Source organism: Vibrio sp. J1-1, from assembly GCF_021728395.1.
GTDB lineage: Bacteria > Pseudomonadota > Gammaproteobacteria > Enterobacterales > Vibrionaceae > Vibrio.
Window position 1 is genome coordinate 1 of sequence record NZ_JAKKCM010000013.1, and the last position, 57,671, is coordinate 57,671.

General features: G+C 46.8%; 52 protein-coding genes, 1 tRNA gene, 1 rRNA gene and 2 pseudogenes (1 of these 56 running past the window's edge). 18 read left to right on the forward strand and 38 right to left on the reverse strand.

Annotation, left to right across the window (positions count from 1 at the left end; translation table 11 throughout):
* Positions 1 to 5: 5 nt before the first annotated feature.
* Positions 6 to 122: ribosomal RNA gene (gene rrf / locus L3V31_RS17915) — 5S ribosomal RNA — on the forward strand.
* Positions 123 to 192: 70 nt separating this feature from the next.
* A tRNA-Ser gene (locus L3V31_RS17920) sits at positions 193 to 283 on the forward strand.
* Positions 284 to 441: 158 nt separating this feature from the next.
* On the opposite strand, the pseudogene L3V31_RS17925 reads toward L3V31_RS17920, so the two are convergent.
* The 9 genes and pseudogenes from L3V31_RS17925 to L3V31_RS17965 form a co-directional block, all read right to left on the reverse strand.
* A pseudogene (locus L3V31_RS17925) lies at positions 442 to 970 on the reverse strand (IS630 family transposase); the annotation flags it as partial.
* A 220-nt stretch (positions 971 to 1,190) separates the two neighbouring features.
* Entirely contained in the window at positions 1,191 to 1,385 is a 195-nt protein-coding gene (locus L3V31_RS22040) for a winged helix-turn-helix domain-containing protein (protein WP_267136026.1), read from the reverse strand.
* A 12-nt stretch (positions 1,386 to 1,397) separates the two neighbouring features.
* The gene (locus L3V31_RS17935; protein WP_346014864.1) at positions 1,398 to 1,640 is read right to left on the reverse strand and encodes a helix-turn-helix domain-containing protein; all 243 of its coding nucleotides are present in this window, start codon (positions 1,638 to 1,640) and stop codon (positions 1,398 to 1,400) included.
* A 70-nt stretch (positions 1,641 to 1,710) separates the two neighbouring features.
* Positions 1,711 to 4,665 carry an SPOR domain-containing protein gene (locus L3V31_RS17940; RefSeq protein WP_237317998.1) on the reverse strand — a complete coding sequence of 985 codons (2,955 nt, stop codon included), beginning with the start codon at positions 4,663 to 4,665 and terminating at the stop codon, positions 1,711 to 1,713.
* Positions 4,666 to 4,669: 4 nt separating this feature from the next.
* Positions 4,670 to 5,515: a fimbria/pilus periplasmic chaperone gene (locus L3V31_RS17945; RefSeq protein ID WP_237318000.1), complete on the reverse strand. Its 846-nt coding sequence runs from the start codon at positions 5,513 to 5,515 to the stop codon at positions 4,670 to 4,672.
* 17 nt (positions 5,516 to 5,532) lie between these two features.
* Entirely contained in the window at positions 5,533 to 6,000 is a 468-nt protein-coding gene (locus L3V31_RS17950; protein WP_237318002.1) for a DUF4402 domain-containing protein, read from the reverse strand.
* A gap of 138 nt (positions 6,001 to 6,138) precedes the next feature.
* Positions 6,139 to 6,768: a hypothetical protein gene (locus L3V31_RS17955; protein WP_237318004.1), complete on the reverse strand. Its 630-nt coding sequence runs from the start codon at positions 6,766 to 6,768 to the stop codon at positions 6,139 to 6,141.
* A gap of 189 nt (positions 6,769 to 6,957) precedes the next feature.
* Complete coding sequence (locus L3V31_RS17960) at positions 6,958 to 7,509, reverse strand: SPOR domain-containing protein (protein ID WP_237318005.1); 552 nt, start codon at positions 7,507 to 7,509, stop codon at positions 6,958 to 6,960.
* A gap of 449 nt (positions 7,510 to 7,958) precedes the next feature.
* Positions 7,959 to 8,075: pseudogene (locus L3V31_RS17965) on the reverse strand (IS630 family transposase); the annotation flags it as partial.
* A 19-nt stretch (positions 8,076 to 8,094) separates the two neighbouring features.
* On the opposite strand from L3V31_RS17965, the gene L3V31_RS17970 reads away from it, so the two are divergent.
* Positions 8,095 to 8,307, forward strand: a complete 213-nt coding sequence (locus L3V31_RS17970) for a hypothetical protein (RefSeq protein ID WP_237318008.1) — start codon at positions 8,095 to 8,097, stop codon at positions 8,305 to 8,307.
* A gap of 94 nt (positions 8,308 to 8,401) precedes the next feature.
* On the opposite strand, the gene fis is transcribed toward L3V31_RS17970, so the two are convergent.
* From fis to L3V31_RS18015, 9 genes are all read right to left on the reverse strand, one after another.
* Positions 8,402 to 8,698 (reverse strand): DNA-binding transcriptional regulator Fis, encoded by a 297-nt coding sequence (gene fis, locus L3V31_RS17975; RefSeq protein ID WP_000462885.1) that lies wholly within the window; start codon positions 8,696 to 8,698, stop codon positions 8,402 to 8,404.
* A 23-nt stretch (positions 8,699 to 8,721) separates the two neighbouring features.
* Entirely contained in the window at positions 8,722 to 9,690 is a 969-nt protein-coding gene (gene dusB, locus L3V31_RS17980) for a tRNA dihydrouridine synthase DusB (protein ID WP_237318010.1), read from the reverse strand.
* Between the two features lie 139 nt (positions 9,691 to 9,829).
* On the reverse strand, positions 9,830 to 10,717 hold the full coding sequence (gene prmA, locus L3V31_RS17985; RefSeq protein ID WP_237318012.1) for a 50S ribosomal protein L11 methyltransferase: 888 nt from the start codon (positions 10,715 to 10,717) through the stop codon (positions 9,830 to 9,832).
* Between the two features lie 130 nt (positions 10,718 to 10,847).
* Complete coding sequence (gene accC / locus L3V31_RS17990) at positions 10,848 to 12,191, reverse strand: acetyl-CoA carboxylase biotin carboxylase subunit (RefSeq protein WP_237318014.1); 1,344 nt, start codon at positions 12,189 to 12,191, stop codon at positions 10,848 to 10,850.
* 14 nt (positions 12,192 to 12,205) lie between these two features.
* Positions 12,206 to 12,667 (reverse strand): acetyl-CoA carboxylase biotin carboxyl carrier protein, encoded by a 462-nt coding sequence (gene accB, locus L3V31_RS17995; RefSeq protein ID WP_237318015.1) that lies wholly within the window; start codon positions 12,665 to 12,667, stop codon positions 12,206 to 12,208.
* A 60-nt stretch (positions 12,668 to 12,727) separates the two neighbouring features.
* A complete protein-coding gene (gene aroQ / locus L3V31_RS18000; RefSeq protein WP_014233259.1) occupies positions 12,728 to 13,177 on the reverse strand; it encodes a type II 3-dehydroquinate dehydratase in 450 nt (149 codons plus the stop codon).
* 304 nt (positions 13,178 to 13,481) lie between these two features.
* Positions 13,482 to 15,431, reverse strand: a complete 1,950-nt coding sequence (gene acs, locus L3V31_RS18005; RefSeq protein WP_237318017.1) for an acetate--CoA ligase — start codon at positions 15,429 to 15,431, stop codon at positions 13,482 to 13,484.
* 293 nt (positions 15,432 to 15,724) lie between these two features.
* Positions 15,725 to 16,354, reverse strand: coding sequence for a 3'-5' exonuclease (locus tag L3V31_RS18010; RefSeq protein WP_237318019.1), 630 nt, complete (start codon positions 16,352 to 16,354; stop codon positions 15,725 to 15,727).
* A gap of 30 nt (positions 16,355 to 16,384) precedes the next feature.
* Entirely contained in the window at positions 16,385 to 18,211 is a 1,827-nt protein-coding gene (locus L3V31_RS18015; RefSeq protein WP_237318021.1) for a DUF294 nucleotidyltransferase-like domain-containing protein, read from the reverse strand.
* A gap of 232 nt (positions 18,212 to 18,443) precedes the next feature.
* Between L3V31_RS18015 and L3V31_RS18020 the strand changes: the two genes are divergently transcribed.
* Entirely contained in the window at positions 18,444 to 19,634 is a 1,191-nt protein-coding gene (locus L3V31_RS18020; RefSeq protein WP_237318023.1) for a 3-phenylpropionate MFS transporter, read from the forward strand.
* 121 nt (positions 19,635 to 19,755) lie between these two features.
* Positions 19,756 to 23,190 (forward strand): hybrid sensor histidine kinase/response regulator, encoded by a 3,435-nt coding sequence (locus L3V31_RS18025; protein ID WP_237318025.1) that lies wholly within the window; start codon positions 19,756 to 19,758, stop codon positions 23,188 to 23,190.
* 54 nt (positions 23,191 to 23,244) lie between these two features.
* On the opposite strand, the gene L3V31_RS18030 is transcribed toward L3V31_RS18025, so the two are convergent.
* The 4 genes from L3V31_RS18030 to L3V31_RS18045 form a co-directional block, all read right to left on the reverse strand.
* A complete protein-coding gene (locus tag L3V31_RS18030; protein ID WP_237318027.1) occupies positions 23,245 to 24,630 on the reverse strand; it encodes a class II fumarate hydratase in 1,386 nt (461 codons plus the stop codon).
* Positions 24,631 to 24,794: 164 nt separating this feature from the next.
* A complete protein-coding gene (locus L3V31_RS18035) occupies positions 24,795 to 25,277 on the reverse strand; it encodes a hypothetical protein (RefSeq protein WP_237318028.1) in 483 nt (160 codons plus the stop codon).
* Between the two features lie 105 nt (positions 25,278 to 25,382).
* The gene (locus L3V31_RS18040) at positions 25,383 to 27,110 is read right to left on the reverse strand and encodes a sodium:solute symporter family protein (protein ID WP_237318030.1); all 1,728 of its coding nucleotides are present in this window, start codon (positions 27,108 to 27,110) and stop codon (positions 25,383 to 25,385) included.
* 12 nt (positions 27,111 to 27,122) lie between these two features.
* Positions 27,123 to 27,386, reverse strand: coding sequence for a DUF4212 domain-containing protein (locus L3V31_RS18045; protein ID WP_014233250.1), 264 nt, complete (start codon positions 27,384 to 27,386; stop codon positions 27,123 to 27,125).
* A gap of 388 nt (positions 27,387 to 27,774) precedes the next feature.
* On the opposite strand from L3V31_RS18045, the gene L3V31_RS18050 reads away from it, so the two are divergent.
* Positions 27,775 to 29,520, forward strand: coding sequence for a potassium/proton antiporter (locus L3V31_RS18050; RefSeq protein WP_237318032.1), 1,746 nt, complete (start codon positions 27,775 to 27,777; stop codon positions 29,518 to 29,520).
* Between the two features lies 1 nt (position 29,521).
* Here the strand turns inward: L3V31_RS18050 and L3V31_RS18055 are convergent, their stop codons facing one another.
* The 4 genes from L3V31_RS18055 to aspA form a co-directional block, all read right to left on the reverse strand.
* Positions 29,522 to 30,151 carry a response regulator transcription factor gene (locus L3V31_RS18055; RefSeq protein WP_237318034.1) on the reverse strand — a complete coding sequence of 210 codons (630 nt, stop codon included), beginning with the start codon at positions 30,149 to 30,151 and terminating at the stop codon, positions 29,522 to 29,524.
* A gap of 193 nt (positions 30,152 to 30,344) precedes the next feature.
* Complete coding sequence (locus tag L3V31_RS18060) at positions 30,345 to 32,165, reverse strand: protein-disulfide reductase DsbD (RefSeq protein ID WP_237318036.1); 1,821 nt, start codon at positions 32,163 to 32,165, stop codon at positions 30,345 to 30,347.
* A gap of 161 nt (positions 32,166 to 32,326) precedes the next feature.
* The gene (locus L3V31_RS18065; RefSeq protein WP_237318038.1) at positions 32,327 to 33,634 is read right to left on the reverse strand and encodes an anaerobic C4-dicarboxylate transporter; all 1,308 of its coding nucleotides are present in this window, start codon (positions 33,632 to 33,634) and stop codon (positions 32,327 to 32,329) included.
* Positions 33,635 to 33,806: 172 nt separating this feature from the next.
* On the reverse strand, positions 33,807 to 35,258 hold the full coding sequence (aspA, locus tag L3V31_RS18070; protein ID WP_237318040.1) for an aspartate ammonia-lyase: 1,452 nt from the start codon (positions 35,256 to 35,258) through the stop codon (positions 33,807 to 33,809).
* A 386-nt stretch (positions 35,259 to 35,644) separates the two neighbouring features.
* Here aspA and L3V31_RS18075 point away from each other — a divergent pair, with 386 nt between their 5' ends.
* Complete coding sequence (locus tag L3V31_RS18075) at positions 35,645 to 36,175, forward strand: FxsA family protein (RefSeq protein ID WP_237318042.1); 531 nt, start codon at positions 35,645 to 35,647, stop codon at positions 36,173 to 36,175.
* A 70-nt stretch (positions 36,176 to 36,245) separates the two neighbouring features.
* On the opposite strand, the gene trmL is transcribed toward L3V31_RS18075, so the two are convergent.
* From trmL to L3V31_RS18090, 3 genes are all read right to left on the reverse strand, one after another.
* Complete coding sequence (trmL, locus tag L3V31_RS18080) at positions 36,246 to 36,725, reverse strand: tRNA (uridine(34)/cytosine(34)/5-carboxymethylaminomethyluridine(34)-2'-O)-methyltransferase TrmL (protein ID WP_237318044.1); 480 nt, start codon at positions 36,723 to 36,725, stop codon at positions 36,246 to 36,248.
* Between the two features lie 107 nt (positions 36,726 to 36,832).
* Entirely contained in the window at positions 36,833 to 38,230 is a 1,398-nt protein-coding gene (cpxA, locus tag L3V31_RS18085) for an envelope stress sensor histidine kinase CpxA (protein WP_237318046.1), read from the reverse strand.
* Entirely contained in the window at positions 38,230 to 38,919 is a 690-nt protein-coding gene (locus L3V31_RS18090) for a response regulator (RefSeq protein ID WP_237318048.1), read from the reverse strand. The genes cpxA and L3V31_RS18090 overlap by 1 nt, the downstream gene beginning before the upstream one ends.
* 191 nt (positions 38,920 to 39,110) lie before the next feature.
* On the opposite strand from L3V31_RS18090, the gene L3V31_RS18095 reads away from it, so the two are divergent.
* From L3V31_RS18095 to pfkA, 3 genes are all read left to right on the forward strand, one after another.
* The gene (locus L3V31_RS18095; RefSeq protein WP_237318050.1) at positions 39,111 to 39,623 is read left to right on the forward strand and encodes a CpxP family protein; all 513 of its coding nucleotides are present in this window, start codon (positions 39,111 to 39,113) and stop codon (positions 39,621 to 39,623) included.
* Positions 39,624 to 39,746: 123 nt separating this feature from the next.
* On the forward strand, positions 39,747 to 40,655 hold the full coding sequence (gene fieF, locus L3V31_RS18100; protein ID WP_237318052.1) for a CDF family cation-efflux transporter FieF: 909 nt from the start codon (positions 39,747 to 39,749) through the stop codon (positions 40,653 to 40,655).
* A 285-nt stretch (positions 40,656 to 40,940) separates the two neighbouring features.
* On the forward strand, positions 40,941 to 41,903 hold the full coding sequence (pfkA, locus tag L3V31_RS18105; RefSeq protein ID WP_237318054.1) for a 6-phosphofructokinase: 963 nt from the start codon (positions 40,941 to 40,943) through the stop codon (positions 41,901 to 41,903).
* 96 nt (positions 41,904 to 41,999) lie between these two features.
* Here the strand turns inward: pfkA and L3V31_RS18110 are convergent, their stop codons facing one another.
* The gene (locus L3V31_RS18110; RefSeq protein ID WP_237318056.1) at positions 42,000 to 43,385 is read right to left on the reverse strand and encodes an MATE family efflux transporter; all 1,386 of its coding nucleotides are present in this window, start codon (positions 43,383 to 43,385) and stop codon (positions 42,000 to 42,002) included.
* A gap of 218 nt (positions 43,386 to 43,603) precedes the next feature.
* Between L3V31_RS18110 and L3V31_RS18115 the strand changes: the two genes are divergently transcribed.
* The 3 genes from L3V31_RS18115 (at position 43,604) to L3V31_RS18125 (ending at position 46,591) form a co-directional block, all read left to right on the forward strand.
* A complete protein-coding gene (locus L3V31_RS18115; RefSeq protein WP_005381516.1) occupies positions 43,604 to 43,894 on the forward strand; it encodes a co-chaperone GroES in 291 nt (96 codons plus the stop codon).
* A gap of 77 nt (positions 43,895 to 43,971) precedes the next feature.
* A complete protein-coding gene (gene groL / locus L3V31_RS18120; RefSeq protein ID WP_237318058.1) occupies positions 43,972 to 45,618 on the forward strand; it encodes a chaperonin GroEL in 1,647 nt (548 codons plus the stop codon).
* Between the two features lie 409 nt (positions 45,619 to 46,027).
* A complete protein-coding gene (locus L3V31_RS18125) occupies positions 46,028 to 46,591 on the forward strand; it encodes a phaC PHA synthase (RefSeq protein ID WP_237318060.1) in 564 nt (187 codons plus the stop codon).
* A 77-nt stretch (positions 46,592 to 46,668) separates the two neighbouring features.
* Here L3V31_RS18125 and L3V31_RS18130 read toward each other — a convergent pair whose 3' ends face one another.
* Both L3V31_RS18130 and epmB read right to left on the reverse strand, forming a co-directional pair.
* A complete protein-coding gene (locus L3V31_RS18130; protein WP_237318062.1) occupies positions 46,669 to 47,163 on the reverse strand; it encodes an MgtC/SapB family protein in 495 nt (164 codons plus the stop codon).
* A gap of 95 nt (positions 47,164 to 47,258) precedes the next feature.
* On the reverse strand, positions 47,259 to 48,281 hold the full coding sequence (epmB, locus tag L3V31_RS18135) for an EF-P beta-lysylation protein EpmB (protein WP_237318064.1): 1,023 nt from the start codon (positions 48,279 to 48,281) through the stop codon (positions 47,259 to 47,261).
* A gap of 32 nt (positions 48,282 to 48,313) precedes the next feature.
* On the opposite strand from epmB, the gene efp reads away from it, so the two are divergent.
* The gene (efp, locus tag L3V31_RS18140; protein WP_014233232.1) at positions 48,314 to 48,880 is read left to right on the forward strand and encodes an elongation factor P; all 567 of its coding nucleotides are present in this window, start codon (positions 48,314 to 48,316) and stop codon (positions 48,878 to 48,880) included.
* Positions 48,881 to 49,094: 214 nt separating this feature from the next.
* Here the strand turns inward: efp and frdD are convergent, their stop codons facing one another.
* From frdD to frdA, 4 genes are read right to left on the reverse strand one after another with little or no spacing between them, the layout of a single operon-like run.
* Complete coding sequence (gene frdD, locus L3V31_RS18145) at positions 49,095 to 49,472, reverse strand: fumarate reductase subunit FrdD (protein WP_237318066.1); 378 nt, start codon at positions 49,470 to 49,472, stop codon at positions 49,095 to 49,097.
* 11 nt (positions 49,473 to 49,483) lie between these two features.
* Complete coding sequence (gene frdC, locus L3V31_RS18150; RefSeq protein ID WP_237318068.1) at positions 49,484 to 49,867, reverse strand: fumarate reductase subunit FrdC; 384 nt, start codon at positions 49,865 to 49,867, stop codon at positions 49,484 to 49,486.
* 2 nt (positions 49,868 to 49,869) lie between these two features.
* Positions 49,870 to 50,628: a succinate dehydrogenase/fumarate reductase iron-sulfur subunit gene (locus L3V31_RS18155; RefSeq protein ID WP_237318070.1), complete on the reverse strand. Its 759-nt coding sequence runs from the start codon at positions 50,626 to 50,628 to the stop codon at positions 49,870 to 49,872.
* Positions 50,628 to 52,433 (reverse strand): fumarate reductase (quinol) flavoprotein subunit, encoded by a 1,806-nt coding sequence (gene frdA / locus L3V31_RS18160; protein WP_237318072.1) that lies wholly within the window; start codon positions 52,431 to 52,433, stop codon positions 50,628 to 50,630. The genes L3V31_RS18155 and frdA overlap by 1 nt, the downstream gene beginning before the upstream one ends.
* 420 nt (positions 52,434 to 52,853) lie before the next feature.
* On the opposite strand from frdA, the gene epmA reads away from it, so the two are divergent.
* The 4 genes from epmA to L3V31_RS18180 all read left to right on the forward strand — a co-directional run bounded on the left by epmA (position 52,854) and on the right by L3V31_RS18180 (position 55,951).
* Entirely contained in the window at positions 52,854 to 53,825 is a 972-nt protein-coding gene (gene epmA / locus L3V31_RS18165) for an elongation factor P--(R)-beta-lysine ligase (RefSeq protein ID WP_237318074.1), read from the forward strand.
* Positions 53,826 to 53,834: 9 nt separating this feature from the next.
* A complete protein-coding gene (locus L3V31_RS18170) occupies positions 53,835 to 54,209 on the forward strand; it encodes a VanZ family protein (RefSeq protein ID WP_237318076.1) in 375 nt (124 codons plus the stop codon).
* Between the two features lie 21 nt (positions 54,210 to 54,230).
* On the forward strand, positions 54,231 to 54,866 hold the full coding sequence (locus L3V31_RS18175; protein ID WP_237318078.1) for a TetR/AcrR family transcriptional regulator: 636 nt from the start codon (positions 54,231 to 54,233) through the stop codon (positions 54,864 to 54,866).
* Positions 54,867 to 54,994: 128 nt separating this feature from the next.
* On the forward strand, positions 54,995 to 55,951 hold the full coding sequence (locus tag L3V31_RS18180) for a DHH family phosphoesterase (RefSeq protein WP_237318080.1): 957 nt from the start codon (positions 54,995 to 54,997) through the stop codon (positions 55,949 to 55,951).
* A 70-nt stretch (positions 55,952 to 56,021) separates the two neighbouring features.
* On the opposite strand, the gene L3V31_RS18185 is transcribed toward L3V31_RS18180, so the two are convergent.
* A complete protein-coding gene (locus L3V31_RS18185; RefSeq protein ID WP_237318081.1) occupies positions 56,022 to 57,170 on the reverse strand; it encodes a murein hydrolase activator EnvC in 1,149 nt (382 codons plus the stop codon).
* Positions 57,171 to 57,341: 171 nt separating this feature from the next.
* Positions 57,342 to 57,671, reverse strand: partial view of a serine O-acetyltransferase gene (gene cysE / locus L3V31_RS18190; RefSeq protein ID WP_237318083.1) — the end only. It continues 492 nt past the right edge of the window; 330 of the gene's 822 nt are visible here — the last part of the coding sequence; the start codon falls outside the window, past its right edge; it ends in the stop codon at positions 57,342 to 57,344.

Sequence of the window (57,671 nt, forward strand, 5' to 3'; positions counted from 1 at the left end):
ATTTGCTTGGCGACCATAGCGTTTTGGACCCACCTGACTTCCATGCCGAACTCAGAAGTGAAACGAAATAGCGCCGATGGTAGTGTGGGGTTTCCCCATGTGAGAGTAGGACATCGCCAGGCTTTAAATATCGTTACCTGTGTAAACATGTAACAACATCATCAGTGTACTAATCTGAAGATGACAATTTGTGGAGAGATGGCTGAGTGGTTGAAAGCACCGGTCTTGAAAACCGGCATACGTTAATAGCGTATCTAGGGTTCAAATCCCTATCTCTCCGCCACTTTTAAAGAGAAACCGCTGTTCTTACAGCGGTTTTTTCGTTTCTGGCTTATATGAAAAATAGGGGGTGGCCATATTTATGTCTTAGCCCTCATAAACCATTCGATTTCGCACGTTCTCTGCGAGCCATAGCAGCCAAAGTTATACCAATCTGGAAAACTAACTGGCCAGGTCTATCCATCTTCTCGAACACATCTTGGTGACTCTGATGGAACATGCCAAAAAACTATTCCAAGCCCTACATACTTTGGAAACAATGTCTTCGTAATCCACAAAAGACTGATTGGCGAGATGGTGTTGTCTCAACCAACTCCATACTTTTGTTCTATAGGGTTTAGCTCTGGAGAATAGGGTGAGAGTTTGATGATAATGATGTTCTGAAAGTCATTGGCAATATCTTCTGTGTGCCATGCTGCGCCATCCATAATAATGACGGCATGACGTCCTTTTCAGTGACCGCGATATTTGCTTTAAATGCTCGATCATGATGTCTTTATTGACCCACGGGACTACGATTGCCTCACCAATGCTTTTTTGAGGACAGACAGAACCAAATAGATACGGCATAGTAGAATTGTTGTTGCTTCACGGCTCTGGGACGTGTTCCTCTTTCTGCCCATAACCGTGTTGTTGTGTTTTGTTGCCCAAATCGCGCTTCATCCTGAAACCAGATATCAACATGCTCTAATACCAATCGTAGTAAATAACTGGTCATTCTAGCTTGTTAAAATACTCGATAACGGCGTTACAATTTTTGATTGTAGAGTAACTACTTATCGAAAAATTGTGCCTTGTTCTCAAGCATTTTGCCTACGCGATTTCTGATCTCTTATTTACTGTGATTGGTAAGAGTCTACATGACCCGGGCTCTTAAGGATCGTTTCGAATTTGAATTTTTTAAAATCTTCCTATATGACTTGAGATTGTTGTGGGTGTTTTGAAAGGGAAGTTATCCACGAGAAACCCATATGGTCGAGTAGGTAATAGATAGAATTAGGATGATAATGCTTGCCAAATTCTTTCACGATATAGGCATGGATATCGGCACCGGTAAGTCGTCCACCTTGAGAAAGATGAGCTTTATCTTTGATGTATTGGCTCAACTGCTCTCTTTGTTAAGAAGTTAATAATGGTGGTCTTCCCGTTCTTGGCTTTTCCTTCAGCCCTTCTAGTCCTTCTTCAAGAAAAGTTCGAACCCACTTATTAACACTGGTTCGGCTTACCTTAAGAAACTTGGCGATTTGGGTGCGAGAGTGTCCATCTTTGAAATGAGCAAGAGCCAGCAGTCTCATTTTCATCTGAATAGATTTCTGTTGGCTTGCGAGCTTTTTAAAGTCGATATTATTGAGGCTATCCATAGCGAATAAGTTCTGTTGTTGAATAGCCTCAATTAGGTCATATTTTTCTTAGATTGGTATAAGTTCGATGCTAAGAGCTTTTTTCTAATAGTAGCTCTGTGGCAGTAACACGGCAATTGATGCCTTGCTCCTGCAGACGGCGGCACTGAGACTGCGCTTGGGCTCTGTTCCGGTAGGCGCCCAGCTGTAACCTGAGGTGGACGCCGCCTTCTCGGGTCACCCTAGAATAATAGGCCTGCGGCAATATATTGGCGTGCGAGCGGTAGAGTAGGTGCCAGTAGGCCTTCATGACTGACTCTGAGCTAAACTCGCCCAATGAAACCACAAACGCCGGCCGGAAACGCAGGGCGGCAAGGCTGAAATCATTACCGCGTAATACATCGCCGTCGCCCCCTATCGTTATCTCGATGGCCTCCAGCGGGTGCAGCTTCTTATCCTTGATGTACTGCTTATCAATATCCACTCGGAATTTACCCGGCAACACATTCATAAAGAGGTAGAAGCCATCATATTCGCTCTCCCCCCTCTGCACCACTTTGCCCTGCTCGTCCAGCAGGACAAGGGGGACATAGGCTGCCGGCTTTTCACCGCCATGACCATCCTCTAGGTAGACCATGCCTTCGATTTCACCAGTGGTGACCACAGGTATATCCAGGGTCTCCACCAACCCCGGTCTGGGCGTAATCGAGATTCCGGGGCGACTGGGCATCCAGTAGGGGTCCTCCAGACTTCCTATCTCTAGTTCAATATCCGTGGTGCGATAAGCGGGCAGGCCACGCAAAAAAGCAATCCCCTTGTCATTAGTAGAAGCTCTGCGGTATACCTGGGTGCCTTTTACCTTGGCACCCACCACTGGTGGCTCATCTTGGTCGTAGCGGCCGTTTAGGTTCAAGTCCTGAAATACGCGCACACTGATGGCACCGTTTTGCGCCAAGCGGCGGCGGTCTATATAAAGGTCACTTTCCTGAGGATCCCAGCCCAGGCTAAGTAGGGTGTTCAGGCCCAGGAACCATTCGCCGCGATCATCGTAGGAGAGGGTAGAGCTCAGATAAAACGTATCGGCTTTCCAGTTCAACCTCATATCCGCTTTATACCTTTCGGTTTGGGGCCAGTAGTTAATGCCAAATTCGCTGTTTAGAGACGAGCTGAGGGCGTGGCTGAACTCAGTATCCAGCTGTGTAATCTCGGCCTCGGGCGATAAGCTGTAATCAACCCCCAACTCCCAAATAAAGCTGGAAAAACGCTTGCGCAGCAAAGCGCTGCCGATTTGCCAGTCCTCTGCTTCACCCACCTCAGGCTCGGTTCTTTGATAAGTAAAGCTGTTGCTCAGGTAATAGGACGGCCGGTAGAGGCTGAGACGGTTTTGTAGCGAAAAGCTCGGTTGGTCGATATCGCCATAGCGGCGGCTAAACCCCTGCTCATAGTTGAGCGCAGTCTGCCGGCCCTGGAAAAGCGAGCCTGCCAGCGTCACATTGTCATTAAACTGACCATCATCAGCATTATGAGAGAAATTCAGTGCATGTTTGCCCAAAAAGGTTTTACCCCCTAGCTGGTAGGCACCGTTATGGTCGACTCCGGCCTGCATCAGCAGGCGGTCAAACAGGGAAAAACTAGCGTCTAAAGAGTAAGCTGCGTTATGTCTTTCCATCTTGGCAAAGGTTGCATCTAACAACAATTTGTCGCTAAGGCTTTTGCTATACTTGCCGGTCAGATGCCAGTCAGCAGTATTGGCGGCGGGCTCGTTGAGAAACAGGCTGCCGGGCTGAGTCAGGGAGAGATCGAAATAGTGTTGCTTTTGCACTGTGCGGCTGTCTACCAGCACCTGCTTGGTCTTTTCCCGGATCTGGCCTTGCGGGCCGTAAAAGACCAGTCTAAGGGTGTTGTTGCCGTAGAGCAGATCGATATCGTTAAACACATAGCGACCATCTGGCCCGGCGGTCAGCGCACTTATCAGTACATCATTACGGTAAAGCTCCACATCCCAGCCGGGCTGAATATCTCCCTGCAAATCCAAAGTGTCTAACTCGGTATTGCCCGTCAGTGGCCTGTTGCTAAAGCTCATTCCCCGTTCCTGGCCGCTGGCACCGGCTACTGGTACAACATCGCCAAAGCGGTATTGGGTGGCGTTTACGGGACCCAATAGACTACCCTCTGGGGAGGTTTTTGCCAATGTCAGGCGTGCAGTGTCTAGTTCATTGTTCGAGCTACCACCAAGGTAATATTGACTGGTGAAATAGCCCAGGTCATGGCGACCCAAGACGGAATAGCCGAGGTTGACCTCTTCGCTTGAATAGGTGGCGTTGGTGCTGATATCCAACAGGGGCGCGGACAACAGTTTGTGATCGCTTTTGCGCAGTGGTAAAGCCGGCTTGGCGCTGGTTGTTTTTGTCCTGCTTTTTTGTCTCTGTTTGCGCGTCAGAGCTGCCTGGATCGGCAGGGGTTGCTCTGGTTTCAACATCAACGTCATAGCGCCGAAATCAAATGTCATTTTGAGATTAAACCAGCGGCCGAGATCGTCGGCATGAATATAGAGGTCGTCCGGCAGGATCTGAAAATGTGAGGCCGGCAGATGGTAGGCAACCCCGTTTGCTTCGGCTTTAGCCTGGCTGTCGGCGGCAGCTTGCTCGTTATCCTTTCCGGACAGGTTCAGGCTAAAGCTCTGTCCCTCATTGATATACCAGCCAGATGCCGCTGATGTTTCGCTGTCCAGCTCAATGGCGAAATCCAAAAGATCGACAAACTGGCCAAAGGCGATAAGGGCGCTATCTTTATGCTTGATGGCAAACAGATCGCCGATCACCAGATCGTCGATGCGCACCTCCAGTATCAGCTCTTCACCATCGGCGATGCCCCGGCCGTCATCTGTCGTTGGAGCGTCGGCAGGCATCAGACCAAAATCTGGTTCCTGATATTTGCGGTTGATCGTTCGGATCAACTCAAACAGTTCTGACTGGGCAACTGCGGGCGTGCAGACAGGGCAAAGCAAGCCCAGCAGCAGCCACTTACACGGATGGTTCAGGGACATAAAGTTAAGGTGCTAATTGGTAGTCGCTGATGGTCAGTTGTTGCTCAGTCAGAGCTCGGCCTTCGAACTCGTCGTCTCCCTCATAAATCAGACGCAGCATGCCGTCCTGCGAAATGGGATCGTGAAAGGGCAGACTAATCACGCGTTGTTTGTTTTCATGGAAAACCGCCACGTTGTTAAGGGTAGCCACCTGGCGCTCTTCGCCGCCGTCATGCGGGCGCCAGAAGGCTTTCAGACTACCGAAGGTGCTGTGCAGTCCAGAGCGGTTAATGGCAAAGGTTAGCCCATCTGGCTTAGCATCACCGGTTTCCCGGTAGAGCGCCACCGGGCCAAACTCCGCATTGGCGTCAAGGCCGCCGGCACGTATGATCACCGGAATGGAAAAGCTCAGCCGTAGGTTTAACTGAATACCCACGCCCTCGGTTTGACTGCGATCCTTGCTACCGGGCAGAGCGGCAAGCAGCAGGTGGGAGCGATACTCCCCGGGTGCAAGATCCTTAGGGCGGCGCACCGCGATGCGAACCTGCTGGCGTTCGCCTGGGCCGAGCGTTACCTGTCTGGGGCTAAATCTGAGCATGCTGCTGGCAATATTAAAGCTGTCTAACTCTTCCTCGTTCAGCTCCTGGTAGCGGCCGTCGGGTAATTGCCTTTGCTGCTGAAACTCCAGTCGGTAGGTCTTGGTCTCGCTGCTGGTATTCATCAAAAAGACCTTGGTGCTACGATCTCTCTCGGCAAAGGTCACTCGGGTCGGCGAGATCAAAAGGCTGGCGCTGGCGTTGCTGGCAAGTAAAACAGGCAGCAGAAAGGTAGCGAGCAGTGACAGGGTTTTTCTGCTTATTATCAACAGCATGGAATTCCTAAACTTTATTAATGGGTGATATGTAGAGTTATGTGGGGGTTAATGTATTTGGCGTCCAGGTAGTTGCCTGTGCCTGAGGTAGCCAGGGTGGCGCCAATCCATACCCGGGCCTCGCCTTTAGCATTGGTTCTTACCCAGGGTTTGACGTTTAACTGCTTAATGGTAAAGCGGCTGCCGGCATTGCCGCCGTGGCTCAGGCTGTTAGCGGCGTCGGGCAGGCTGGTAGAGATATGTAGGTAGCTACCTGCCTGGAAACCAGAGAGCAGAAACTCGGCCGGGTGACCTTGCTCAATAACCACGATATTGGAGTCATACTTTCGTGAGCCGTCCGGGTTAATCTGGTAGTTATAGATATTGTCGTTGTTGCGCAATGCGATAACCCCGAAATCAAGCGGCTTAACCTGAGTGATCTCCCCAGCCCAGGCTCCCCCGGCGAGCAGACATATTGCCAGCGCCGATAACAAGCGGTTACACATGACTTCTCCATAAACTTTTGTACTGGACAATTTAACAGAGGCAAGCCGGTAAGCCGGCCCGCCTCTTTGCTTTAGTAATTGATACTCCGGCATATGTGTTGCTGTAAAAGTTATGGGAGTATCTTGCGACCCGTGTTGCTAGTAGCTGATGGTCACAGCGTATTCGCCTTTGTATTCAGCATCCAGATAAGGTTCGGTTCCAGCTGTGTTCTTCGTTGTTGTGGTATTTAGCGTCGCACCCACTCTTAACAATAGGATACCAGTGCCGTCGGTCTTTGCCTTGCCCTTGTTACTTGCCAAGGTAACGGGTTTTTCATTTGCAACAACATCAAAATCGGTTAGCGTAAAAAACAGCGATTCCGGTGCCGCATTGTCCATTTTCAACTCAACGTCTTTAGTTTGAGTCAAATCGATATTCAGGTCGGTATATCTGGCTGCGTTGCTCACCGTAAAGGTACCTGGCGATACATTGGTTTTATCAATTGGGGTAATGCTGCCTGCTTTCTTGCCCTCTGCAGCGGTAACGGACGCCGCAGTTACTTCACCGGAGGCCGGGTCCAACTTCAGTGTGGCCATAGTTGTATCATTACCAGCTACGGCGGCTATGGTGCCGAAGTTAAGCGAAGCCGTCTCAACGATATCTAGGGTATTTCTGACCTCGACCGATGCTGTCCCCTTGCCGTTAAACTCAGGTGCTACGCCCTCTGCGTAGGCAGAGCTGGCAAATACTGCCAGTGCTGCATAAGCCAGTTTTTTGTTATTTTTCAATGTTAACTCCTTTAGTTTCCAAGATAAGTGGGCGGCTAAGTGCCACCGTTAGATTATTCAATAAAGAGAACTTACTAAACCAATAGACGTGGGCGTATCGTTTAAGCACGGCCAGTAAAAGCAGGGGACAGGGCTAACCAATCGGCTATCCTTTCACCTCACTGTCAGCACATACTTACGCCAGTTGATTTACTTTATATAAGCGATATTCTGCTCATCGGACAAAGGCTTGCCGGTCAGCGGCCTCACCATACAGTCGAGTCCGTCGGTCTTAAGTTGCCGACACAATGCTTGTGCTGTCACCTTATCTTTAACAGGGCCCGCAAGTAGACGATAAAGCCTCTCCTTTTTTGGCCCGATATAAACAGGTGTTAGATAAAAACGTTTGTCTGACAGAAGTTCAGGCGACTTCTTCACCAGTTTCCTTTTATTTGACTCGATATATTGAAGCCATCTATAGGTGCCAACTTGTAATGCATATTGTTGGGTTTGAGGCTGAGCGTTTTTCTCTTTATTAGCTGAAGCCTTGATTGCTTTATCGCCTACATCGACCACTGCTATCAACTTATGATCTTTTACTTCTGGGAGGATCTTATTTGGCGCTGGCTTAGGAGAAGAGGAAGCCATTTTATCCAGTTGGCCAATCAGATTTTTAAAATCCGACTCCAACGCGGCCAATCGGTTAATGCCTGGACGGTATTGCTCCCACTCCGTATTTTGTTGGTCAAGACGATCTCTCAACTCTTCGACTTGTGCTTGAATAGCCCGGTACTCAGATGTGTTTGTGGGTTTACTAGTTGCGCAGGAAGCCAGTAATAGACAACAGCCAACAATTAACAACTTTGATATCGCTGTGCTTGTATATGGCGTTTGAACTGTATTCGACCGACAGCCTTGTCTTGTAAGCTTATTATTGTATGCCTCATTTATTCGCACGCTTTATACCTAGAAGACAACTTATTGATATTTATAATTGCAGGGGAGTTTAATTAAGAAGGTAAAACTAATCAATAGCTTAGAGTAGGATTACGCGATGGGGTTAAAATAAACAGTTAATCAAGAGCTTCTCTCTGAGCTTGCCATCCCAAGCAACTTATGGCTGTTTCCCTACAACGCTATCTTCTATTAGGAAAGCGTAATATTTACTCTTCGATGGGTAGAGAACAACAGTACATTAAATGGCTAGTTGGAATAGCACGTGCAGTGCCTTTACTGGGACAGACTGAACCAAACAAATAGATACACTCAAATTGCTGTTGCTTAACTGCTCTTGGAAGTGTTCCTTTTTCAGCCCATAAACGGGTTGTTTTGAACGGGAAGTTATCCATGAAAGCCCATATGGTCGAGCAGGTAGTAGATCAAGTCAGGATGGTAGTGCTTGCCAAATTCTTTAACGATATAAGTATGGATGTCAGTACCGGTCAGTCGACCGCCTTGCGTATCATTGGCTTTATCTTTGATGGCTTTGGAAGAGCTGAGTATTCATTTTTAAGAGCTCGTTATCGAGTACTTATGTATGTCGAGGCTATCCACGCCTGAGAGGCTAATGTGAAATGTATCTATCTGGCAGATAAAGAAAAGCCGCGACCTAAAAAGGTAGCGGCTTGTTCTATAACAATTTTTAATTACGGTCTTAGTTCATGCCGTATTTTTTAAGTTTCTTGCGAAGAGTACCGCGGTTGATACCCATCATAGTTGCTGCGCGAGTTTGGTTACCGCGAGTGTACTGCATGATGGTATCTAGTAATGGCTGTTCAACTTCAGCTAGAACTAATTCGTATAGCTCTGTTACTTCCTGGCCGTTTAGTTGAGCAAGGTAGTTTTTAAGAGATGCTTTAACAGAGTCACGTAAAGGCTTTTGAGTAATCTGGTCTTGTGACGTTACTGTAGTTACTGTTAATGCTTCTGAAGTCAGATTTTGTTCGAACATATTCGGTCTAGCTCTTCTCTTAATTATGATGCAACGTTATCAAAATAACCTTCTAACGCCTCTATTTGCAGCGGAGCTGCATCGATAGCGTTGAAGGTACGGCGAAACTCACTCGCTTGTTCATGCTCTTTTAGATACCAACCAACGTGCTTACGCGCGATACGTGGTCCTAAGTACTCTCCGTAAAACTCATGCAGAGCATTCACATGACCAAGCATAATGGTTTTCACTTCCTCTGCTGGAAGCTCATCCATCGTGGTGCCGTTTTCCAAATAGTGATGGATTTCCTGGAAAATCCAAGGACGACCTTGGGCAGGGCGTCCAATCATTAAAGCGTCAGCACCGGTGTACTCCAGTACAAATTTGGCTTTCTCCGGGCTATCGATATCACCGTTCGCGATAACCGGAATTGAAATCGCCGCTTTTACTGCTTTAATGCTGTCGTATTCGGCCTCACCTTTGTACATACACGCTTTTGTTCTACCATGCAGAGCAAGTGCCTGTATGCCGCAGTCTTCGGCTAATTTAGCGATTTGGAGACAGTTTTTGTTTTCTGTATCCCAGCCAGTTCGGGTCTTTAACGTTACAGGAACGTCAACGGCATTCACTACCGCTTTCAAAATCTCTTCGATAATGTTTGGGTATTGAAGCAGTGCAGAGCCCGCTAGCTTCTTATTCACTTTCTTTGCCGGGCAGCCCATGTTGATATCGATGATTTGCGCACCGTTCTCAACACTAAACTGAGCAGCGTCGGCCATCAGCTGTGGATCGGAACCGGCAATTTGTACAGAGCGAATGCCCGATTCGCCTTCATGTACCATGCGCTGTTTCGACTTCGACGTTTTCCATAGCTTTGGGTTGGCAGACATCATTTCACTGACGGCCATTCCCGCACCATAACGAAGACACAACTCGCGAAACGGTCTATCCGTTACACCAGCCATAGGGGCTACGATTAGATTGTTCTTAAGTTGATAGTTTCCGATCTTCAAAACGTCATCACAGTTCTGTCCCAGCAAGGGCGCGCATTTTACGCATTTTTTCACTGCGTGAAAAGACTAATATTTGAGCATTTACAAATTGTTTTTGTAAATTGTATGAATTTCAAACAATTAGCCGTTAAATCCTTGTCTAGCCTTGCTTACGACCAGAGATGCGACACCACTCTTTTTGCTCAATGATAGGATCTATGTGAAGCTCATCACGGTAGTAGTTCGCGACATCTTCCGCTTGGGTATCTAAAACACCAGACATGGCAAGTTCGCCATTTGGCTTTACCAGGCCTTTAATGATAGGAGCAAGTTCACGCAAAGGACCTGCAAGAATATTGGCAACGACCACGTCAGCGATCAGGCCTTCAGGTTGATTTTGCGGTAGGTAAACTTCAAGTTGATCGGCAACACCGTTACGCTCTGCGTTGTCGCGAGAGGCTAGTAGGGCTTGAGGATCAATGTCGATCCCGATGACCTTTTCTGCGCCTAGTTTGATCGCGGCGATCGCCAGAATGCCAGAGCCACAGCCGAAGTCGATAACTGTCTTACCCGTCAGGTCCAGACCTTCTAGCCATTCCAGACAAAGCGCTGTCGTTGGGTGAGTACCCGTACCGAATGCGAGGCCAGGATCAAGCATAACGTTTACTGCGTCTGGCTCAGGAACGTCACGCCAGCTAGGACAAATCCATAGGCGTTCACCAAATTTCATTGGGTGGAAGTTTTCCATCCACTCACGTTCCCAGTCTTTGTCTTCCAGCTGTTCTACTTTATAAGCAAAATTGTCTGCAAGCATGTTACTTGCTTTGATTTGGTCGATGATGAAGTTGGTATCGGCTTCTGCATCGTACAGTGCCAGAATGTCAGTATCGCCCCATAAGCGAGTTTCGCCAGGAAGAGGTTCGAATACAGGCGTATCTTGCGCGTCTAGGAAAGTTACAGACAGCGCACCAGTCTCTTCCATTAGCATGTCGCCGATTTGCTCAGCGTTTTCATTGGTCGCGTTGAGTTTGATTTGAATCCAAGGCATTGGTTTTTGCTCTTACAGTAAATGAAGTGGCGCAGAGTTTACCAGAACTCTGCGATTTGTTTGAGTACAGATAGTATACAAAACAAAAATGCCCACAGATGTGGGCATTTTTCAGGAGTTCAACTAAGGCTTATTGCAGGCCTAGTTTCTTCTCTAGGTAATGAATGTTGGCACCACCGTGCTGGAAGTTCTCATCATTCATAATTGAAACTTGCAGTGGCACGTTAGTTTTGATGCCTTCGATGATCATCTCACCAAGTGCATTCTTCATACGTGCAATCGCCACGTCACGGTTCTCACCGTAAGTGATCAGTTTACCAATCATTGAATCATAATGAGGTGGTACTGAGTAACCAGTGTAGATGTGTGATTCCCAACGTACGCCCATGCCGCCCGGAGAGTGGAAGCGCTCAATCTTACCTGGTGATGGCAGGAAGCGCTCTGGGTCTTCTGCGTTGATACGACACTCAATTGCATGGCCACGGATCTTAATGTCATCCTGAGTGAATGACAGAGGCTGGCCTGCAGCGACACGTAGCTGCTCTTTGATTAGGTCGATACCCGTTACCATTTCTGTTACTGGGTGCTCTACCTGAATACGAGTGTTCATCTCGATGAAGTAGAACTCACCATTTTCGTACAGGAATTCAAACGTACCTGCACCACGGTAACCAATCTCTAAACATGCACGAGTACAACGTTCACCGATGTACTTACGCATTTCTTCAGTGATACCTGGTGCTGGTGCTTCTTCCACAACTTTCTGGTGACGACGCTGCATTGAACAGTCACGCTCACCTAGGTGGATTGCGCCACCTTGGCCGTCAGCAATAACTTGAACTTCAACGTGACGAGGGTTTTCTAGGAATTTCTCCATGTAAACCATGTCGTTGTTAAACGCTGCTTTCGCTTCTGCACGTGTCATAGCAATAGCTTGTACTAGTTCTTTTTCAGAACGCACAACGCGCATACCACGACCACCGCCGCCGCCTGACGCTTTAATGATTACTGGGTAACCAATGCGTTTAGCAAACGCTTTGTTTTTCTCTTCATCATTGTCCAGTGGGCCGTCAGAACCTGGTACACAAGGAACGCCAGCTTTCTTCATTGCGTTGATCGCTGACACTTTGTCACCCATCAAGCGGATAGTTTCTGCTTTTGGACCAACGAAAATGAAGCCGCTGCGCTCAACTTGCTCTGCGAAGTCTGCGTTTTCTGACAAGAAGCCGTAACCTGGGTGGATAGCTACTGCACCCGTTACTTCTGCCGCAGAAATGATGCGTGGAATGTTTAGGTAGCTGTCGATACCACGAGCAGGACCGATACATACGGTTTCATCTGCAAGCAGTACGTGCTTAAGATCGCGGTCAGCTGTTGAGTGAACAGCTACGGTCTTAATACCTAACTCTTTACAAGCGCGAAGAATACGAAGTGCGATTTCACCTCGGTTCGCGATGACTACTTTGTCTAGCATAAGGCAAGCCTCGCTTATTCGATTACAACTAGAGGTTGGTCGAATTCAACTGGTTGGCCGTCTTCAACAAGGATTGCTGTAACAACGCCAGATTTGTCCGCTTCGATTTGGTTCATCATCTTCATTGCTTCAACGATACATAGAGTATCGCCAGCGTTAACTTTTTGGCCTACTTCTATGAATGATTTCGCGTCAGGGCTTGGAGAGCGGTAGAAAGTACCAACCATTGGAGAAAGAACTTGGTGACCCGCAGGTACTGCTGCCGCTGGAGCTTCAGCCGCTGGTGCTTCTGCTACTGGTGCTGCTGCTGGCGCAGGTGCCGCTACTGGAGCTGCTGCGTAGTGAACAGGTGCTGGAGCAGCTGCCGCGCCGTGACGACTGATGCGTACTGACTCTTCACCTTCTGAAATTTCTAGCTCAGCAATGCCAGACTCTTCAACTAACTCGATTAGCTTTTTGATTTTACGAATATCCATCTTTTCTTTCTCTTTTATCTTGTGATTAAGACAACCCCGTAGGATTGCAGAGTGTAAGGGTTACTTTGTCTGAAGTTTGTTAATAACGGCAGACAGAGCAAATTCATAACCTTGTGCGCCTAGACCGCAAATCACCCCTTCTGCCTTATCAGACAGGTATGAGTGATGACGAAACGGCTCACGTGCATGCACGTTTGATAGGTGCACCTCGATAAATGGGATGGCGACGCCAAGTAATGCATCTCGCAGTGCTACACTGGTATGAGTGAAAGCAGCTGGATTGATGATGATGAAATCAATCTTGCCATGTGCGGCATGAATGGCTTCAATCAGTTCGTACTCACGATTTGATTGTAGGTGTTCTAATTCCACCCCTGCATTGTGAGCTTGCTCTGTTAGCGTGTTCACAATCTGTGCTAAGGTGTTGTTACCATAGTGTGTCGGTTCACGCAGACCTAACAGGTTAAGGTTTGGTCCGTTTAGAACAAGAATCCGTGACTTTGCAGACATTATGTTGCCATCTTCCTTTATCGTGAGTGGAACGTTTGTTTTCCCAAATATACGATAATTCAACACGATTTTTTTGTTAAAACCGAGCAAAATTTAAAAAATCGACCAAGATTATAGCTAATTCACAGCAATTAGCAGCAATTTACTGGTCTAATCTCCCAATACCTCATCCTCTTTCTGCAACCAAGTTAACAAAAATAACCTAATGACCACATCAAGAGCGTGGCTAACCTACGTTCCAAAGCAAAAAAACCGCCATCAAAGTGGCGGTTTTCTGTTATGTGTTTAGAAATGGCGAGTTAGCTTACGCCAGCTCAGCTTTTTCTGCGATGAGTTTGTCTACTACGCTAGGGTCTGCAAGTGTTGATGTGTCACCCAGGTTGCTCGTATCGCCGGTTGCAATCTTACGCAGAATTCGACGCATGATCTTACCAGAGCGAGTCTTAGGTAGGGAATCCGTCCAGTGCAGTACATCTGGTGTTGCAATTGGACCGATCTCTTTGCGCACCCAGTCTTTCACTTCTTTATGCAGTTCCGCTGAAGGGAATTCACCGTCATTTAGCGTGATGTAAGCATAGATAGCCTGACCTTTGATGTCGTGCGGGATACCTACAATTGCCGCTTCTGCAATCTTATGATGCGCGACTAGAGCAGATTCAATCTCTGCGGTACCCATGCGGTGTCCAGAAACGTTCAATACGTCATCCACACGGCCTGTGATCCAGTAGTAACCGTCTTCGTCACGACGAGCGCCATCGCTGGTGAAGTACATGCCTTTGAAGGTTGAGAAGTAGGTTTGTTCGAAGCGTTCGTGGTCACCGTAAACCGTACGCATTTGACCAGGCCACGAATCAAGAATTACAAGGTTGCCTTCAGTCGCACCTTCAAGAATGTTACCCATGTTATCAACAAGCGCAGGTTGTACGCCGAAGAATGGACGGGTCGCTGAACCTGGTTTTAGATCCGTTGCGCCTGGTAGTGGGGCGATTAAGATGCCGCCTGTTTCAGTTTGCCACCAAGTATCGACAATCGGAGAGTTCTCATTACCGATGGTCTTGTAGTACCACTCCCATGCTTCAGGGTTGATTGGCTCACCTACCGAACCCATGATGCGAAGGCTTGAACGAGACGTGCCTTCAACCGCTTCATTACCTTTTGCCATTAGTGCACGAATCGCAGTTGGCGCAGTGTAAAGGATGTTCACTTGATGTTTATCAACCACTTCGCTCATACGGCTTGTGCTTGGGTAGTTTGGCACGCCTTCAAACAAGATGGTTTTAGCGCCGTTCGCTAGTGGACCGTAGATAAGGTACGTGTGACCAGTAATCCAACCCACGTCAGCAGTACACCAGAAGGTTTCGCCTGGCTGGTAGTCGAAGACGTATTTAAATGTCATTGCGGCATAAACAAGGTAGCCACCAGTGGTATGCAGTACGCCTTTAGGTTTACCCGTAGAGCCTGAGGTGTAAAGGATGAAAAGTGGATCTTCGGCTTTCATCTCTTCTGGTGGGCAAACGTCAGAAACACTTGCGGTTGCTTCATGCCACCAAACATCACGGTGATCATGCCATTCAACATCGCCACCAGTACGTTTAAGAACCAACACTTTGCTGATGGTTTTCACGTCTGGGTTAGTCAGTGCTTCATCAACATTCTTTTTAAGTGGAACAGCACGTCCGCCACGAACACCTTCGTCAGCGGTGATGACAACTTTAGCGTCTGAGTCAATGATACGGCCAGAAAGTGCTTCTGGTGAGAAACCGCCGAATACCACAGTGTGGACTGCGCCGATGCGGGTACATGCCAGCATTGCGATTGCAGCTTCAGGTACCATTGGCATGTAGAGACAAACTACGTCGCCTTTGCGCACACCTTGTTCTTTTAGTGCGTTAGAGAATTTACATACTTCTTTATGCAGTTCGTTAAAGGTAAGTGTTTTATCGTCAGCTGGGTCATCGCCTTCCCAAATGATTGCTACGTCGTCACCGTGCTCTGCCAAATGGCGGTCAATACAGTTTGCTGAGACATTAAGTGTGCCGTCTTCAAACCAGCGGATGTCGACATGACCGGTATCGAAAGAGGTGCTTTTTACTTTGGTGAAAGGTTTAATCCAATCAACGATTTTGCCGTGCTCGTCCCAGAAGCCCTCTGGATCGGTTACCGACTGCTGATACATGGCTAGGTAGGTTTCATTATCCGCGTGTGTATGAGTTTTAATGTTTTCTTTTACCGGATAAACGTGGGCTTCGCTCATGGCTTCTCTCCTTGTGCCTTTATTTTTCGGCCTTACACCAATCTACATAAGACTTTGAATTTTTACTTTGTAGGGCTGTTGCTGTTACTCGTTCATTAATACTCTGATTTTCTGACAACAGAATGAATCGAACGGGTATTTGTTTTAAACAGTCAGCCGTTGCAAGAACGACCTTGTGCTTATAACTGTCAGTCACAGCGCGTATTTCCACAATTAGACTTTAGGATGATAGAGAGGGAACTACCGAAAAAGGTTTGAAATAAAAGTAATTATGGGAGCCAGGTCAACAGGAATTATTTGTATGGCACGTTTAGACTAGGTAAATCGCCTTTGGTTAAACGAACAAAGACCAGTGCGGCGGAGATGGCATCTTGCAATGCGTCATGCTTGTCTTGCATGGGCAGTTCAAGGTGCTTGCAAATAGCCTCCAGACTTAAGTCGAAATAGGCATTAGGTAAATGTCGTTCCAATTTGTCGTGGTAAATCTGGCTCACTTCAATCAAAGGGTTGGGCAGAGGGAAGCCCAGTTGTTTTTGACAGGCGAGATCCAATATTTTTTTGTCATAGCGAATGTGGTAGCCGACTAACGGACGATTGCCGATAAAGTCGATTAGCTTTAGTAATGCATCCTTTTCGCTGATGCCGTCCACTAAATCCTGGTGGCGAATTTTATGGATTTTCACCGAGCCAGAATCAAGCGACTGTGGTGCACGTAGGTGCACTTCAAATGGCTGGCTGGTGATAATACGATTATCAATGATCTTAGTGGCTGCGATGGTAACAAGTTCCGCTCGGTTGGGATCTAAGCTGGTGGTTTCACAGTCGAGAGAAACCAGCTCTGTTTTATTTGGCGCACAAAAGAGCGACTGATAAGGCGAGCCTTTTAGCTTATAGTGCCAATATTTTCGTTGTAGCCAATTCATCCACGATACCTCTTATACAACTTGCCGGACTTAATCACGTATCTGATAGTGGAAACCTAAAAACTGCTGAAACTTTTTCACGACATGCAGGCTATGTCGCAGTAAGTCTCGCTCGGTTCTGTCGAGTTGTTTGATGTCGATATTATTCAGCGCTTCTTGTTGATTCAATTGCTGATTGAGACGAAGCTTTAAGAACAATTTAAGTGCTTCGTTTAAGTTGTCGGCCGTTTCAGGCTCTAAAATTCGCTTGTTCCTCAAGGCTTCTATGCGGGCAAAGGTATTTTTTTCTTCAATGGCATATTCAAGAGACAGCGTTCGGATGCCGTGCACAATAGGGAAAATACCGCCTCGTTTGATATCTAAGCCATCTTTGGCACTTTTGACGTTGCCAAATAGCGTTAGTGGCACAGAAAATTGCAGCGCTGGCCGGGTAAAGTCAGACAAGATCAGCATGCGGTCTTTCATCTTGTCCCTGAGGTGATTAGCGACGGGAGTGAGTAATTCTCGATTGCCCGCTACGGCTTGAGCATCACTGAAGATGGCTAAATCCATGATTTGTTCTGGCTGCGCCTTTGAAATCCAATTATCAAGGGTTCGAATCCACTCTGATTGAGAGTTGACCCACTTAGGGTTGTTGACCATCACTTTTCCAGGGCAAAGCGGGTAACCCAGTTGCTGCAGGGTGTGGGTGAATGATTGCATCACCTGAACGCATTGTGACCACTCCAAACCGTCTTTAATGATCAACGCATTATCCTGATCGGTTTTGAGAATTTGTTCTCCTCGTCCTTCCGAGCCTAAAACAATGAGACAGCAGTGGTCGTGGAGCGCGGGTGGGACAACCAACTCGAAAGCCTTCTCTATGATTTGCTCGTTGACGGCTGAAATGAGCTCCATGATGAAGCGGGTGCGAATGCCGTTTCTCACAAGGCTTTCTACCAACTGACGTTGTCGGTTGGATGCAAGGGCAAGCTCTTCCACGCTGCTGGCTCTGGCGATACTCAGCGTGAGTACGTGCGAGTGGGTAGAGAAAGCACTGAGGATTTGCGTCATATCCAGCATGCCTATGGCTTGATTGCCATCGCATACCATTAGGCGTTTCATCCGGTTACGCGTCATAGTAATCATGGCGTTAAACAGGAAGTCGCCTTCATCGACATGATAAACCGGGAAGGTGGCTATTTCGCCAACAGGTGTATCGACGGCGCGATCATCTAACATCACCGAGTGAAGCATATTGGTACGAGTGACAATGGCGTACGGGTGCGCAGATGGCCATTTTTCAAGGCGCGCATCGTCTGCGTTCAGCTTCACTAACGCAGCATCTATGCCGTTTTCTTTTAAGGTTCTTGTCACCTTATTGATAGGCGTCTCGGGGGACAGGATCATCGGTGGGTGGTAAATGCCCTTATCGACTTTGGTCAGAATAAACTCAGCCAGATTTTGCTGTTGCTGTGCCGCTTCTATCAGCGCCTGTCGTTTTGACAGGTTGTTATCGAAGTACGCCGCGAATTGTCCATTCTCGTTATAGAGTTCGAGAAACACCTCTTTTGGTAGCAAATAGGACAGAGTGTCTTCAAGTGCGACATACTGATGCCGAACGCTTTCTTCAAATAGAGAGCGTACGTCGAACATATCGTCGTTAGCATAGTGGGCGAATACTTCGCTCTGGTCTTTGGAGCGCTCTTCCACTGCACCTTTGATCAAAATATGCAAATGAGGATTCGATTGCCCACAAGATAAAATCACATCTCGAGTTCGATAATATGCAACGTCAAGTGATGAACGCAGCCGCGCTTGTTGTTTGCTGGTCAGGCGGTCGAATGGTGGAGATTGCATATTGAATTTATCAGGCATAAGGAACCCAAAAATTGAAAGGAACACATTCTAAGTCTGACAAATTTCTTTCTATAAGCCAGACGACTTTGGTCTAAATCCAGAGCGTTGAAACCCAAGCTTTTTTGATTTTTAAAAGTTTGTATCCCATCGAGGAAACGGTAAGTTGCCGATTCTTCCCTTTTTCTGCTGCGTTTAGCGATCCATAATCCACGCTCATAAACGTTGGTGTTCCCATTTTAGGAAAATAATAATGCTAAAACCTTCTCCGTATGGCTGGATATCTCAGTACTTTGTCGGATTCTTTTTTGCTTATGGTGTCTATCTGCCATTTTGGTCATTGTGGTTTAAAGAGCAGGGTGTCTCTTCGACAGACATTGGTTTACTTGTTGGTTTAGGCTTGGCGACTCGTTGTGTCGCGAACCTAGTGATTACCCCTCGGATTCATAAAGTTGAGCGTTTGATGCCAACTTTGCGCTGGTTAAGTTTGGCAGCTCTTATCTTTGTGGGATTCCATTTTTTTACGGGCGGCAATTTTTGGTTAATGGCGTTAGCAACCGTCCTGTTTAACTTATGTTGTGGGCCTGTGGTGCCACTGTCAGATGCGATGGCTAACTACTACGCTCGTTTGAATATGCTGGACTACGGCCGCACGCGTTTATGGGGCTCGGTTGCGTTTATCGGCGGTTCTACTGTGGTCGGTTACTTAGTGGCAGGGTTTGGTTCGGATATGATTCTCTACACAGCGATGGCTGGTGTATTGCTTTCTCTGTTGTTTGCGATGCGGAATACTAATCCTATGCCCGTCACTCTGAGCGCTCAGCATGCTGAGCGCCCTAAATTGTCGGCACTATTAACAGAAAAGTCCGTCCTGAAATTTTTAGTGCTTGTGTCTCTGATTCAGGGCAGCCATGCGGCCTATTACGGCTTTAGTGCTATTCACTGGAAAGCAGCAGGCCACTCTGAAGATGTGATTGGCTACCTTTGGAGTTTAGGAGTGGCGGCGGAGGTGGCCGTGTTTGCACTAAGTAAGCGAATATTCGCTGGTCAGTCTTTGCGTACCCTGTTTGTTATTGCTGCTTGCGGCGTGATGATGCGTTGGGGGATCACGGCAGGCACCACATCAATTTTTGCTTTAGTTGTTGTTCAGTTGCTGCATGGCGTGACGTTCGCGGCAGCGCACATTGCTGCAATTCAATACATTCAGAATTCAGAAGAGAATAAAATGGTCGCATTGCAGGCGCTGTACAATGCTATTCCATTGGGGGCATTTATTGCGCTTATGACTGTGCTTAGCGGCTGGGCTTATGAGCATTGGGGCTCACTTGTGTTTTGGGGGATGGCTGCAATGGGCTTATTTGCGCTGTTCATTAAGCTGGATCCACAAGAGCCTGCAACGCATGTTGTTGACTTGTCGGAAAAAGCACTTGAAACACAGAATTAGACTTCTGTGACAAAGGTTAAAAACTAAGCTTTGTCTCTGTTGTGAAAGCAGTGTTAAATGAAACCTCTCCCTCACGGAGAGGTTTTTGTTTTTTTGTCAGCAAGGTCAGAAAGGATATCGGATGCAAGGATGGCTGGTGGTTCCCGTTTCTTTGGCGTATTTGGGAGCCCTATTTATAATCGCGTGGTACGGAGACAATCAGAGAAGGTGGCTAGCTAGGTGGCGACCTTGGATCTACAGTTTGTCCATTGCTGTGTATTGTACCTCTTGGACTTTCTACGGTACTGTGGGCCAAGCGAGCAGCAATCCTTGGTCTTTTCTGCCTATCTACATTGCTCCAATTCTGGTCTTTACCCTTGGTTGGCGGGTACTAGCCCGACTTATCCTGATCGCCAAACGCGAACACATTACTTCGATTGCTGACTTTATTGGTGCACGTTACGGGAAATCGCAAGGGCTGGCGGTTGCGGTGACGCTGATTGCTGTTGCTGGGATCCTGCCTTATATCGCTTTGCAGCTACGTGGCATCACCATGGGGCTGGAAATCATTGCACCTGAGTTAGCGTCTGACTTTGGTTATCAGAACGACAGTGTCTCTTGGTTTGTGGTGATGGCACTGGCCATTTTTACCATATTGTTTGGTACGCGCCATATCGATAATACCGAACACCACCGCGGCATGATGATGGCGATCGCGTTTGAATCGATCATTAAACTGATGGCGTTTTTAGTCGTTGGCGTGTTTATTGTCTGGTTGGCGATGAGTACCGAAAGCTTTAGTCTGATAGACGTAGCTACGGAAACCTATCAGCCGCCAAATATTCCGACCTTGCTGATTCATACCGTGCTCACCATGCTGGCGATCGTCTGTTTACCGCGTCAGTTTCATACCATGGTGGTGGAAAACGAGCGCGCTCAGGATCTGCATGTCGCCCGTTGGTTGTTCCCACTGTATCTGATTTTAATGGGTATTTTTGTCTTGCCGATCGCATGGGTAGGGCAAGGACTGCTGAGTGATGCGTCGCCCGATACCTATGTTATCAGCGTGCCGATGGCGGTTGGGGCGAGCGAGATTGCATTGCTGGCATTCCTTGGCGGCACTTCTGCTGCAAGTGGTATGGTGATTGTCTCGACTATCGCGTTAGCCATCATGGTATCGAATGATCTGGCGATGCCACTGCTTTTACGTCGCATGCGTCTTTCGCAACGTAATCATCAGCACTTTTCTCAGTTGCTGCTGCGCATTCGTCGTGCCCTTATCCTGATTCTTTTGATTGGTGCATGGGGCTTTTACCAAGCACTTGATAGTATCCACTCACTCTCTGCGATTGGCTTTCTGTCATTTGCTGCCATTACCCAATTTGCGCCAGCACTGATTGGCGGGATGTACTGGCGTCAGGGAAACAAGAAGGGCGTTTATGTCGGTCTTGCGGTTGGTTTTACTATTTGGCTGATCACCCTAATGAGTCAAACCGACATGCTAGCGGGTAACGCCAGCAGTAACTTTTTGATTTGGCTTATTACGCCCCCAGAGATGTTAACCCAATTTGATATTGCAATCTCTGACTGGGGAATGATTCTCAGTGTCGCGGCCAATACAGCCTGTTTTGTCGTGGTTTCTTTGATCACTCGTCCAAGCCTAAGTGAGCGCTTACAATCGGCTTCTTTTGTTGGTACACCGTTGCCAGAAAGCGAAAATATGAGCCTTTATCAGAGCCGCGTGACCGTGGCTGAACTGGAAATGCTCGCTTCTCGTTTTGTTGGACGATCACGCGTCAAGGTCGCGTTTCAGGCCTATTGGAGCCAGCAACGTGAAGAGCTGATGCCGAATCAGCAAGCACCGTCTTCACTGATACGACACACAGAACGTGTGCTCGCGGGTGTTTTCGGGGCATCTTCTGCTAAGTTAGTACTTACTTCTGCTTTGCAAGGCAGAAATATGCAGCTCGAAGAAGTAGCGACCATCGTTGATGAAGCTTCTGAACTGTACGATTTCAGCCGAGGATTGCTGCAAGGGGCAATTGAGCACATCGGGCAAGGTATCGCTGTGGTTGATAAACAATTGCGGCTGGTAGCATGGAACCAACGTTATCTCGAATTATTTGAATTTCCTCCAGGGTTAATTCAGGTGGGTCGTCCGATCGCGGATGTGATTCGACACAATGCGGAACAAGGGCTATGTGGCCCGGGTGATCCAGATGACCATGTCCGTCGCCGGGTTTACCATCTTGAGCAAGGGACGCGACATACCTCTTCTCGTGTCCGCCCTGACGGACGAGTGATTGAAGTGCAGGGGAATCCGATGCCGGGTGGTGGCTTTGTGATGAGTTTTACTGACATCACCGTCTTCCGCGATGCCGAACAGGCACTAAAAGAGGCGAACGAGACGCTCGAGGAGCGTGTGAGACTTCGTACCCGAGAGCTTGAGAAGCTCAACAAACAGCTGGTGGCGGCGACACAACGTTCAGATTTAGAGTCTAAGTCGAAATCACGCTTTTTAGCGGCGGTTAGCCACGATTTGATGCAGCCTCTTAATGCTGCACGGCTATTTGCGTCTTCACTCTCCGAAGTAGCCAAAGACGATGAGACCAAAAAGCTTTCTGCTCATATTGAAAGTGCTTTGGGTGCAGCAGAAGATTTAATTGGCGACTTGCTGGATATTTCTCGTCTGGAATCGGGCAAGCTTGAAGTTCATATATGTGGTTTTGCAGTTAATGATGTGCTGGCAAATTTAAATGCTGAGTTCAGTGCGTTGGCGAAACAACAGGGTATTGAGTTCACGATGATCCCCTCCTCACTGACGGTCAATTCAGATCCCAAACTTCTGCGCAGAGTCGTGCAAAACTTTCTGACGAATGCGTTCCGCTACAGCCCAAAAGGGAAAGTCGCGTTGGGCGTACGTCGGGTTAAGGGACGCGTTCGTATTGATGTCTGGGATAATGGGATGGGCATCGAAGAAGAGAAACAACAGGAGATCTTTGAAGAGTTTAACCGAGGCTCTCAAGTTCGCTCAGATCAGGGCTTAGGTTTGGGGCTGGCGATCTCGAAAGGGATAGCGCAAGTGCTGGGGCATGAAATTTCGATGCGCTCCTGGCATGGCAAAGGCAGTGTCTTCTCTATCACGCTCGACAGAGCCGAAAGCGTGCAGGTCCTGAGCACAGTGCAGATGCCAAACAGTGCTCAGTCTGAGCTATGTCACCTGAAAATTCTTTGTGTCGACAATGAACCAGATATTTTAGTGGGAATGGATAACCTGTTGTCGCGTTGGGGCTGTGATACGCGACTGGCCGCCGATTTAGTAGAAAGCCTAAAAGCGCTGGATGATGGCTGGGTACCTGATGTGATTTTTTCTGATTACCGGCTAGATAACGGACGCACAGGGTTAGAAGTGTTGCAACAGTGTCGTCTTCGCTTGGGTAATCGCTTTGAAGGGGTCATTATCAGTGCGGACCGAACTGACGATATGCTCGATGGCATCAAAGCGAATGGATTTAGTTTTATCGCCAAGCCTGTTAAACCATTGAAGCTGCGTTCGGTATTAAATCGGGTCGCGTAGTTTGGTTAGATGAAGACCTCCAGTTGGAGGTCTTTATGCTTGAGGCTGGACGAATTACTCAGCCACTCCGCCTTGCGTTAATTTGGTTGGATTCAGTAGTTTCTCCAGTGTTGCGCGATCTAAGTCGGTTTCCTCTTCAGCAACATCAATGATCGCCCGTCCTTGTTTATAAGCCTTTTTAGCGATTTCGGCGGCTTTCAGGTAACCGATAACCGGGTTAAGAGCGGTGACCAGAATAGGATTCTTGGCTAACGCTACATCAAGGTTATCTTGCCTAACTTCAAACGTTGCGACTGCTTTGTCTGCCAGTGCTGTTGCACTGTTGGATAATAGTTCGATGCTTTCTAATACATTATGAGCAATGACAGGCAGCATCACGTTGAGCTGAAAGTTGCCAGACTGACCCGCAATAGTAATGGTGGTGTCATTACCCATTACTTGGACGCAGGCCATTGCAACGGCCTCTGGAATCACAGGATTGACTTTCCCCGGCATGATGGAAGAACCCGGTTGAAGTCCTTTTAATTCAATCTCTCCCAACCCAGCCAACGGTCCGGAATTCATCCAGCGAAGATCGTTTGCGATCTTTAAGATCGCAACTGCTGCCGTTTTGAGCTGTCCGGATAGGGCAACGATCGCGTCCTGACTGCTGAGGTTAAAAAAGAAATTTGGACTAGAACAAAACGCTACGTTTGTTGATTGCGAGAGGTTGTCTGCGAAAAGTGGGGCGAAACGTGGATCGGCATTGATCCCAGTGCCTACGGCGGTGCCACCTTGCGCCAGTGCTTTTACGGCTGGTAAGGTGTGTTCAATCGCATGTTTGGCGTGCTCGATTTGGTACTGCCATCCTCCTAGTTCTTGAGCAAGGGTGATCGGCATGGCATCCATAAGGTGAGTACGTCCCGTTTTGACCACATCTTTTAATGTTTTCTGTTTATTACTGAGCGTTTGGCTAAGGTGACTCAGAGCGGGAATCAGTTGCCTTTCGATCGCCAACGCTGCGCTAACCTGAATCGCCGTTGGTACCACATCGTTACTGCTTTGCCCCATATTGACGTGATCATTTGGGCTTACGCTATTACCAAGGGTCTCGGCAGCCAGAGTCGCGATCACCTCATTGGCATTCATATTTGAGCTAGTTCCTGATCCGGTTTGGAAGACATCAATCGGAAATTGCTCCAGATGTTGCCCATCGATGATAGATTGCGCTGCATTCGCTATCGCATCGGCGATCTTACCGTCTAATAAGCCTAATTGAGCGTTAGTCAGTGCAGCAGTTTGTTTGATATGTGCCAAAGCAAGGATGAAGCCTTTTGGCATGGTATGTCTGCTGATTGAAAAATTGTCTACGGCACGTTGTGTTTGAGCCTGATAGAGAGCATCAGAAGGGACTTTCACCTCACCCATGCTGTCGGTTTCAATACGAAAGTCTCTGGTCATGACTTGCTCCTTTATTCTCAATCCTAAGTCTCTTATCAACCATAGGTGATTTACGAGGATTTTGATGACAAAAAAGCCGATGCATGAATTCACGCATCGGCTTGGAGCAAGTGAGCTATATCCCTACAATTAAGCCCAGCTTTCTATTTTGTTCTTTATTTCAGTTATTCGGTAAACAGTGTCTCGTATTTCACGAAAGCCGTTTGAGTCTCGCCGTAGTAGAGTGTTCCTTCTGATTGAATCACCACTCTTAACCAACTTTCTGCTGATTTTGGTTTAGGCAGGGTGATATACCAGTTTTTACCTGCTTGATCGGCGGGCTTCATGTCCACTGGTTGAGCATTTTTTTCCTGATTTTCTACGACAGAAATTTTTATGCCTTCCAGTGGATAAGCGGCATTCAGAGACAGTTCTAAACGGTCTTTCGTTAGCTTCTCTGAGCGAAACTTCACTTTAAAATCGCCATTTTCCATATCACACAGACCACTGGTATAGCGGCAATTGGATTTACTGGCCAATTTATAACTTTCACCTTCTTTCGCGGCATGTGGCTTTTCACTTAATGCCATATCGGTACCGAAGTAGGCAATTAACGATAGGACCGGAGCGATCAACAGGGCGATAATTAAGTGCTTGTTTTTGAACATCTTGGCTTCCTTGCAACAACAGACTTCGAAATAGTAACTGAAAACTTAGAATAAAAAAGCCCCGGACAGGTATTTCCAGACGGGGCTTGAAGGTTGTAATTATAATTAGTGATCGACAGCTTCGCCTGCACCAACTGGTACACGTACGTGTTCAACCAGATCTTTTACTTCCTGTGGTGTTTCAGCAGTTACTCTCGATACTGCAAATGCCACGATGAAGTTAAATAGTGCACCGATTGCGCCGAACGCATTTGGTTCAATGCCTAGGAACCAGTTACTACCCCAGCTTTCTAGGTATGTCCAATCAGCAACAAACAGAACGCCTTTGTGTTGGAATACGTAGAAGAGTGTAATACCGATACCCGCGATCATACCTGCGATAGCACCTTCCTTATTGATGGACTTGCTGAAGATGCCCATCATCAACGCAGGGAAGATAGAGGATGCTGCGAGACCAAAGGCCAGTGCTACTGTACCTGCGGCGAAGCCCGGTGGGTGAAGCCCCAAGTAACCTGCTGCTGCGATAGCCACCGCCATAGAGATTCGGCTGGCGAGTAACTCTTTCTTCTCGGATATATTCGGATTGATAATGCCTTTTATTAAGTCATGGGATATTGCGGACGAGATAGCCAACAACAGACCTGCAGCGGTTGATAGTGCAGCCGCTAAGCCACCAGCAGCAACCAATGCGATTACCCAGTTTGGTAGTTTAGCAATCTCTGGGTTTGCCAGTACCATGATATCGTTATCTACACGTAGTTCGTTAGTTGTCGCATCCGATGTGTAGTTGATGTTGCCGTCACCGTTCTTATCGTCAAAGCCAAGTAAACCAGTAGTTTCCCAGTTTTTGAACCAAGCTGGACGCTCGTCATAAGCAAGGTGCTCACCAGGTGCTGGGTTTACCGTATTCATAAGGTTCAGACGTGCCATTGCTGATACTGCTGGAGCTGTAGTGTAAAGAATAGCAATGAAAATTAGTGCCCAACCTGCAGATGTACGTGCGTCACGAACCTTAGGTACCGTAAAGAAACGGATGATTACGTGTGGCAGACCCGCTGTACCGATCATCAGTGACATGGTGTAAACGAACATGTTTAGTGTGTCGCCACGGACTTGCGTGGTGTATTCACTAAACCCGAGTTCGGTCACCACCTGATCGAGCCGATCCAGTAGATAGACATCTGTGCCTGCCATGGTGCTACCAAGTCCAATTTGTGGAATTGGGTTACCAGTTAGTTGCAGAGAGATAAAGATTGCAGGGATAGTGTAAGCAAGAATGAGTACGCAATACTGAGCAATCTGCGTGTAAGTGATGCCTTTCATGCCGCCAAGTACAGCGTACATGAATACGATACACATACCAATCAGTAGGCCTGTTGAGTAATCTACTTCTAGGAAACGACCGAATGCAACGCCAACGCCTTTCATCTGACCGATAACGTACGTTACCGATGCAATGATCAGACAAATAACCGCTACGACACGTGCAGTGTTTGAGTAGAAGCGCTCACCAACAAACTCAGGCACGGTAAATTTACCGAACTTACGTAGGTAAGGAGCCAATAGCAGTGCAAGCAGCACGTAACCGCCAGTCCAGCCCATGAGAAATACAGAACCACCGTATCCCATGAAGGCAATCAGACCTGCCATCGAAATAAACGACGCCGCTGACATCCAGTCTGCTGCTGTCGCCATACCGTTCGCGATTGGGTTTACACCGCCACCCGCAACATAGAACTCTTTGGTCGAACCAGCGCGCGCCCAAATCGCAATACCAATGTACAGAATGAAGGTTGCACCAACAACCAGGTAGGTAATAGTTTTCAAATCCATCTGAGTGACTCCTTACTCATCTACGCCGAATTCACGGTCGATTTTGCGCATCTTCCATGCGTAGTAGAAAATAATACCCAGGAAGGCGTAGATGGAGCCTTGTTGAGCAAACCAGAAACCAAGTTTGTATCCACCTAGTTGAAATTGATTTAGTACATCGACAAATAAAATGCCGCAGCCGAAAGACACAACGAACCAGATGACCATTAGGCCAATCATGAGTTTCACGTTTTTGTCCCAATAGGCTTTGGCTCTTTCTTCACTTTCAAACGCCATTGCCGTCTCCTTACGATTGGTATTGTTGTTAAAAAAATGTTTCACCATGTACATTAGCAAGGTGTTGGCAAGAACTCTTTTCAACTTTAGTCGGGGCGTAAAAAACAAAAAACGCCCGTAGAATGGGCGCTTAAAGCGATTGTAAGAGAATTTAACCATGTTAATCAGGTGTTAAATTAGCCTAAGGTCTAATGCGAAATGACACTATTCACAATTTATTTTTTCTGGCGTTATCTTTTCTTCATTGATTTCGTGAAATCTATGGTGATGACCACAAGTTATTTGTTTACATAAAGCTTTCGTTTTAACTAGAGCGTTGGGACACAATATAGCGGTAGACTAATGGTGTGACTTACGTTGGTCATAAACTTTATATTTGGGAGGGGGAATGGACGCAAACGCCATTAACAGTTTTTTTCTTGTCGGTGCATTGCTGATTGCACTTAGCGTTCTTCTTAGCCCGGTCTCTTCTAAGCTGGGTATTCCCATCCTCCTTGTATTTCTTGCCGTTGGTATGTTGGCGGGGGAAGACGGCTTAGGCGGTATACTGTTTGATAACTTCTCGATTGCTTACTTAGTTAGTAACTTAGCCTTAGCCATCATACTGCTAGATGGTGGTATGAGAACAAGAGTTGCGAGTTTCCGGGTGGCTTTATGGCCATCGGTCTCACTGGCCACGTTGGGTGTGGCAATGACGACGCTCCTAACCGGATTGATGGCTACCTGGTTATTTGATCTGGATTTACTGCAAGGCATCCTTGTTGGAGCCATTGTGGGGTCTACGGATGCTGCTGCGGTATTTTCTTTGCTTAAAGGGCGCAGTCTAAATGAACGTGTGGGATCGACGCTGGAAATCGAATCCGGTACCAACGATCCAATGGCCGTCTTTCTGACCGTTACCTTAATTGCCATTTTATCGAGCTCTGAGGCGGAGTTAAGTGTTGGCTTTTTAGCACTGAGTTTTGTTAAGCAGTTTGGTATTGGGGCTTTGCTTGGTTTCGCTGGTGGTTGGGTACTGTGGAAGATCATTAACCGTAATCAACTACCTGATGGCCTGTACTCAATTTTGACTGTCAGTGGTGGCCTGCTGATTTTTGCCTTATCGAATACCTTCGGTGGTAGCGGCATTCTGTCCATTTACTTGGTGGGTCTGCTGCTTGGTAATCGCCCAACGCGCAGCCGCCACTCTATTCTGCATGTTTTAGATGGTATGACTTGGTTAGCGCAAATTGGCATGTTCATCGTACTTGGTTTACTGGTGACGCCATCCGATTTACTATCCATTGCCTTACCAGGCTTAGCGCTTGCCTTCGGTATGATTTTGTTTGCGCGGCCAATTTCAGTGTGGATTGGCTTATTGCCATTCAAAAGTTTTACGCCACGCGAAAAGTGGTTTGTCTCTTGGGTTGGTTTACGTGGTGCCGTGCCTATCATTTTGGCGGTATTCCCGATGATGGCAGGTCTTCCTGATGCACAACTCTACTTTAATCTCGCGTTCTTCGTTGTGATGGTCTCGCTAATTGTTCAGGGCGGTACGCTGACCAAAGCGATGACGCTAGCCAAAGTAGAGTTACCCTCAAAACCAGAGCCGATTTCGCGAATTGGTGTCGAGGTCTACCCAACAAGTGAGTGGGAGTTGTTTGTTTACAAGCTCAAGGCAGACAAATGGTGTATCGGCGAACCTCTACGGAGTTTATCTATGCCTGAAGGGACGCGTATCGCGGCTGTCTTCCGACATCAGGAGCTGATGCACCCATCAGGCAGCACCCGGCTCGAAGAAGACGACACCTTGTGTGTGTTTGCTCAAGAGAAGGACTTGGATGCTCTGAGCCTGCTGTTCAGTGAAGCTCCAGAAAAAGCCTCAATGACCCGTTTCTTTGGTGATTTCTTTTTGGATATTGAAGCCAGACTGTCTGATGTAGCCATGATGTATGGTTTGGACCTTGGTGATGAATCACTGGATATCACATTGAAAATGTTGGTGGAAGAACACTTGGGAGCTGCCCCGGTACTGGGTGACCAATTTGAATGGCAAGGGCTACATTGGATTATTGCTGATGTGGTCGATCAGCAAGTCACCAAAGTAGGTTTACGCTTGCCTAGTGAGCAAGATGAAATGACGGAAGAAGAGTAGCTTAGTGGTTCATCTCCGTTAACATGATCACTGCTTGAGTGCGATTCTTCACGCCCAACTTGCGAAAAATCGCCGTCATGTGCGCTTTGATGGTGGCTTCTGATACATTCAGCTCATAAGCGATTTGTTTGTTCAGTAAGCCATCTGACAACATCCCCAACACTTTGTATTGCTGTGGTGTCAGCGTCGCAATTTTCTCCGCTAAGTCGCTACATGCGGCATTATTGGTGATCAGGCCTTCAGGGAAGTATGGGTCGCCGTTGAGCACCTGGTTAATGGCATTAACGAGCTCACGCATATCACTTGATTTAGGAATGAAGCCGAAAGCGCCGTGACTTTTTACCTGAGTCACGATAGCTGGCTCTTCACTGGCTGAAACAACGACAACGGGTAAGTCAGGGTACTCGGCACGCAGATGAATCAGTCCTGACATACCATTTGCACCAGGCATCTTGAGATCCAACAGCACTAAGTCTGGCTCTTCTTCCCTTTCCAATAACGCAAGCAAGGCATCGAGCGAGTCAGCTTCGAGAAGATTGGCACCACTCACCGCCATATGAACCGATTGGAACAAAGCATTACGGAAGAGAGGGTGATCATCGGCAATGATGATGGTGTAGGTCGAATCCATGACGTTAAACACTTTTGACTATTTGGTTAAATTTATTATTGTCCAGCTTTGAGAGTGTGGACAATATTTATTCGCTAAAAGTCTGAACCAAATCGACTTTTATTAGAGAAAATGCATATAAGCATCATTTTATTTGTTTATTTTGTGCGATAAAAACGCCAGTAGAAAATTACTGGCGTTTGAATTCTTCTGATCAGAACTGATTGATGTGTTCTAAGAAAGGCTCTGCCTGTATAAAACCGGTTAAACGAGCGTTAGAAACGTGCTCTCCTTTATCGTTCCAAAACTCGATCGTTGGCAAGCCAAGGACGTTCATATGCTTGAGTAATTCAATATCTTGAACCTGATTTTTGGTCACATCGGCTTGCAGCAGAACAAAATCGCGCAATTTTTCTTCGACTTTTGGCGCATGGAAGGTGTACTTCTCAAACTCTTTGCATGCCACACACCAGTCCGCATAAAAGTCGAGCATAACGGGTTTGCCTGCCTCTTTTGCTAGTGCAAGTTGTTCTTCTAGCTCTGCTACATTCGCAATCCGAGTGAAACTGATGCTGGCTTGCTGAGCATGGGTTTCGTTGTGGCCAAACCAGTAGTTCAGCGCAGGTTGTGCGGAAGCAAGTAATCCAAGCACAGCAATAATACCAACAGCACTCTGTTTCCAGCCGCCAAACTCCAGATTATTTTTTACATGATATAGCCAGCCAAAAGCTGTCACACCAAGTGCAGACCAAAGTAACGTCGACCATATTTCAGGTAATAGACGTTCAAGCAGGAAGATAGGTGCGGCGAGCAGAATGAACCCGAACAGCGTTTTAACGCGACCCATCCAGTTACCCGCCTTAGGCAGGAGTTTATTGCCGAAAACCGCCACTAGAATCAGCGGGATCCCCATCCCCATAGCGAGTGCGTATAGAGCAACACCACCTGTTAGCAGGTCGCCGCTTTGCGCGACGTAAAGCAGGGCTCCGGAGAGTGGAGCGGTGGTGCACGGTGAGCATACCAAACCGGAAATGGCACCCATTACAAACACGCCAGCACCGCTGCCTCCTTGCTGTTTGTTACTTAGGTTATTTAGCCAAGTTTGAACACTGCTTGGCAGTTGCAGCGAATACAAGCCAAACATCGACATCGCTAACGCGATGAATAAGGCACTCAGACCAATGAGTACATAAGGGTGTTGCATTGCCGCTTGGAATTGCATACCAGCTGACGCAACGACTAGGCCGAGTAGGGTATACGTTAGCGCCATACCTTGTACGTAAATAAACGAAAGGCCAAGCGCACGTCGTTGGCTTAGCTTCCCACTACCAAGCACAATGCTGGTTAGGATAGGGTACATAGGCAATACGCAGGGAGTAAAAGCAAGGCCAGCACCTAAGGCTAAGAACAGCAGTGGCGTCCACCAACTGTCAGCAAGGGTTGCAGCTAGGCTGTCTTGCTGTGTGGCTGGAGCTGTTGGCGCTGTGCTTATTACTTTGGGCGCAGATTGTGCGGTTTGTTTTTTGGTCGGCTCTTGAGGTGCTGTGGTTACTGCGTCATCTGTTGGTGACGCAAATACGTTGATTGGAATAACACGCGTTTCGGGTGGGTAACAGAACCCAGCTTTCGCACAGCCCTGATATTGAACGATGACACGAGCGCCTTCTTGCCAATCTGAAAGCGGTACATTGACAAATAGCGGCATGGTGTAGATATGGACGTCACCAAAGAACTCATCGTTGTATGGTGTGCCTTGCTCCATGTCTAATTCGCCGAGAGTGACGTTCTCTCCGGATACTGACAGACGTTCTTGATACAGGTAGTAACCATCACGTACCTGCCAGTCGAGCATCAACTTGTTGTCTTGCTGATAGAAGTTAAACGGAAAAGCCTGATCGACTGGTACAAAGGTATCACCATTGCTACCGAAGTTGTTGTTCTGATTATTGCTAAACGGGTCTTTGTCAAACAGAGCAACAGACGGTGCAGAAAAGGTCATCAACCCTAAGAGTAATACGGAAAGTAATGCACGCATAAAATGTTCAATTCGTCTTAGATAATTGTCGTAAGTGTAACTCAATCAGACCTGCTGACTAACCCATAAGTTTCATCAGAGTGAAGATTTGTTAATCAGAGCTTGGAGGAATGTAAAAGAAAAAAGGGAGCCGAAGCTCCCCAAGTAAGACTCTGTTTCTGCTAGATCAGCAGGCCGCCGAAGACGAAGCCTAGTGTTACCGCTGAAGCGATGGTTGCGACCCCCGGTAGGAAGAACGGGTGGTTGAACACGTACTTACCAATACGTGTAGAGCCTGTGTCGTCCATCTCAACCGCGGCAAGTAACGTTGGATAAGTTGGTAGTACGAACAGTGCACTTACTGCCGCGAAAGATGCAACAGCAGTCAGTGGTGCCACACCGATAGCCAATGCTGCAGGCATCAGCGCAACAGTCGTTGCACCTTGAGAGTAAAGCAGCATAGAGGCAAAGAAGAGTACCAGTGCAAGCATCCATGGGTAGTCTGCCAGTAGTGCACCTGCCACTTCCTTAATACCATCAACGTGTGAGTTCACGAATGTAGAGCCTAACCATGCAACACCAAGTACACACACACATGCTGTCATACCAGAACGGAATGTTGCCGCCGCTGGGATTTTGCTCGCGTCGATCTTACAGCTCATTACGATGACTGCTGCTGACGCTAGCATGACTGTCATGATCGCTTCGTTACGGCCTAGAGCCGGGTTCTCGATGAGACCTACAGAACCAGAGATTGCCGCTGCGTAGCAAACGACGAATGCGATAGCGCCAAGGAAGATAAACGTTGCTTTCTTCGCTGTAGGTAGAATTTCACGTTTTGCTTCAGTGTTCAGTTTGATGAGGCCATTTTCCAGACGATGTTGATATTCTGGATCATCTTTTAGCTCACTACCCATGAAGTTCGCAATGAACGCACCGATCATACAAGCGATGAATGTGGTTGGGATGCACACAGCGAGTAGAGTGAGGTAATCGACGCCAAATGGAGCAAGCATGGCCGCGAAAGCGACCACAGCCGCAGAGATTGGAGACGCTGTGATGGCGATTTGCGATGCGACAACGGCGATAGACAGAGGACGAGAAGGACGAACGCCCTGACCTTTAGCCACTTCTGCTATGACAGGCAGAGTAGAGAAAGCGGTGTGACCCGTTCCCGCCATTAGTGTCATTAGGAATGTAACGATTGGCGCATAGAAGGTGATGCGTTCAGGGTGTTTACGCAAAAAGTTTTCTGCAACTTGCACCATCCAGTCCAGACCACCTGCGACTTGCATTGCTGCAATAGCGGTAATCACTGACATGATGATCAAAATTACATCAACAGGGATGTAAGCCTGGCTAGTTGGAACGCCTAGGATTAACGACAATGCAATGACACCCGCACCACCGGCAAAACCGATACCGATGCCGCCGATTCTCGCTCCCAAATAGATAAAGAGCAGAACCACGAAGAGTTCGACCATGACCATTATAGATACCTCTTTAGTTTGTATAGATTCTGATTTTTTGAACACTCAGGGACAGGAGTAAATGTTCAGAGAATCAGAACCGAAGAGCTACGGCATTAAAAGTCTTATAAAAAGTGCGGTTAACCGTATGGAGCCCTAAAAAGGGGCCTTATAGGCCCCTATGGAAGATGACTTACTCGTAGCGTTTCGCTTTGTAAGTTGGATGCATGAAGTTTTCAACGGATAAGATTTCGTCAAGTTCTTCTTCTGTTAACAGACCGCGCTCTAGCACGACTTCACGAACACTCTTACCTGTTTCGGCACAAACCTTACCGACGATGTCGCCTTCATGGTGACCGATGTATGGGTTCAGGTAGGTTACGATACCGATGGAGTTGTAAACGTAGTTTTCACAGACTTCTTTGTTTACTGTGATGCCATCGATACATTTGTCACGCAGATTGATGCAGGCATTTTGTAGCAGTGAGATGGACTCAAACATGCTTTGCGCGATCACTGGTTCCATTACGTTTAGCTGCAGCTGGCCGCCTTCAGCAGCGAAAGATACCGTGTTGTCGTTACCCAGTACTTTAAAGCACACTTGGTTGACAACTTCAGGGATAACAGGGTTCACTTTCGCAGGCATGATAGATGAGCCGGCTTGCATCTCAGGAAGGTTAAGTTCATTCAGACCAGCACGTGGGCCTGAAGAAAGCAGACGCAGGTCGTTACAAATCTTAGACAGTTTCACTGCCAAGCGTTTTAGTGCACTGTGCGTCATCACGTAAGCACCACAGTCTGAAGTTGCTTCGATAAGGTCTTCCGCAGGAACCACGTCCAGACCTGTCACTTCAGCCAGGTGTTTTACCGACAGAGCTTGGTAACCAGTTGGCGTGTTCAGGCCCGTACCGATTGCGGTCGCGCCCAAGTTAATTTCTAGCAGTAGTTTTGACGTGTAGTCCAAAGCACGAATTTCTTCGTTTAATGTTACCGCCCAAGCGTGGAACTCTTGACCAACCGTCATTGGCACTGCGTCTTGTAACTGAGTACGACCCATTTTAAGCACATCTTTGAACTCAATCGCTTTAAGTTCGAATGCGCCTTTCAGGTACTCAATGGCTTCCATCAGCTTGTGTACGCTGTTGTAAACCGCAATACGGAATCCGGTAGGGTAAGCACAGTTGGTAGACTGACTTTTGTTAACGTGATCATTCGGGTTGACGAATTGGTATTGGCCTTTCTCTTTGCCCATGATTTCAAGAGCAACGTTCGCGATCACTTCGTTGGTGTTCATGTTGACAGAAGTGCCCGCACCACCCTGGAATACGTCTGAAGGGAATTGATCCATACACTTGCCTGTTTCCAGGATCAAATCACATGCTTCGATGATGTAGTTAGCTACATCTTTTGGAATCGCACCAAGTTCTTTGTTTGCCAGCGCGGCGGCTTTCTTAGTCATCACCATACCACGTACGAATTCTGGTACGTCAGAGATGGTTACGTTAGAAATGTTGAAGTTTTCGATGGCACGTAGGGTGTGAATACCGTAGTACGCATCTGCAGGGACATGACGTTGACCTAATAGATCTTCTTCAATGCGGGTGGCTGAGTTAACTGTTTTTTGAGCATCAGATAGAGTAGCCATAACAGGATCCTTAGATAATAATTCTAATAATATGGTTGAGTATTAGCCTATTCTGCAATCTAGAATCCATTCATCAGAATTTTGGGCTGGAAAATCCGTCCTGACTTATGTCGCACATAATACTGCACTTAGCGCATAAAAATAGTAACTAGATCACCTTTTGGGTTTTTAATGCGTCAATAGTTTTCATAGCATGAACAGGTTATAGTCTTACGTTTGAGGCTCGTGTTTTTACTATTCATATTTGCTGATTGTGGCTAGCTACATTGTGCCAACAGAAAGGCTTCATTGAACTCATCTGCAAGGACTGAACACGCTTTTTTACAACGATTTGTTTGAGCTTGGTTAGCTTTTACCATTACACTGAATTAAACAAAGGAGGGCGTGTGTTTCCTATCTTATTATTGGCGTTTATTTTTGTTCCGATCATCGAAATCGGCTTGTTTATTCAGGTGGGCGGGTTTTTAGGCCTATGGCCGACCATTGCGTTGGTGATCATCACCGCGTTTGTTGGTGCGTCTTTGGTGCGAAGCCAAGGGATTCAAACTCTGATGTCGGTGCAGGGGCGTCTTGAGCAAGGTGAAATTCCTGCTCAGCAGATTTTCGAAGGCGTCATGTTAGCGGTAGCTGGCGTGCTGCTTTTAACTCCGGGTTTCATGACGGATGCACTGGGTATGTTGGTATTGTTGCCTGCGCCTAGAGCTGCGATTGCCAAATACCTGATGAGCAAAATGGTTGTAAAAACGGTTCACGGTGGTTTCCACGGTGGTTTCTCTGGACAGCAGGGGCCGTTTGACGACGATCCATCCCGTCGAGGTCCATTCGATTCTCGCTCGGATCATGGGAATACCTTCGAAGGTGAATACGAGCGCAAAGACGACGATGATGATCGTAATGACCGAAATAAGCTCAACTGATCAATAATCAGTTCCAGCAGAAAACAAAAGGGCGCATCTAGCGCCCTTTTTTGTCTCTTTATCTAAGCGATTATTGAGCGCCTGCAAAGCCCATCTGACGCCATGCTTCAAAGGCAATAATGGCGACGGCATTCGACAAGTTCAGGCTGCGGGCATCTGGCATCATCGGAATACGAATACGTTGTTCCATTGGTAAACTCTCAATCACTTCTGCAGGTAAACCACGGGTTTCCGGACCGAATAGCAGCACGTCACCGGCCTGATACTGAGCATCTACGTGATGACCTGTTGTTTTGGTCGTACAAGCGAACAGGCGGTAGTTGCCTTGCTTTTCTTCCTCTAAATAGTCTAAGAATGCTTGATAATTTTTATGACGTGTCACTCGAGCCAAGTCATGATAGTCCAAGCCCGCACGGCGTACTTTCTTTTCTTCCAGATCGAAGCCTAGTGGTTCAATCAGATGCAGGTTCGCACCACAGTTGGCACACAGTCGAATAATGTTACCAGTATTCGGCGCAATTTCAGGTTCGTATAAAGCGATATCAAACATGGTATAGAAATAGAGTTAGTCAAAAGTAAGACGCAGTATATACCCAAATGACTTCCAGAGTCAGGGGGCGAGTTGAGTCAGGCATAGTGGGTTAACATAAGCTTTGCTTATTGACTTAAAGGCAACGTAATGGTCATACGCAATCCACCCAGAGGGCTGCGACTGGCGACAATCGTCCCGCTGTGCTGACGAATGGCACTTTCGGTGATAGTCAGCCCTAATCCTGTTCCGCCTGAGTGACGATCACGTGCAGTCGAAACACGATAAAACGGACGAAAAATGGCTTCTAACTCTTCATCCGGTATACCTTCACCGTTATCATCTACGGTGATGTGCAGGGTATTACCTAGTGTTTCTACATTAATTTCAACGTGATCTTTCCCGTAGTAAATCGCGTTACGTATGATGTTCTCCACCGCACTCATCAGCAATTTAGGGTTTCCAGAAATACTGCCTTTAGGCAGTGGCGAATAACGCAATTGTTTACCCATTTGCTCGGCTTCAAACTGAGCGTCTTTAATGATCTCTTCCCACAAACTTTGAATCGGTTGAGTTTCTCGTGTCATGTGGCTATTCGCCTGCATGCGAGACAGTTCCAATAACTCACTGATCATTTGCTCAAGTCTTTGAGCCTCAGTATCAATTCGTGTGAGCTCTGGGCTTTCGCCCTGTTTGCGTGTCGCTAACGCATTGGCCATTCTCAGGCGAGTCAGTGGTGAACGCAGCTCATGAGAGATATCGGAGAGCAGACGTTGCTGGCCGGATATCATCTGATTTACTGCTTCGACCATCTGGTTGAAACTGCTGCCTGCCTGACGGAACTCTGAAGTACCTTTCTCCAGATTCGGATCAGTGACAAATTCCCCTTTGGCTACACGTTGCGCGGCGGCTTCTAGTCTTCGAGCAGGCTGACTCAATGCCCATGCCAGCCAAAGTAGCAAAGGTGTACTCACCAGCATCACCGCCAGTAATAACTGAAGTGGGTGGTCAAACAGTCTCAGCAGCAGTGGTGGCGGTTCATTCCACTTAAAACCGACGTACATCAAAAGGTCTGAACCCGCTAATGTAATTGGCACTGGTCCTGCGATCATGTATCGGCCATAGAGCTTTTGTTTCGGTCGGTTATTGTCTTCGATGATGGAAACAAAGTTTTGCATGGCCCGCATCTGGAAGTTGTTGCGGTGGTCCGTGGTTAATATTTTGCCGCTATAGTCAGAAAAGAACATCCGTGGTCGTGGGTCATTTTTATTTTGACGACGACCCTCGATACTAAACAGGATTCGGCCAAGGTCAGTTTCTTTACTGTATTGGTTCTGAATGTCATCACGCACTTCTAGCATGCGCTGATAGGGCGCATTGGGAATATCACGAGGTTTACGTGGATCCAGATGCGGTAGTGATAGCACAGCGATTAACACCAACAGCATGGTGAACCAAAAGATGGCAAATATGCGTCCATACAAGCTGTTAATATTCGGTAGTTTGATGCGTGATAGTCGGCTCATTAATCTTCCTCAAGCAACATATAGCCTCGGCCACGCAACGTTTTTATACGTGGTTTGCCATTACTTTGGTCGGGCAGTTTTTTGCGTAAGTTGGATACATGCATATCAATCGCACGGTCAAAAGCGGCGAGTCGCTTGCCAAGCACATCTAAGCTCAAGGTTTCTTTAGTAAGCACTTGCCCAGGGTGTTGTACAAAGTGTGTGAGCAAAGCAAATTCTGTTGCGGTTAAATCAAGCAGTAGCTGATCGCAATAAGCTTCTTGTTTGCCTGGGTAAAGACAAAGTTCTTGATATTCGATGCAGTCGCTGCTTTTGCTGTCTTTTTGTGACGCACTGGTACGACGTAAAATAGCGCGAATGCGAGCGAGAAGTTCTCTATCACTAAAGGGTTTCGGTAAGTAATCGTCAGCTCCAAGTTCTAAGCCAATCACTCGGTCAATTTCTTCGCCTTTGGCCGTCAGCATTAGTACGGGGGTTTCCCAGTTGTCACGTAAACGCTTTAATGTCTCCATGCCGTTGAGTTTAGGCATCATGACATCGAGTAAAATCAAATCAGTTTCACTCGTTACTGCGGCTAAACCCGCCTCTCCGTCATTCGCTTCACTGACTTCAAAACCTTCGAAACTGAGCACTTCTTTTAACAGGCTAGTTAGCTCTATATCGTCATCAATCAAAAGAATATTTGCCATTTAGGGATCTACCATCAATTACCAGATGCTTTAATACTACATTGGAATGAGGGGGGACGATGAGTATAAAAATCACTCTTTACGAATCTTTACGCTCCCTATACGTCACTTTACCTAGCGCATCCTATTCTATACTCAAGCGCTGGGAGAACAGCCCAGAAGAATCAATCAGATGTATGAGGAATCCCATTATGAAATCTGCAAAAAAAATGGTGTTAGCTGCTGTTGTTCTACCACTTACCCTTGGTGCTGCTGGTGCCTTTGCCTATGGTGGTAAAGACCAGCAAAAAGGTCCTCGTGATGAATGTGGCCCGGGAATGGATCGAGGTATCATGCGTCAGATGAACCTGACAGATGCACAAAAAGACCAATTACAATCTTTTCGCGATGCCAACCGCGCTGAGATGAGAGGCAAAAACTCAGCCGATCGTGATACTCGAAGAGCAGAGCGACAAGCTTACCATGCAAAAATGCAGGCTCTCGTGCTGGCGGATAACTTTGATGAAGCGCAAGCAACGGCGTTAGCTAAAGAAATGGTAGAAAAACAAACTGAGCGTCGTGTAGAAATGCTGGAGAGAAAACACCAGATGTTGAGTGTACTGACTCCTGAGCAAAAAGCAGAGTTTGTGAAGTTGCAAAATGAACGTATGCAACAGTGTGACAACAGAATGCAAAAACGCATGATTAAACAAAATAGTAACTAACCGCCACAACGAAATAATCTGAAGAGGCTGCCAATGGTCGCCTCTTTTTGATCTGGCTATTTCATACTCATTCAATAATTATCAAGGTATACTCTGGATATGGTTTGAGTTAACTCTTTGATTATGAAACATCAATATTCACGTTTAGTAACGACTGCCGCATGGACTGCGACAATCACGGCAACGCTTCTATTATTGGTTAAGGTCGTCACTTGGTGGGTGACGGGATCGGTCAGCTTATTGGCCTCTCTTATTGACTCTATGTTGGACATCGCTGCATCAGTGGTGAATTTAGTTGTGATCCGTTATGCCTTGCAGCCTGCCGACAGGGAACATACTTTCGGTCACGGTAAGGCAGAGTCATTAGCTGCCCTAGCGCAAGCGATGTTTATTTCCGGCTCTGCAGTATTTTTGATCCTCAACGGGGTTGATCGTTTCTTCCGTCCTCATGCTTTGCATGCTCCCGAGCTGGGGGTTTATGTCTCGTTGTTTGCTATCGTAGTCACGCTTGGTTTGGTGACGTTTCAGAAACATGTTGTGCGGGTGACAGGCAGCCAAGCGATTGCCGCCGATTCTCTTCACTATCAAACTGACCTTTATATGAATGCGGCCATTATGGTTGCGCTCGGGTTAAGTTATTTTGGCGTCACACAAGCGGATGCAGTGTTTGCGATTGGTATTGGGTTGTTCATTCTTTACAGTGCTTTCAAAATGGTGAATGAAGCGACTCAAACCTTATTGGACAGAAAGCTGCCTGATACAGAGTTAGAGGAAATCCGCACTCAGTGCTTGAGCGTTAAAGGGGTGAGGGGCGTTCATCAGTTGCGAACACGGATGTCCGGTCCGACGCGTTTTATTCAGTTGCATCTAGAGTTAGATGATGACTTACGTTTAATTGAAGCCCACTATATCGCTGATAAAGTAGAAGAAAATCTATTGTCTGCCTTTCCTGAAGCGGATGTCTTGATCCACCAAGATCCGATATCTGTGATTTATGGACCAGAGAAAGAGCAGAAAGAGCAAGATTGGTAGAGCTCGAAAAATACAAAAGCGTCTGACGACAAATAGGCGCTTATTGTCTATCTTTCCATCAATACGCTTAAAGAATCCTGATACTGATGTGAATCAACGAAGTTGCTTAGAGAAGCTGTAATACTCTTACATAAGTAGAAAAGTTACATAAAAATGTGTGTTTTCATTGGTAATCCGGTATAGGAAATGTAACATAACGCACAGTTCTGGATTATGCAGGTTGCTTGGTGACAAGGGGCCTAGAAGAAAATTAAATAAATTGATTGCCAAAGATCGAGGGTGAGCATGATTAAGAAGATCGGTGTTTTAACAAGTGGCGGTGACGCACCTGGTATGAACGCTGCAGTACGCGGCGTGGTACGCACAGCACTTTCTGAGGGATTAGAAGTGTTTGGTGTGTACGATGGCTACCTAGGTCTTTATGAAGGCCGCATCGAGAAGCTAGATCGTTCTAGTGTTTCTGATGTTATTAATAAAGGTGGTACGTTCCTGGGTTCTGCACGTTTCCCTGAGTTCAAGGAAGTGGCAGTACGCGAAAAAGCTATTGAGAACCTGAAGAAACACGGTATCGACGCACTGGTAGTGATTGGTGGTGACGGTTCTTACATGGGTGCAAAAAAACTGACTGAAATGGGTTACCCATGTATCGGTCTACCTGGCACAATCGATAACGACATTGCGGGTACGGATTACACTATTGGTTACCTAACTGCACTAAACACTGTTATTGATGCAATCGACCGTCTGCGTGACACTTCTTCATCTCACCAACGTATTTCAATTGTAGAAATCATGGGCCGTCACTGTGGTGACCTGACTCTGATGTCTGCTATTGCTGGTGGTTGTGAATACATCATCACACCAGAAACGGGTCTTGATAAAGAGAAGCTAATCAGCAATATCCAAGACGGTATTGCAAAAGGTAAGAAACACGCAATCATTGCACTTACTGAGCTGATGATGGATGCAAACGAACTTGCACGTGATATCGAAACAGCAACGGGCCGTGAAACTCGTGCTACAGTGCTGGGTCACATCCAACGTGGTGGTCGTCCTACTGCATTTGACCGTGTTCTTGCTTCTCGTATGGGTAACTACGCGGTTCACCTTCTAATGGAAGGTCATGGTGGTCGTTGTGTTGGTATCCAAAAAGAAGAGCTTGTACATCACGACATCATTGATGCGATTGAAAACATGAAGCGTCCAGTACGTAATGACCTGTACAAGGTTGCAGAAGAGCTGTTCTAAGTAGAGCTGCTCTAAGCATGAATAAAAAAACCGCGTTGATACGCGGTTTTTTTGTAAGTGTCTTTCTGCGCTTACTCGGCTAAATAGCAATTGTGTTCATGAAGAGGAGGTGCCGTATTCAGGCAGCATTAACTTTCGCTCGCGAAGCGCAAACATATAACCAAGCAACCCACCTAATATATTTCCTACGGCAATACCGATAAACAGCCCTTCCACATCGTACAGATAGCTGCCGAACCAAGCCGCTGGCAAGGTGAATACGAATAAGCGCATGAAGCTCCATTTGAAAGCAAGTAAGGGTTTATGCATCGCATTTAGTCCGCTCACCAAGATCATCACTACCCCCTGAAAACCGTAGCTGAATGGCACAACTAGCAGGTAATGCCACAGTATATTTTTAACGTTCTCTTCTTGCGAGAACAGGGCAGCGAGCGGAATACTCAACGGTACCATCGCCAGAAAAATCAGTCCCTGAAACACCACTGCAAAACGCATACTAAGGAACATCCCGGCAAACGCGCGCTGCGGATTATTAGCGCCAAGATTTTGTGCCATGAATGGTGTTAAAGCCGACGTCAGTGACATCAATACCAGAATCAGTATCGATTCAATTCGCTGAGCGGCTCCATAAGCGGCAACAGCAGCGGTTCCGTGGCTTGACAGCAGCATCATCAAAATAGCACCAGAAAGAGGATTCATTGCTGTAGACAACGCAGCTGGTGTGCCAATTTTTAATGTTTGCTGCCAATCTTGTTTGAGCAGTCTCCACTGTGGTTGAGCGAGTAACTGTTCGCGTTTTATAAGCAAATAGAAAGAGCCCAACAAAGCCCCCAACCAGCTGAAAGCACTCGCAATAGCAGCGCCTTGTATCCCAAGCTCAGGAAAAGGGCCCAGACCGAAGATAAGTAGTGGATCCAGCATTCCGTTGATCAAACCCGCAAGCATCATGATTTTAGCAGGTGTTTTGGTATCACCGGTTGCGCGTATCGCACTGTTACCAGCCATTGGAATCACCAGTAAAGGAATGGTGAGATACCAAACGTGCATGTATTGTTCGATGAGTGGCAGCAGATCGTCAGTCGCCCCTAGAAAACCAAACAGTGGTCGGATAGTTATAAAACCGATTGATGAGGCGATGGCAACTAGCATTACCGCTAACAGTAGGCCATGAGTGGTAAAACGCGCGGCTTGTGTTGAATACCCCTGACCAAGTAGTCGACCAATATTGGTCGAGAGACCCATACCGATCCCCATCGTAATGCAGTTGACGGCAAAGGTAACCGGGAAGGTATAGCTGATCGCCGCTAATGCTTGCGTTCCGAGTAGAGAGATAAAAAATGTATCGACCAGATTAAACATCAGAATTGCGATCATGCCTATCGTCATCGGTACGGTCATCTTCCGCAGAGTTTCGGGAATGGGCGCACTCAACAAACCATGTTTATCTGTTGCTTGGTGTTCCGGCTTGTTATTTTCCAGCATGTTTAACGTCTATCTGGTGGAGAAACTGCAAGGATACAAGAAAGCAGGAAGGTGAGCGAGTGCGCATTTCTCACGCAAACCGTTGCGATCTTTTAACTAAGTCACAAAAAAATCATGCTCGCCCCTTGGGATCGCTCGTTCGACCCCTTATATAGTGATCACGTGTCCCAGAAGGGCAATTATCAAATAAACATGGAAATTTTCAGGAGAGACGACCAATGAACATTCGTCCATTACACGACCGAGTTATCGTTGAACGTAAAGAAGTTGAATCTAAGTCAGCTGGTGGAATCGTTCTGACTGGTTCCGCTGCGGAAAAATCAACTCGCGGTGTTGTTCTAGCTGTAGGCAAAGGCCGCATTCTAGAAAACGGCACAGTGCTACCGCTGGACGTTAAAGTTGGTGATACTGTTATCTTCGCTGAAGGTTACGGCACTAAAACTGAAAAAATCGACGGTAAAGAAGTACTAGTGATGTCTGAAAACGACATCATGGCAATCGTTGAATAATAGCAATCATTGAGTAACTTTTTGCTCAGATTCAAAAACGAAATCGAACACAAAGAATTTTAGAAAGGAAATCAAAGATGGCTGCTAAAGACGTTAAATTTGGTAATGACGCACGAGTTAAAATGCTGGAAGGTGTAAACGTTCTGGCTGATGCGGTAAAAGTGACATTAGGTCCTAAAGGCCGTAACGTAGTTCTAGATAAATCTTTCGGTGCACCAACAATCACTAAAGATGGTGTATCTGTAGCGCGTGAAATTGAACTGGAAGACAAGTTCCAGAACATGGGCGCACAAATGGTTAAAGAAGTTGCATCTCAAGCGAACGATGCAGCGGGTGACGGTACAACAACAGCAACGGTATTGGCACAATCTATCGTAAACGAAGGCCTTAAAGCGGTTGCTGCGGGTATGAACCCAATGGATCTTAAGCGTGGTATCGATAAAGCAGTGGTAGCAGCGGTTGAGCAACTAAAAGAGCTTTCTGTTCCATGTGCAGACACCAAAGCTATTGCACAGGTAGGTACTATCTCTGCGAACTCAGACGTAAGCGTAGGTAACATCATTGCTGAAGCAATGGAACGTGTTGGCCGCGACGGTGTTATTACTGTTGAAGAAGGTCAGGCGCTACAAGATGAGCTAGACGTAGTAGAAGGTATGCAGTTCGACCGTGGTTACCTATCTCCTTACTTCATCAACAACCAAGAAGCAGGTTCTGTTGATCTAGAAAACCCATTCATCCTTCTGGTTGATAAGAAGATCTCAAACATCCGTGAACTGCTTCCAACACTAGAAGCGGTTGCTAAAGCATCTCGTCCGCTGCTAATCATCGCAGAAGACGTAGAAGGTGAAGCGCTAGCAACACTAGTTGTGAACAACATGCGTGGCATCGTGAAAGTTGCGGCAGTAAAAGCACCAGGTTTTGGTGACCGTCGTAAAGCAATGCTACAAGACATCGCTGTTCTAACTGGCGGTACAGTGATTTCTGAAGAAGTAGGTCTAGAGCTTGAAAAAGTAACTCTAGAAGACCTAGGTCAAGCTAAACGCGTAGCTATCACTAAAGAAAACACAACCATCATCGATGGTATCGGTGAAGAAACGATGATTCATGGCCGTGTTGCTCAAATTCGTCAGCAAATCGAAGAGTCAACTTCAGACTACGATAAAGAGAAACTACAAGAGCGCGTAGCTAAGCTAGCTGGCGGTGTTGCAGTAATCAAAGTTGGTGCAGCAACTGAAGTTGAAATGAAAGAGAAAAAAGACCGCGTAGAAGACGCGCTACACGCAACTCGCGCAGCGGTTGAAGAAGGTGTAGTCGCAGGCGGTGGTGTTGCTCTAATCCGTGCAGCATCTAAGATTGTTGACCTACAAGGCGACAACGAAGAGCAAAACGTTGGTATCCGCGTTGCACTACGTGCAATGGAATCGCCAATCCGTCAAATCACGAAGAACGCGGGTGCTGAAGAGTCAGTTGTTGCGAACAACGTGAAAGCGGGCGACGGTAGCTACGGTTACAACGCAGCAACAGGTGAGTACGGCGATATGCTAGAGATGGGTATCCTAGACCCGACTAAAGTAACTCGTAGCGCACTACAATTTGCAGCATCAGTTGCTGGCCTAATGATCACAACTGAAGCAATGGTTACTGACCTACCACAGAAAGACGGCGCAGGCATGCCTGATATGGGCGGCATGGGCGGTATGGGTGGTATGGGCGGCATGATGTAATATGCTGCTTATCTTGTCGCTGTAAGGCCTTATAGCATTAAGATAACTGACCAAACCAAGAAGAAGCCGAGGTTTTTACCTCGGTTTTTTTGTGCTTGGCGTTTTGAGTATTAATGTTGTCGATGCGTCATAGCGAATCTGGTCGTATTTTAGGAAGTGTGATGGAGTGCGGTTTTAAACGTTGAATCGCGTTTGTTTATCAAAAGCGTGGCTGAACAAAACATCGACATTGTGAGGGGCTGGTACAAGAAATACTTGCGAAAATAATGAAATATGGTCGTTGTAGATTTTTTCTATTATAGTCAACTTGTTAAATATGACATGCGAGTAACACTTTTTAGCTCGAATACTAGAAAATGAGAACACATACGCTATGTTGTAAATAATGCTTAATATAACGGAGATTAGAATGAAAAAGCTTTTGACGTCTTTGGCAGTGGTAGCCGCTGTTGCATCACCGGTTGCGCTTGCTGACAGTACTCCTGTGATGTTTTCTACAATCGATCACATTAATGCGCCGTCTCGCTCGGAAGTGGGTGGTGTTCGTCTAGCCGTCCTACACGGTCAGGTTAACGAAGTGAAAGGGGTGGATTTCTCACTACTTGGTATGTCAGAAACTGAGCGTACAACAGGTATTAACTTTGGTCTGTTCTTCGGTGCGGCGAAAGTAAACCAAGAAATGAAAGGTGCTTCACTTGGTCTTGTTAACTGGAACCGCGGTCAAACAACAGGTTTAAACCTAGGTGCGGTTAACATTACTAACAACGTAAAAGGCCTTAACTGGAGTGCGGTAAACTACTCTCAGGGCTATACAATGGCGGATGTTGGTCTGGCAAGTATCTCGAAAAAGTCTAACTTCCAGCTAGGTTTCTTCAACATGACAGACCAAATCGACGGTATTCAAATTGGTCTGCTTAACTGTGCGGATAACGGTTTCCTGAAGTGTTTCCCACTGATTAACTTCGCGAAATAATCTGAATCTATAGTAAGAAGATTTAAACAAAAAGACCCCGAACCGATGTTGGGGTCTTTTTATATTTGCTTTGTTGCTTATTTGATTAAGCGAGACGACTTTCTTCGCTGTATTCGTTGGTGAACACCGCGACGTAGTGATTTGATGTGTTGCTCTGCTTCATCGACGCCCAGTAACACGGTTAAAGTCAGCACCGTGATGACGACAGATTGAGATAAGTAACCGAGACCTATCATTAAGCCTAATCCGGCTAATACCCAGATGACAGCCGCAGACGTAACGCCGTGGATTTTGCCATCGAGTGTCATCATTACACCTGCACCAAGAAACCCGACACCAGTAATGATTTGGCCCAGTACACGTGCTTGATCAAGCGTGTTAGGCGATAAAGATACCGCCATCGACATAAAAAGATAGGTGCCTGAAATAATAAGTATTGCAGTGCGAATGCCAACCGGCTTACCACGGGTTTGACGTTCTATGCCAATCATTAACCCATTGATGGCACAGCAGATCAGGGCAGGCCAACTAAATGGGCCAAGATCGAAAATTTGTTCGAATGTTGTATGCATCTTGACCTCCAAAGCCGCGGAGTATGCATAGACTTGCCCCTCAAAGCGAACAAAAATAAACGTTCGTTACGATAAACTAAATTTGGCTTTGTCGCTCACTCTAAATGCAAATCCAACGGTGTTTTGCTTGGTCGGCCACCAATTTCTCTCGTAAGCTTTGGTACTAAATACCCAGATACACGTGTAACGACTCCACGCATCATCTCCTTAGCCTCTTCATCTGAGACAAAGAAGTGGGCTGCTCCCTGAACCTTGTCTAGAACATGTAAGTAATAAGGCAAAATACCCGCATCAAATAAGGCTTCGCTCAAGTTGACCTGATCATCCACTGAGTCATTGACACCTTTGAGCAGCACACTCTGATTGAGGAGCGTCACGCCAGCTTGTTTGAGTTTGAATAGTTGTGTGGCGAGCTCGGCATTGATTTCGTTCGCATGGTTGATGTGTGTGACTAAAATAACCTGCAGGCGAGAATCGCGAAGCACTTGGCATAGCTCATCGGTGATTCGCGCTGGGATGACTACAGGTAAGCGGCTATGAATACGAAGACGCTTGATGTGCGGAATTTGCGCAATACGCTCTATCAGCCACTGAAGTTCATCATCTTTCGCCATTAGCGGGTCGCCGCCAGACAAAATGACTTCGTTCAGCTCTGGTTTTTGAGCCATGTAATCCAAAGATTGAGCCCAAGCTTGTTTGCCGCTCTTGTTATCCTGATATGGGAAATGTCGGCGGAAGCAGTAGCGACAATTCACCGCGCATCCTCCTTTAACAATCATCAGCGCACGATTACGATATTTGTGCAGCAAGCCGGGAATCTCGTTGTCTTGCTCTTCAAGTGGATCGCTGGAGTAGCCTTCATGTACTTCAAACTCTTCACTTAACGGTAAAACCTGACGTAAAAGAGGGTCTTTGGGATTGCCTTTTTCCATCCTATCGACAAAACTTTGCGGTACACGCTGTGCAAACAGCTTGCGTGCAGCAAACCCGTCTTGCCACGGTGAGGGATCTATTTCCAGTTTTTCGAGCAATTTTGCAGGATCAGAGATCCCATTCGCCAACTGTTTGAGCCAGTTTTGCTCAACAGAATCGACTTTTCGGGTTATTATGTGCGGCATTGAATTTAGCTCTAAGAATGTAAGAGGAAAAAATGGCTACAGTTAGCACCAATGAATTTAAAGGCGGTCTTAAGTTAATGCTTGATAACGAGCCTTGCGTAATCCTGGAAAACGAATACGTTAAACCAGGTAAAGGCCAAGCGTTCAACCGCGTGAAAATTCGTAAACTTCTTTCTGGTAAAGTGCTAGAGAAAACATTCAAGTCTGGTGACACTTGTGAAGTGGCAGACGTAATGGATATCGACCTAGATTATCTATATTCAGACGGCGAATTCTACCACTTTATGAACAATGAAACGTTCGAACAGATCGCCGCAGATGCAAAAGCAGTTGGCGAGAACGCTAAATGGTTGGTAGAAAACAACACTTGTATGATCACTCTGTGGAACGGTAACCCAATCTCAGTAACTCCACCAAACTTCGTTGAACTAGAAGTTACTGACACCGATCCTGGTCTGAAAGGTGATACTCAAGGTACTGGTGGTAAACCAGCTACGCTATCTACTGGCGCTGTTGTACGTGTTCCACTATTCATCGCAATCGGCGAAGTGATCAAAGTTGACACTCGTACTGGTGAATACGTAGGCCGTGTGAAGTAATTCATCTAAACGTATCTAGTAAAAAGGTCGCTTCGGCGGCCTTTTTTATTGCCTGTAATTTATCGGCTTGTAGGGCGATAGAAATAATGGAGGGTACAGCTCTATTAGTAAATAGATCATAGGTGACCCAAAGCTTAAAAAGCAAAAAGATCATGGGTGTCCAAAAACAAAAAAAGCTGGCGTAAAGCCAGCTTTTTATATCTATAACAGTGCTTTAAATCATGAAGATAAAGATGACTGATAGTGCACTGATAAGGCCAGCGAACGCATAGCATGCGACTTTGCCCACCACTCCAGTATGGAACTTAAGGTCGTGCATACCGTGGTGAACACGGTGCATTGCATGCCACATTGGCAGGGCCAGTGTGCCGATGATAAACAGTGCACCAATGATGCTGGTCGCGAACTCAGATACTCGCTCGTAACTCATTGCTTCTGCATCAATCACGCCGAGTGGTACAAGGATACCCAACACAAGTACGGTGATTGGTGTGATCATCGCAAACCAAGTACCGCCAGCACCAAACAGGCCCCACCAGATTGGCTCATCTGAACGTTTTGGCGCTGTGTTTACACTATAATTTGGTTTCATTGTTCAGCTCCTTACACCACGATGAGAACAATCAGTGAGATGAACGCGACGGCTGCCCACTGAGTCAATACGATGATCTTCTTATCTACAGGTTTTCCTTTCAGGCGAATTGGCATTACCTGTGGCATCATGCTGAAGAAGGTTTGTGCGTGGAATAGGCTCCCAAGTAGAGCAACGATGTTGATTGCCACTACGATTGGGTTTGCCATAAATTCTAACCAACCTTGCCAAGCTTCAGGGCCTTTAACCAACGAGCCCAGACCGAAAGTCAGGAAGATAGTAAATAGAACCAGCGGCAGAACGGTCGCTTCTCGAACCATGTAGAAGCGGTAGAACGGATGATCTTTCCACCAAGTGCGTTTTACTTCACGAACGTAAGGTTTACGATTACTCATCCTTATGCCTCCTCTTTTACTGGTTTGCCATCAGGCTTCAGCATCGCAATCACGAAGTCCATTGAAGACTCAACTTTACCTTGGTTAACCGCTGCTGCTGGGTCTACGCTCTTCGGACAAACTTCAGAACAGTAACCGACGAAAGTACAACCCCAAGCGCCGTTGTCGCCGTTAATCAGCTTCATACGTTCTGCTTTACCGTTGTCACGGCTGTCTAGGTTGTAGCGGTGTGCCAGTGTTAGCGCCGCAGGGCCAATAAACTCAGGGTTTAAACCGAATTGCGGACACGCTGCGTAACAAAGACCGCAGTTGATACAACCAGCAAACTGCTTGTACTTCGCCATTTGCTCAGGGGTTTGTAGGTTAGTGCCGTCTTCTGGTTTGCGGTCGTTACCGATGATGTAAGGTTTGATGGCTTCAAGACGCTCGATAAACGGCGTCATATCAACGATCAAGTCTTTTTCGATCGGGAAGTTCGCTAATGGTTCTATTTTCAGACCATTTGGGTAGTCACGTAAGAAGCTCTTACACGCGAGCTTAGGCACGCCATTGACCATGATGCCGCACGAGCCACAGATCGCCATACGACAAGACCAGCGGTAAGACAGGTCTTTATCTAGGTTATCTTTGATGTAACCAATCGCGTCAAGCACAGACATGGTTTCATCGAATGGCACTTCGAAGGCTTGTAAGTGCGGTTCTGCGTCTTTTTCTGGGTCATAACGCAGAATGTCTACTTTCTGGATGCGGTTTGCTGACATTATGCTTGCTCCTCTGCGTTCTTCGCTGCTTCTTCTGCTGCGGCTTTTTCTGCAGCTTCACCGTATAGACGCGCTTTAGGCTGAGACTTAGTAATCGTTACATTGCTGTAGTCGATGCTAGGCGCTGAGTCTGGCTGATAGAAAGCAAGTGAGTGTTTCAGGAAGTTCACGTCGTCACGCTCTGTGCAGCCGTCGTCTAGACGTTGGTGCGCACCGCGAGATTCTTTACGTAGGATCGCAGAGTGGACCATCGCTTCCGCCACTTCTAGGCCGTAACCGACTTCGATTGCGTATAGAAGGTCAGTGTTGAACACTTTGCCTTTATCTTTGATGCTAATGCGTTTGTAACGTTGTTTAAGCTCAGTGATCTTATCGATGGTTGCTTGCATCAGATCTTCTTGGCGGTAGATACCACAGCCCGCTTCCATGGTGTGACCCATTTCAGTACGGATGTCGGCCCAGTTCTCATCGCCTTCTTGGTTCATTAGCGCTTTAATGCGTTCTTCTACCGCTGTCACTTGAACTTCGATAGCCGTTTCGTTCCAGCCTTTGAATTCCGCTGCACGCTGAACCGCTTGTTCACCTGCAACGCGACCAAACACAACGAACTCTGCTAGTGAGTTAGAACCAAGACGGTTTGCACCGTGCAGACCAACAGAAGCACATTCACCAACCGCGAACAGACCTTTAATGCGAGTTTCACATTGTTGGTCGGTTTCGATGCCACCCATGGTGTAGTGAACCGTAGGACGGATTGGAATTGGCTCTTTCGCTGGGTCAACGTTGACGTACGCTTTTGCCAGTTCACATATGAACGGTAGACGTTCTTGGAGGTATTCTTCACCCAAGTGGCGAAGGTCAAGGTGTACCACATCACCAAGAGGGTGCTTGATGGTGTTGCCTTTCTGCTGTTCGTGCCAGAAAGCTTGAGAAACTTTGTCACGTGGACCCAGTTCCATGTATTTGTTCTTTGGCTGACCCACTGGAGTTTCAGGACCCATGCCGTAATCTTGTAGGTAACGGTAGCCGTTCTTGTTGACGATGATACCGCCTTCACCACGACAACCTTCCGTCATCAGGATACCCGTGCCTGGTAGACCAGTTGGGTGGTATTGAACAAATTCCATATCACGTAGTGGTACACCGTGACGGTAGGCCATCGCCATGCCATCGCCTGTTACGATACCGCCGTTGGTGTTGCAGTGGTAGACACGTCCCGCGCCACCCGTTGCCAGTACCACGGACTTCGCTTTGATGGTAACCAGCTCACCTTCAGACATGTGGATTGCAATCAGACCTTGTACTTCACCATCATCAACAAGCAGATCCAATACAAAGTACTCATCAAAACGTTTGATGTTGCTGTACTTCATTGACGTTTGGAATAAGGTGTGAAGCATATGGAAGCCGGTTTTATCCGCTGCAAACCAAGTTCGTTCAACCTTCATACCGCCAAAGCGGCGAACGTTAACTTCCCCGTTTTCTTTACGGCTCCAAGGGCAGCCCCATTGCTCCATTTGGATCATTTCGCGGGTTGCGTTTTCTACAAAATATTCAACAACGTCCTGTTCACATAGCCAGTCGCCACCGCCAACGGTATCGTTGAAGTGGTTGTCTAAGCTATCTTCATCCTTGATAACTGCCGCCGAGCCACCCTCCGCTGCGACCGTGTGTGAGCGCATTGGGTAAACTTTAGAAATCAGTGCAACTTCTAAATCCGGGTTTGCCTCTGCCGCTGCAATAGCTGTACGAAGACCAGCGCCGCCAGCGCCGATGACTGCGATATCTGTGGTGATAGTTTGCACAGTTATCCTCCAGTGAGTGATTGCGGAAATCCGCTTGTTATTGTGATTGTGAGGGGAGCTCGAAGAGGAGCTCCCCAAAAGTAGTAGAAATTCAGTGTAGTGGAGCTATAGGAGATAAATATTGATGTATTTAGGTTTTTTCTTTGGTAATGCACTTAAGAGCATAGAAATTACAGGTTATGTGATTACAATCACGGCGAGAATATTTGTAATCTCTACCTCAATTTATTGACTGTTAACGGAGTGTTGATTGTTGTTGGTGGTGTTGATAAGAGGTGTTGTAGTGAATGTTGCCTTTGCTTTGTAGTACGAAAAATGCCGGCTTCAAGTTCCGTTATTACAATGTAAAAATCGTTTCTCGTCGAAAAGAAAAAAGCATGTAGAATGTCCGCTTTAGCCGCTAGCTGTGAGAAAATTGTTATGCAAACCAACTGGCAACCGACTGCTTCCATTGAACAACTTCGTCAACGTGCGAAATTAATCGCCACTATTCGCCAATTCTTTGCCGAGCGACAGGTGATGGAAGTGGATACACCTGCTATGAGCCATGCAACGGTTACTGATATTCATTTGCATACCTTTCAAACCGAGTTTGTCGGTCCTGGTTATGCAGATGGCAGCAAGCTGTTCTTCATGACTAGCCCTGAGTTCCACATGAAACGTCTGTTGGCGGCGGGCAGTAGCTGTATTTACCAGATCAACAAAGCGTTTCGCAACGAAGAAAATGGTCGTCATCACAATCCAGAATTTACCATGTTGGAATGGTATCGAGTCGGCTTTAATCATCATCAGTTAATGGATGAGATGGATGACTTGCTACAACAAGTGCTGAATTGTGGCGTGGCTCACCGCATGACCTATCAGCAGGCGTTTCTTGATGTTCTTGGCGTGTGCCCACTTGAAGGCTCGATGTCAGAGCTTAAAGTCGTCGCTGGAAAGCTAGGCCTTAGCGATATTGCTGAGCCGGAAGATGACCGCGATACGTTACTGCAGCTACTGTTTAGTCTTGGTGTTGAAAGCAAGATTGGTCAGGATGCACCTGCGTTTGTTTATGACTTTCCTGCATCGCAAGCAGCATTGGCGAAAATAAACCCTCAAGATAGTCGTGTTGCCGATCGCTTTGAGGTGTATTTTAAAGGGATTGAACTCGCGAATGGTTTCCACGAGTTAGACAACCCTAAAGAGCAACTTGCACGTTTTGAGCAAGACAATGTGAAACGGTTGGAGATGGGCTTAAAGCCTCAGCCGATTGATTATCATCTTATCGCCGCACTTGAAGCAGGATTACCAGATTGCGCAGGCGTAGCGTTAGGCGTTGATCGACTCATCATGTTGGCATTAGGCTGTGATCATATTGATCAGGTAACAGCATTCCCGTTTCCTATTGCATAAGGATATCCAATGAACCGAATGGTCGGGTGTTTGATTATTTTCGGGTGCGCTGTTGTGATCGCGTATTTATCGCTAAGCTCAGGAGAGCTACAAAAGTGGGGGACTTTTACTTACCTCGACAAGCTACAACATTTAATGGCGTACACCAGTTTCTCTTTTGTAGCCTGTTGTTGTGTTCGTCTTTGGCGTCAACGTTGGACGGTGGCAGTGAGTATCCTATTGTTTAGCGCGGTAATTGAATGGCTGCAAGGTTATGTCGGTAGAGAACCCTCTTGGTTAGACCTTGTTGCGAATGGCACGGGGATTCTGACTGGTCTGCTATGTTACCGTATTTGGAGCCTCTATCGACCTAGGTTGGTGAAGTCGCTATACTCGATTCGTTGAAGAGAAGGGAATACGATAATAATGAAAACGCGCGACAAAATAGTCTACGCGGCACTGGAGTTGTTTAACCAACATGGTGAGCGCAATATCACCACCAATCACATTGCCGATCACATCGAAATCAGTCCAGGTAATCTTTATTACCACTTTCGCAACAAGCAAGAAATCGTCCGCGAAATCTTTGCGCTCTATTCAGCAGAACTTTTAGAAAGATTTACCCCTCTTAAAGGCTCTCAAGAGAGTCTGACTATGCTGAAGAGCTACCTAGATTCGACCTTTACGCTGATGTGGAAGTACCGTTTTTTCTACGCGAATTTACCCGAGATTTTGTCGCGTGATGAACAACTCCACGAGCAGTACATCGGAGTGCAGGACAAACTGCAAGCCAATCTGATTGCGATTATGCAGGAATTCGTTGCCCTCAAGTTGCTTGACGTTGATCAGAAGCAGTTAACATCGCTGGTATGCACGTTGCATTTAATTGCTTGCAGTTGGTTGTCTTATCAATCTGCGATGCTATCCAAATCCAACATTACTGAGCAAATGGTGCGACAAGGCATGCTCCAGATGATCAATGTTGTAAAACCAGTTGCAACTGAGCAAGGTCTAGAGCAGTTATTGCTGTTGGAAGATGGTGTTAGTGCCATGCAGGGCTAATTGCGCATCATTTTAAGCTTAATTTCGAGTCGTACCTTGAGTTGACTTGTGGCATGCGCCGCGCACAATAGGGGCAAACCTCAAGTTATTTCTAGGTAAAGTTATCTCGATAAAGGAATTATCTTTCAATGAATTACGATATTTTTAATGGTGATGCAGATGGCATCATCGCTCTGCTGCAACTGCGCTTAGCTGATCCTCTCGAAGCCAAATTGGTTACGGGTGTAAAACGCGATATTAAACTGCTGGAGACCGTGGTTGCACAAGCGAGTGATGAACTGACCGTGTTAGATGTTTCGATGGAAAAGAACATGGTAGGTCTGGAGCATGCTTTGGCTCAGGGCGCTCATGTTTTTTACGCCGATCATCATCAAGCCGGCGAGATTCCACAGCATGACAACTTAGATGCGCACATCGATCTCGATGCCAATATGTGTACGGCTTTGATTGTCGATAAACTGTTGCAGGGGCGTTTCCATACCTGGGCGATAACGGCAGCTTATGGCGACAACCTTATTGCTAAAGCTGACGAACTGGCTGACCTTGCTGGTTTGTCGGAGGAGCAGAAAGTGCAACTAAAAGAGTTGGGCACTCTGATCAATTACAACGGCTATGGTTCGAAGGTTGACGATTTGCATTTTCATCCGGCGGATTTGTATCAAGCGTTGCTTAAATATTCCTCGCCATTTGATGTAATTGCAGATACGTCTTCTCCATTCTACCAACTTCAAGCTGCTTATCAGCAAGATATGGATGCCGCACAGTCGATCCCTGCGACCCATGAAAGCGAAAAACTGAAGTTGTTTGAATTGCCAGATAATGCAGCATCACGCCGTATCAGTGGGGTTTATGGCAACTGGTTGGCGAACCAAAATCCAGATTCAGCTCATGCTGTTTTAACCGAAAACGTAGATGGTACTTATACAGTATCACTGCGCGCTCCATTGAATAATAAGCAGGGCGCAGTCGCGGTTTGTGGACAGTTCCCGACTGGAGGTGGTCGAGAGGCTGCTGCGGGAATCAATGCTTTGAGCAAAGACGATGTGAGCGCATTTATTGATGCGGTTGAAACGTATTATGCGTAACGAATTAGAGTAATTCTTTTGTGTGAAAAGGAGCCATAGGCTCCTTTTTCTTTTTAGGCTGGTTTTTTACTCACAGGCGCTTTAACCAAGACTTTGGATTTTGTGCTTCACTGTTACGACGAATCTCAAAGTAAAGGGAAGCTCTGTCTTGGCCCCCGGTATCACCCGCAAGAGCAATGACTTCACCAGCAGTAACTCTATCGCCTTCTTTCTTTGTTAGTGCCTGATTGTATCCGTACAGGGTCATGTCTCCTTTACCGTGGTCAAGGAGTACCACCAATCCATAACCACGTAAGTACTCGGCAAATACGACAGTGCCGGGATAAACCGCTTTGACTTGCTGGCCATAGTTGGCTGATAGCACCATGCCTTTCCAATTAACCTGGCCAGTCTGACGAGTACCGAAGTTATGCAGAACACTGCCTTCTATCGGCCATGGCAGTTTACCGCGCTGCTTACCTAAACCATCCATCGGTACAGCATTGCGTTTAGCGGCTTTAGCGATTTCTGCTTTAAGGCGAGTTTCATTACGCTGCAACTCTGCCAGATAGCGTTTATCGTTTTTTATACTGCCCTGAATTTTGCTCAGTGTTTGTTTACGTTTTGATTGTGTACTTGCCAGCGCCGTACGCTTCTCGGATTGCTGTTTTAGCAGGGTTTCAATCTGCTCTTTTTCCAGCTCAAGTTGGTTCTTATTATGTTCCAGCTTTTGAGTGGTTTGGGTAATAGCGTCAATTATTTCGGAGCGCGCTTTTGCCAAGTGCTGAAAGTACTGGCTGATACGATCTTCTTCGACGCCCTGATTGAGCAAGTGTCCATTGGCTTTAGCACGCTCTGTCACGTAATAGGTTTGCAGAAGCTGTTTTAGCTCTTCTTCTTGAGCTTGTCGCTGACCCTCTTGTAAGGCGATCTTTTCTTCTAAGTTATTGATATTTTTATCGGCTTGAGTGAGGTCTGCTTTCGTTTGTTTGATCTCTCGTTCTAAGGCTGAGATCCCTAGTTCTTGGTCTTTCAGAGATTTTTGCAGTTCATTCAGCTGCTTTTCTTGAGAGGTGAGGGCTTTCTTCTGACGATTGATTTCGCTGGAAACCCCTTTCAATTCTTGCTGACTAACAGCCGAAGAGGTGAGGGGGAACGTGGCAGATAAAGCACAAGTTAATAAAATAGCCGAGCGGAGCACTGGATGACTTTGTTTTCGCACTTGAGAGTTACCTACCACATTGTTGTTATCTAAGAGTGAGTAATTAAATAACCTATGCTCGGGATAAGAAAGTCAAAATAACCCAAACTTTCAAATATTTAGTCCAATTTATGAGTCAGCACGGTGATTTTAACGCAGTGAGACGCTAAGAGCGCTACGCTGACTGGCTTACATTATCCCGAGTTGAGGTTATATGCCATCTCCATGGATAAAGCTTTGAGATTTGCCATTAAAGCCTTGATCCATATCGAGCGATGGCTTATCCGTTTTTGGACGGCCAACTATTTTTGCTGGTACCCCTGCAACGGTAGTGTGTGGTGGTACTGGTTGTAATACCACGGAGCAAGAGCCAATTTTGGCACCTTCACCGACTTCGATATTACCGAGAATTTTAGCACCAGCACCGATCATCACGCCTTCACGGATTTTCGGGTGACGATCACCACACTCTTTACCCGTACCACCTAAAGTCACATCCTGTAGGATAGATACGTCATCTTCCACAACGGCGGTTTCACC

Coding starts and splice junctions, on each gene's coding strand:
- aroQ (WP_014233259.1), bottom strand. CDS start 13,177: ATGTCTGCAAAGTCACGGATTCTTGTTCTAAACGGACCAAACCTTAAC.
- L3V31_RS18170 (WP_237318076.1), top strand. CDS start 53,835: ATGAACCGAATGGTCGGGTGTTTGATTATTTTCGGGTGCGCTGTTGTG.
- L3V31_RS18015 (WP_237318021.1), bottom strand. CDS start 18,211: ATGCCTGATAAATTCAATATGCAATCTCCACCATTCGACCGCCTGACC.
- L3V31_RS18025 (WP_237318025.1), top strand. CDS start 19,756: ATGCAAGGATGGCTGGTGGTTCCCGTTTCTTTGGCGTATTTGGGAGCC.
- epmB (WP_237318064.1), bottom strand. CDS start 48,281: ATGCCGCACATAATAACCCGAAAAGTCGATTCTGTTGAGCAAAACTGG.
- accC (WP_237318014.1), bottom strand. CDS start 12,191: ATGCTAGACAAAGTAGTCATCGCGAACCGAGGTGAAATCGCACTTCGT.
- accB (WP_237318015.1), bottom strand. CDS start 12,667: ATGGATATTCGTAAAATCAAAAAGCTAATCGAGTTAGTTGAAGAGTCT.
- L3V31_RS18125 (WP_237318060.1), top strand. CDS start 46,028: ATGAAAAAGCTTTTGACGTCTTTGGCAGTGGTAGCCGCTGTTGCATCA.
- L3V31_RS17940 (WP_237317998.1), bottom strand. CDS start 4,665: ATGTCCCTGAACCATCCGTGTAAGTGGCTGCTGCTGGGCTTGCTTTGC.
- L3V31_RS18130 (WP_237318062.1), bottom strand. CDS start 47,163: ATGCATACAACATTCGAACAAATTTTCGATCTTGGCCCATTTAGTTGG.
- L3V31_RS18115 (WP_005381516.1), top strand. CDS start 43,604: ATGAACATTCGTCCATTACACGACCGAGTTATCGTTGAACGTAAAGAA.
- L3V31_RS18175 (WP_237318078.1), top strand. CDS start 54,231: ATGAAAACGCGCGACAAAATAGTCTACGCGGCACTGGAGTTGTTTAAC.
- fieF (WP_237318052.1), top strand. CDS start 39,747: ATGAAACATCAATATTCACGTTTAGTAACGACTGCCGCATGGACTGCG.
- L3V31_RS18180 (WP_237318080.1), top strand. CDS start 54,995: ATGAATTACGATATTTTTAATGGTGATGCAGATGGCATCATCGCTCTG.
- prmA (WP_237318012.1), bottom strand. CDS start 10,717: ATGCCTTGGATTCAAATCAAACTCAACGCGACCAATGAAAACGCTGAG.
- L3V31_RS18060 (WP_237318036.1), bottom strand. CDS start 32,165: ATGCGTGCATTACTTTCCGTATTACTCTTAGGGTTGATGACCTTTTCT.
- L3V31_RS18050 (WP_237318032.1), top strand. CDS start 27,775: ATGGACGCAAACGCCATTAACAGTTTTTTTCTTGTCGGTGCATTGCTG.
- L3V31_RS18110 (WP_237318056.1), bottom strand. CDS start 43,385: ATGCTGGAAAATAACAAGCCGGAACACCAAGCAACAGATAAACATGGT.
- L3V31_RS18030 (WP_237318027.1), bottom strand. CDS start 24,630: ATGACCAGAGACTTTCGTATTGAAACCGACAGCATGGGTGAGGTGAAA.
- L3V31_RS18055 (WP_237318034.1), bottom strand. CDS start 30,151: ATGGATTCGACCTACACCATCATCATTGCCGATGATCACCCTCTCTTC.
- L3V31_RS17935 (WP_346014864.1), bottom strand. CDS start 1,640: ATGGATAGCCTCAATAATATCGACTTTAAAAAGCTCGCAAGCCAACAG.
- groL (WP_237318058.1), top strand. CDS start 43,972: ATGGCTGCTAAAGACGTTAAATTTGGTAATGACGCACGAGTTAAAATG.
- L3V31_RS18035 (WP_237318028.1), bottom strand. CDS start 25,277: ATGTTCAAAAACAAGCACTTAATTATCGCCCTGTTGATCGCTCCGGTC.
- cpxA (WP_237318046.1), bottom strand. CDS start 38,230: ATGAGCCGACTATCACGCATCAAACTACCGAATATTAACAGCTTGTAT.
- L3V31_RS17945 (WP_237318000.1), bottom strand. CDS start 5,515: ATGCTGTTGATAATAAGCAGAAAAACCCTGTCACTGCTCGCTACCTTT.
- L3V31_RS18155 (WP_237318070.1), bottom strand. CDS start 50,628: ATGTCAGCAAACCGCATCCAGAAAGTAGACATTCTGCGTTATGACCCA.
- L3V31_RS18045 (WP_014233250.1), bottom strand. CDS start 27,386: ATGGCGTTTGAAAGTGAAGAAAGAGCCAAAGCCTATTGGGACAAAAAC.
- efp (WP_014233232.1), top strand. CDS start 48,314: ATGGCTACAGTTAGCACCAATGAATTTAAAGGCGGTCTTAAGTTAATG.
- aspA (WP_237318040.1), bottom strand. CDS start 35,258: ATGGCTACTCTATCTGATGCTCAAAAAACAGTTAACTCAGCCACCCGC.
- L3V31_RS18065 (WP_237318038.1), bottom strand. CDS start 33,634: ATGGTCATGGTCGAACTCTTCGTGGTTCTGCTCTTTATCTATTTGGGA.
- epmA (WP_237318074.1), top strand. CDS start 52,854: ATGCAAACCAACTGGCAACCGACTGCTTCCATTGAACAACTTCGTCAA.
- L3V31_RS17970 (WP_237318008.1), top strand. CDS start 8,095: ATGAAAGCCCATATGGTCGAGCAGGTAGTAGATCAAGTCAGGATGGTA.
- fis (WP_000462885.1), bottom strand. CDS start 8,698: ATGTTCGAACAAAATCTGACTTCAGAAGCATTAACAGTAACTACAGTA.
- L3V31_RS18095 (WP_237318050.1), top strand. CDS start 39,111: ATGAAATCTGCAAAAAAAATGGTGTTAGCTGCTGTTGTTCTACCACTT.
- L3V31_RS18090 (WP_237318048.1), bottom strand. CDS start 38,919: ATGGCAAATATTCTTTTGATTGATGACGATATAGAGCTAACTAGCCTG.
- L3V31_RS18040 (WP_237318030.1), bottom strand. CDS start 27,110: ATGGATTTGAAAACTATTACCTACCTGGTTGTTGGTGCAACCTTCATT.
- L3V31_RS18010 (WP_237318019.1), bottom strand. CDS start 16,354: ATGAATTGGCTACAACGAAAATATTGGCACTATAAGCTAAAAGGCTCG.
- pfkA (WP_237318054.1), top strand. CDS start 40,941: ATGATTAAGAAGATCGGTGTTTTAACAAGTGGCGGTGACGCACCTGGT.
- acs (WP_237318017.1), bottom strand. CDS start 15,431: ATGAGCGAAGCCCACGTTTATCCGGTAAAAGAAAACATTAAAACTCAT.
- frdC (WP_237318068.1), bottom strand. CDS start 49,867: ATGAGTAATCGTAAACCTTACGTTCGTGAAGTAAAACGCACTTGGTGG.
- frdD (WP_237318066.1), bottom strand. CDS start 49,472: ATGAAACCAAATTATAGTGTAAACACAGCGCCAAAACGTTCAGATGAG.
- L3V31_RS17950 (WP_237318002.1), bottom strand. CDS start 6,000: ATGTGTAACCGCTTGTTATCGGCGCTGGCAATATGTCTGCTCGCCGGG.
- trmL (WP_237318044.1), bottom strand. CDS start 36,725: ATGTTTGATATCGCTTTATACGAACCTGAAATTGCGCCGAATACTGGT.
- L3V31_RS18020 (WP_237318023.1), top strand. CDS start 18,444: ATGCTAAAACCTTCTCCGTATGGCTGGATATCTCAGTACTTTGTCGGA.